The sequence below is a fragment of the Pseudomonas syringae genome (assembly GCF_021605415.1).
In the GTDB taxonomy this organism is placed as follows: domain Bacteria; phylum Pseudomonadota; class Gammaproteobacteria; order Pseudomonadales; family Pseudomonadaceae; genus Aquipseudomonas; species Aquipseudomonas syringae_S.
Map to the genome: position 1 here is coordinate 1 of NZ_WKEQ01000033.1, position 56,715 is coordinate 56,715.

The window sequence follows — 56,715 nt, forward strand, 5'->3', positions numbered from 1 at the left end:
ACACCAGGGTATGCGCCGACGCCGCAACCTGAATGCCGTGAAACTTCACCACCAGACAACCGGCCAATTCTTCAAAGCTGATGGGACTGCCGGGGGCTGAACTCTTCATTGGTAAGTCCTCAATGAATGGATAAGCAATCTGTCAGGTATAACTCACGATTGCGCTTTGCGAGCGGCGAATGGCCGAACGGAGTCTCAGCGTAATCCATCGACACATCTTCCACTGGACATCCATACAGATAAAAGTTGCTCCTTCGCCCGACACGGGCCATTCTGTGCACCTCTCAAGACACTGATCGACGATGATGCCCATGCGGTTGTACCTCTGTGAAAAACCTTCCCAGGCCAAGGATATTGCGGCCGTGCTCGGCGCCAAACGCCGGGGCGACGGTTGCTGGCTGGGGACGGACGTCACGGTGACCTGGTGCATCGGCCATCTGCTCGAAACCGCGCCGCCGGACGCCTACGACGCGCGATACAAACGCTGGGTGCTCGCCGATCTGCCGATTATTCCGGACAAATGGAAAATGACCGTCAAGCCGCGCACGGCCAGCCAGTACAAAGCGGTCAAGCGCCTGCTTGGTGAGGCCAGCGAACTGATCATCGCCACCGACGCCGACCGTGAGGGAGAAATGATTGCCCGGGAACTGGTCGAACATTGCCGTTACCGTGGGCCAATCCGACGCTTGTGGCTGTCGGCGCTGGACGAGGCTTCGATCCGCAAGGCCTTGGCCGCTCTCAAGCCCGGCGCCGAAACCTTCAGCCTCTATCACTCGGCGCTGGGGCGTTCCCGGGCGGACTGGCTGATCGGCATGAACATGAGTCGCTTGTTTACCTTGCTCGGGCGCCAGTCCGGCTATCAGGGCGTGTTGCCAGTGGGTCGGGTGCAGACGCCGACCTTGCGCCTGGTGGTCGATCGCGACCGCAGCATCGCCGATTTCGTGCCGGTGCCGTTCTGGGCCATCGATGTTCAATTGCTGCACGACGGCACGGCATTCACCGCACAGTGGCGGGCGCCTTCGGAGGTTTGTGACGACCAGGATCGTTGCCTGAATCAGGCATTGGCGCAGCAAGCGGCGAACGCGATCAGCAGCGCCGCCAACGCCCGGGTCGTCAAGTTGCGCACCGAACGCATGCGCGAACTGGCACCCCTGCCCTTCGATCTCGGTACGTTGCAGGAAGTCTGCTCGAAGAAACTCGGCCTCGGTGCCCAGGAAACCCTCGACATCGCCCAAGCGCTCTATGAAACCTACAAGGTCATCACTTACCCGCGAAGCGATTGCGGCTTTCTACCGGTCAGTCAGCACAGTGAGGCGCCAGGAATTCTCGCAGCGCTGCGTCAGGCTGATCCGAGCCTTGAGGCATTGCGCGGCCATCTCGAGCCCCAGCGCCGCTCAAGGGCGTGGAACGACGCCAAGGTCAGCGCCCACCACGGCATCATCCCCACCGCCGCCGCGAAGAATCTCGAGCGACTGACCGGCAAACACCGTGCGGTCTACACCTTGATTCGTGCGCGCTATCTCGCGCAATTCCTGCCCAACCATGAATATGACCGCACCCAGGCCGATTTCGATTGCGCCGGTGAAGCCTTGCGCGCGGTGGGCAAACAGATTGTCGAGCCGGGCTGGAAACGAGCCCTGCCCGAAGCCCTGGCGCCCGCCAAAGGACGTGAAGCCCCGGCGCCGCAAACCTTGCCGACGCTGACCCAGGGTGCGGAATGCACGGTAGCCGACGTCAAACTCAAAGACTTGTGGACGCAACCGCCCAAGCCTTACACCGAGGGCGATCTGATCAAGGCGATGAAGAACGTCGCCAGACTGGTGGAAGACCCGCTGCTCAAACAGAAGCTCAAGGACACCACCGGCATCGGCACCGAAGCCACTCGCGCATCGATCATTCAGGGTTTGCTCGATCGCGGTTATCTGGTGAAAAACGGCAAGGCCCTGGCGGCAACGCCGGCGGCGTTCAGCCTGATTGACGCGGTGCCACGCGCGATTGCCGACCCCGGCACTACGGCGATCTGGGAACAGGCGCTGGACATGGTGCAGAGCGGTGAGATGAGTCTGGACGAATTTGTCACCAAACAAGCGGCATGGATGAGCAAACAAGTCGCCCGCTGCGGCAGCCTCAGCCTGACCATCAGCGGCCCGCCACCGGCCGGTAAAGCTGCTGCGCCGTGGAAAAACAAGCGCAAGACCACCCGCCGAAAACCTGCCGGCACCGGCAAACGCTTGGCCAAACCAGCCGCGAAGTGATCCGGTCCGGTCTTCCCCCCTCTCCTTCCTTCATTCCAAAACCACTTTGTCCGACAATATGTAGTGACTAAAAATAATCACTACAAAACCGTTGACGGCATCGTTTTGCTTTTGCATGATGCAGACGTCTCCCCGATCGGGAGTACTGGCAACATGCTTGAGCAAGCTCGTCTGACCGCCGAGCTGTTTTTCCCGGATACACGCTGCCCACAAGGCAGATTGAAGAAGCTGACCTGGCCTGAACGTCCAGTACAAGGACGAGAAGCGCTGGCGAAAATTCTCAAGATGCTTGTGCGTCGACCCTGAAACCGTCGACATGGGGCCTCCCGGTTTTCGTCGCTTCTCTTCGTTGTGACGCTATTGCGTAGCAGTTATTCAACACGACTACATGCAACAGATGCTTGACCCCGTACTTATCACGGGCGACGGCTGACGTCCTGGTTTCGGTGCCAGGGATCAACTAACCGATGGGCTGACTGTATTAGCGAATCAACTTTGAAAAATCACCAAACTGGTCAAGGGGCACAATAATGAATCTGAACAATCAACCCACCATCGAAGAATTGGCTCGTATGTTCGCGGCGCGGAAAGACAGCCACGACAGCCACATTCTCTGGATCAGCAAGTCGGGCCAGGTGCATATCGACTGCCTGTCGCCCCACGCTCATGAAGAAGAGTTCGACAAGAATCACCAGAACCTGCTGGCCCGCCTGAAGATGTACCGTCGCGGCCAAGGCTATGTCGGCAAGAAAGCCGCCGCCGACAAAGACTTCATCGGCAGTGTTCTGCAAACGCTGAAAGAGGCGTGGGATTCGTTGCAGAACCAGAATGAAAGCCGGGTGATTGATCGACTGTACTGATCCGCCATTGTCTATTCCTGAAATAGGTTTTCACCTATTTCACCCTAACGCCCGATGCACTGCACCGGGCGTTTTTATTCAGCGCTTGATGTCGAGGTCGATCTGGCTCATGCGGCTGCGCACGGTAAACACACCATCACCGGAAAGAATCGCGCTGCGGGCAAACAAGCGGCCGTTTTCCCAGTTGGAAAGGCCCAGCTCCGGCTTGTTCAGCGCGTATTGACCATCGACCCAACGGGTCACACCGTTACCCACGAACGGCGCGTTGACCGCATTGTAGAAACGCTCCTGCTCGGCAGCATCCTCACTGATCAGCGACACCGTAAACTGCGGGCTGTAGCGATTGAATAAACCGATGGCCTGATCCAGATCGTCGACGATCATCAGGCTGACTTCCGGGGTGTCTTCCCATTCCCACTCTCGACCCAATTGTGTCTCAGGCAGCGGCTCTGCCAGTGCCTCGCTCTGGATCCCCTCGGCGCGATACACCTCGACCGTCGCATTGCGCCATTCATCCGGCAGGTAACTTTCACTGCCTTCCACGATGTGCAATTTGCAACCCTTGCCACGCACTGCGCCGGCCTGTTGCAGCGCATCGAGGAACAACGGCACCAGTTCAAACGCGCGATCACGCTGGATCATGCAGACATTAAGCGTGTTGCAGACTTTGCGATCCAGCGAGTTGCGCACCACGGCGGCGAAGCGCTTGGCGTCGGCGACCTGATCGGCGATCAGCCACGCGCCACCGGTGCCATGCAGACTGACGGCGGTGCCGGCCTGCTGGGCGATGCTGCCCAGTTGGCTGACGGCTCGACCTGAGCCCCGGGCCACGGCCAACGACAAGCGCCGGTCGGCAAACATCGCCCAACCGGCAGCATGGTTGACGCTCTCCACCAGCGACACCGCGCCACTCGGCAAACCGGCTTCGGCCAGCGCCGGGTTCAAGGCGTGGGTGACGATGGCTTGCGCAGTACCCAGCGCATCACTGCCGATGCGCAGCACCGCCGTGTTGCCGGTGCGCAAGACGCCGGCGGCATCGGCGAACACATTCGGTCGACCCTCGAACACGAATGCGACGATGCCCAGCGGCGACACTACTTGCTCGACCTTCCAGCCGTCATGCTCGACGCTGCTGATGACTTTGCCACGCGTGGCCGGCGCATCACGCCAGGCGCGCAGGCCGGCGATCATGTCCCGACGCATGCTTTCATCGGCGAGCAAGCGTGTGGTCGATCGCCCGCGCGCCTTCGCCCGCTCGATGTCGGCCAGGTTGGCCGCTTCGATCCGGGCCCAGCAGTCCGGGGTTTCAAGGCGTTGCGCGAACAGATCGAAGAAGTGGCTGATCGCTTGGTCGGGCACTGCCGACAACGCGGTAAAGGCTGCCTGCGCACGTTCGATCGCCACGGCCGCCGCTTGCTGATCTGCCACCGGAATCAACAGCAGCTCGCCGCTGACTTGCTCCACCAACAAATGATCGCCGGGCTGGAAACGCGCCGCCAGTTCGGGGCTGACCACGGAGACACGATTACCGGCGAAAGGGATTGGCGTGCCAGCGACTAGACGTTCGAGCGCAAGAGACATGAAACGAATTCACCATGCAGGGGGCGGCCGGAAAATGTATAGGATTTGCCCCCCAATGTGTAGGAGCTGTCGCAGGTTGCGATCTGTTGATTTGTTTTTTTCAAATCAACGTCTACAGCTCGCAGCCTGCGGCAGCTTCTACCGTGTATTGCAGTGTGTCTGAATTGTCGCTGGACACACCAGGCGCATAAACCCCGCGACCCGCGACACATCACTGATACACCCCGACGTTGAAATGCTCCCCTCACTTCACCACGGAGCACTCCCCGATGAACTCGTTATTCTCGCCCCTCGACCGTGCCGGCCTCTGGATCTCTCAACTGTCCCTGCGGCTGTTCATCGCTTGGGAATTTTTCGAATCGGGCCTGGAAAAATTCAATGGGCAGAACTGGTTTGCCGACCTGCAGGATCGTTTCCCGTTCCCCTTCGATCGTCTGCCGGCGACGTGGAACTGGGAGTTGTCGATGTGGGCAGAGCTCATCTGTGCGCTGGCAATCCTGATCGGGCTGGGCACGCGAATGTCGGCGTTGGTGTTGATCGTGGTCACGGTCGTTGCCACGGCGGCCGTGCATTGGCCGGCCGACTGGTCGTCGCTGAGCGAACTCGCCCAAGGCTACGCCATTACCAACAAAGGCTTCGGTAATTTCAAGCTGCCGGCGATCTACCTTGTGGCGCTGCTTCCGCTGCTGTTTTCAGGGGCCGGAAAATTGAGTATCGATGCCTGGATCAATAAGCGGCTGTTACCTCGAACATAAGGTTTTCGCAGGCAAACCGGGACTTTAAAGTTGCCGATTACCCCGGCGCTTCTATAGTCAGTCACTAGGTTCGATCTGCGTTATTCCTAAACAAAGAGGTCATGGATGAAACCATCCACCACCGACGGCCCGCCATCACCCGGCCGTTCCACCACCAAGACTCGCCGCTTCGGCGTGTCGCTGGTGTGGATCGTGCCGATCGTGGCCGTGTTGGTGGGGATTTCACTGGTGATCCACAGCAAGATGCAGGAAGGCCCGACCATCACCCTGACCTTCAAGACCGGCAGCGGTCTGACCGCCAACAAGACCGAAGTGAAATACCGCAACGTGGTCATCGGCCACGTCTCGGACGTCGGCTTGAGCGATGACCAGAAAAGCGTCAATGCGACGATCAAACTGGCCAAGCAGGCCGAGGGTTTCACGCGCGAAGACTCGCAGTTCTGGGTGGTGCGTCCGCGCATCGGCGCCGGTGGCGTATCGGGCATCGACACGCTGTTGTCCGGCGACTACATCGGCGCCGACATCGGCCAGTCCAACGCCCGCGCAAAAAACTTCAAAGGCCTTGAAAACCCGCCACCGATCACCTACGGCGAACCTGGCAAACGCTTCATGTTGCACACCGAGGATCTTGGCTCGCTGGACATCGGTTCGCCGGTTTACTACCGCAAGATCCCGGTCGGCCAAGTGGTCTCTTATGCACTGGATCCGGACGGCAAAGGCGTGAACATCGAGGTGTTCGTCCATGCGCCGAATGACGTCTATGTCACTGAAAACACCCGTTTCTGGAACGCCAGCGGCATCGACATCAACGTGGGCGCCAATGGCTTCGCGGTACGCACCGAATCGCTGTCGACGTTGCTGGTCGGTGGCATCGCCTTCCGCGCTCCACCGTACAGCCCCAACGACACCGCTGCGGCCGAGAATAAAAATTTCGACCTGTTCGCCGACCAGCAAACCGCCCTCGCCCCACCCAACGGCAAAGCGCAATACCTGACGCTGCGTTTTGATCAGGCTTTGCGCGCGCTCAGAGTCGATGCGCCCGTGGAATTCCTTGGCGTAGAGATCGGCAAAGTGGTCTCGGTGAACCTTGATTTCGACGAGGCCAAACGCAGCTTTCCGATCATCGTCGGCCTCGTGATTTACCCCCAGCGTCTCGGCCAGGCGCACCTGAAAATGCTCAAGTTGCTCAACCATAATCCGGAAGACGAAGCGTCCGTGGTGCGCCTCATGAGCGCCTTCGTCGACAACGGTCTGCGTGCCCAGGCCCGCAGCGGCAATCTGTTGACCGGCCAACTCTATATCGCCCTGGATTTTTTCCCGAAAGCGCCCAAGGTGCCATTCGACCTGAGCGCTCGTCCCATCACCATCCCGACCGTGCCGGGTAGCCTCGAACTGTTGCAGGAACAGTTTCAAGCGATGATCGACAAGATCAACAAGCTGCCGATCGACCGCATCGCTGGCAACCTCGACAGCAACCTCGTCGAGATGCGCAAAGGCCTGGGCCAGTTCAATACCAAGACGCTGCCAGGTGTGCAAAAGGCCTTGAACGACATGAGCACGACCTTGCAAACCGCCAGTTCGACATTGGCCGAAGACTCGCCGCAGCGGGAAAAACTCGGCGAAACCCTTGATGAACTCGGACGCATGTCGCGCTCTCTGCGTGAGCTGTCTGACTATCTGGGTCGTAATCCTGAATCGCTGATTCGCGGTCGCCCCAATAACGGCGCGCCGATCGACATGCAAGATCCGCCACGCAACTGAGCACAGGAGCTGAACCATGGCTGTATCGCTGAAAATCACCGTGCTCGCCGCGTTCGTTTTGCTCGCTGCTTGCCGTAGCGACCCGATCCAGTTCCACACCCTGATCCCGACGCAACCTTCCGTCACCCGCGCCGGTAATGAGATTCCCATCGAAGGGATCAGCGTGCCACCGCAGGTCGACCGCCCGCAAATCGTCATCCGCCAAGGCAATGCCGGCCTGGCGATTCTCGAAACCGAGTGGTGGGGCGCCAGCCTGGCCGATGAGTTGCGCAGCGCGCTGATGGATCAATTAAGTAACAGCAACAATCTGCGCAAAGTCTCAGTGCGCATCGACGTGCAACGCTTCGATTCAATTCCCGGCCAGTACGGCCTGATAGACGTCAAATGGCGACTGCGAGCCGGGGATGCCAGCGATCTGCTGGTGTGCCGCACTACCTTGCAAACGCCGTCGGGGCCATCCATCGACGACTTGGTCATCGCCCAGCAAGCCAACGTCAAACGCCTCGCTGCGGCGATCAACCGCGCGGCGAGCAACGCGCAGATCGGTTGCCCCACAGCGCAATAGGAAGCCAACTCCACAGATTTTTCCAAGCCACCTTTTAGCGCTTTGTTCGCGGCGCCACGAAATCAATGCCGATCAAGCCCTGCCAGCAATGCTACGTCGCGACTGTAAATGTCCGGCGCATAACGCACATGCCCATCGCTGCCGACCTGCGCCGTCCAGTACGTCATCAGGATCGGCACAGGCGCCGACAGGCGGAATTCATGCGTGGCGCCAGTCGCGAGCAGGGTTTCGGTGCGCGCCTTTTCCGCCGGACTGAGCATCAAATCGCGCAGTTGCATTGGATGCTCGACCCGCACGCAACCCGAGCTGAACGCCCTCGGCCCTTTGTCGAATAATGCTTTGCTCGGGGTGTCGTGCAAGTACACGGAAAACGGATTGGGGAAACGGATGACCATCCGCCCCAGCGGATTGCGCGGCCCGGCTTCCTGACGCAGGAGGATGTTGCCCGGGTTGTCCCAGTCGATATCGGCGGCAGCGAGCGGCTGGCCGTTGGCGTCGAGCACTTGCAGGTTCTGGCGGCTGAGAAAGGTTTGATCCTTGCGGATCTCCGGCAGCTTGTCTTCCTTCCAGATCGTCGGCGGTACCGTCCAGGTCGGGTTCAACGTCAGCCGAGTCACGCGCGACTTCAGCAGTGGAGTCTGGCGTTCGGCGCGACCCACCTGGGTGCGGGTTTGCCACACTGGCGAGCCACCCTGATACAACGTCAATTCAGCGGCGGCGACGTTGACCAGCAAGCCATCGGGCCCCATGTCCTGGGACATCCAGCGGAAACGTTCGAGGTTGACGCGCAATTGTTGACGACGGGTCAGCGGGCTGATGTTCATCTCTTTCAACGTGCTCGGCCCGATCACGCCATCAGCCTGCAGCGAATGGTTGCTTTGAAAGTGTTTGACCGCTTCCACCAGCACATGGCTGTAACCGTTGCCTTCAATGGCGACCATGCTGTTCAGGTAGCCCTCGCTCAACAGGCGCTGGGCCAGCTCCGGCACTCGCGCATCGTCCATGTCCGGGCGCAGCAGTTTGCCGTCGGCCACTGAGTGCCACTTCGGCAAGGTTTGCAGGCGGTGCTCGGCGTAGGCGTTGCGCAGATTGCGATACTGCGCCAGGTGTGGACGCGCCTGGTCGAACGCCCCGGGAATGTTTTGCAACCCGGGCACGGCGATGGCGAGCAGCTCGGCCTGACGATCGCGTGGCGGTTCGTCAGCGCGCCACAGCGGTTCGAAGTGCGATTGCAGCAAACGGCCGAAATGCAGATCCTGCAGGGCTTGCAGATACTGGCGGCTGATATCGATGTCGGCGCAGAGTTCACCGTCGTTGGGTGGGATCAGCGGCACGTGGTAACGGTCGGGATCGAGGCCATCGTCGGCCAATAGCGGCAGTTGCCCAAGCAAGGCCGACAGCCGGCCGGCATCCGCCCAGACCGGCAGCCAGCCCTGCTGCTCGTAGAACGCCTGCAATTGTTTCAGTGCGCCATCGCCCATTTGCGGAGCCAATGCCGGGCAAGTCTGAGGCAGACCGATGAGCACAGCCTGCAATGGCGACTGCGGCTCGACCGGAAGCGGCGTCGCCAGGTCGGGCACCGGCGCCTCGACGGTGGCAGTCGCGACCAACGGCACAGCGAGCAAACAAATGCTCAAGTAAGATGCGCATTTTTTGAACAACTGCTTTACTCCAATCCATGGCCGTCCAGATGACGGTCAACCTTACAGCAGGTGCGCTATTACAGTCAGGCCCCATTCAGGGTTTAACTGAAGGACGACTGGGAGTCGGGAGCCAAAGTAACAAGTGAGGACTCTCTTTAAATGTTGACGTTTTTGCGCCGACTCATGCTGACCGCGGCCCTTGCTACAGTGGCCAGTCAGGTTTTTGCCGCCGGCACTTCATCGCCGGTTCTTTACCGCAGCCTCGCCCACGCCGCACCGGAACTCAATCCCCAGGCGCTGAAAGGCGCATTGAACGCCATGCAATGCGCGATCAATAACGGTGCGAAACAGTCGCGTCACTTGGCGATCATCGACTACTCACAGCCGTCCACCGCGCGCCGCTTGTGGATTTTTGATTTGAACAAGCGAACGCTGGTGCTGCGCGATCTGGTCGCCCATGGCTCGAACTCCGGGGAAAACTTCGCCACCCAATTCTCCAACCGTGAAGGCAGTTTTCAATCCAGCCTCGGCTTGTTCCGCACTCAGGAAAGCTACGAAGGCACCCACGGTTATTCGCTGCGCATGGACGGTCTGGAGCCGGGTTTCAATGACATGGCCCGCGACCGGGCCATCGTCATTCATGCCGCCGACTACGTGAACCCGCTCTGGAGCAAGCGTCAGGGACGTATCGGCCGCAGCCAGGGCTGCCCGGCAGTGCGCCCGCAAATCGCCAAGCAAGTAATCGACCGTTTGAAGGATGGTCAATACATGTTCTCGTGGTACCCGGATCAACGCTGGCTCAAATCCTCGCCGTACCTCAATTGCCACCCGCAGCAAATCGCGAGCATCCTCAGCAGCCACGGCAGTTGACCGGATCAACCACCTTACATGGCCGGTTGACGATCCCATCGCTGGCAAGCCAGCTCCCACAATGGATCTTCGGTGATCACAAAACCCGTGAACACCCCAGGAACCTGTAGGAACTGCCGAAGGCCCGGACCGCGTCCGGACGATCTTTTGCGGTTAGCGCGCATCGCCACCTGGCGGTTTGTAGAAAAGGAATTTGCCGGTTTCGGCCGTTCTGGTGTACTTCTTCGCCCAGGCGGGATGGACGTTGCGGTCGTGAAAATACAGCGCACCTCGGGTTCGATCCTTGAGTTGTCGATTGAGCGCCTTGCCAGCGATTTCTTTCGCCAGTGCGTATTCGGCGTCTTCCTTGACCTGATCCGGACGGCCGTCACACCACCAGGAAAACTGGCAGCTTTTGGTTTCCGAGCCGTCCTTGACCACGCCGCACACCGTGTCGGGAAAACCTTCGTGACCGAGGCGATTCATCACCACGCTCGCCACGGCCTCCATTTCCGGGGTGTCCTTGCCTTTGGCTTCCCAGTAGATGCTGCGCGCCAGGCAGGTGATCGGATCATCCAGCGGCGCCGCGCCGGCCGGGTCGACCGCTTGCGCCTCGGTTGGCGTAATGGCTTCAGACTTTGGCGCCGGAGCGGCACTGACCTTGTCGGCAGCTTTTTCCTCCAGCACTTCGGCCTTGGCTTCGGCCTTCTCCTGAACCGGCGCCTGTACGGCAGCCGAAGTCAGGCCAGTAAACAACGTGAACGCACAGCACACAGCCAACCGATTCAAACCCATGATCGACTCTTCCGGCAGCGCCCGATTGGGGCAAGGTGTTTCGTGGTTGAGACGCCCGGATTCCGGGGTCTGGGCAGAGTGTAGACGGCAAAAAACACCGCCTCGAATAAAAAGTCATTGCGTGCCACCGGGGCATTTCGCGCATCATGGGCGCACTCAGCCCAAGGGAGATTTCCATGCGCTTCATGCCATCCGTTTTGCGCTTTGCCGCGTTGTCCGCAGGCCTTTTGTTTGCCGCCTCGGCCGTGGCCACCGAGGAATCGCAACTGGTCGAGTCGATCAACAGCTACCGCAGCCAGCCGCAGCGCTGCGGCAATCAGGCGTCCAATGAACTGGCGCCGCTGTCCGCCGATCCCCGGCTGGTGCTTTCGACAACGGGTGCGGTCGACCTGCAACAAGCGATGGCGCGGGCCAGCTATCCGATGGTCAATGTGCAGGCGATCACCCTCAATGGGCCACGCGATGCGGCCTCGGCAATGAAAGCGATTCAGGAAAGTTTTTGCCAAGTGGTGCTCGATCCGCAATTCGTCGATGTCGGCGTCAGCCACACCGACCGCGACTGGCGCATCGTCCTGGCTCGACCGTTGCTGACGGCCCGGTTGGGCGATGGGCAAAGCGAAGGACAGAAACTGCTCGAACAACTCAACAGCGCCCGCAGCCAACCCCGTCAATGCGGCAGCCAGGCTTTCGCCGCGACCACGCCGCTGGCCTGGAACGCGATTCTCGGCGCCGCCGCCGAAAGCCATAGCCGGTCGATGGCCAACAACAATTTCTTCGACCACAAGGATCGCGACGGTCGCACTCCCGGTGATCGCGCCGAACTCGCCGGCTACAGCGGCCAGCAAGTCGGCGAAAACATCGCCGCCGGCCAGGACACCGTGCGCAAAGTCGTCGACGGCTGGCTGGCCAGCCCCGGACATTGCGCCAATCTGATGAACCCGCAGTTCCGCGAATTCGGCGCGGCCTATGCGGTAGATCCGAAGAGCAGTGCCGGCATCTACTGGACAGCGATGTTTGGTGCGCAATAGTTTCTGTAAGAGGGCCTGCTTACGTTCAGACGCCTCGTCGAGCACAAAATCGCACACTTTGCACCTGTCAGAGCTGTCAGTTGTCCCGCCAGTAAACCGCGAGTACGGTCGCAAGCGATGACCCAGGTTTTGACTGGTCATCCAATTGCTACTCCATCCACGGTATAAAAACAGGTCATTCAATCATGATTAAAAAAGATATTGACTCGGCATATGGGCGCGATTTGACGATGAAAGATTTCACGTCAGTGACAGCAGACGAAAATCGATTTGAGGCCGGTTTTTCTCCCAACCATCCCGCAATTGGAGGCAGGTTCGTTGCAAATTGGTACAGATACCAATCCAATTCACCGGGATCATTAAGTCTGTTTGGGCGAATTTTAAGAGATGACGGCGAGTGGGAGCATCTTGCATTTGTGCTTCGTGCAGATCTGAGCGACGGTAGATATCCGATCGGCCCTTACGGTAGTGACGTTTCGGCAATACTGGCTCACTCCACAGGGGGTTCACTCGTAAGCGCGTATGAGGGGGAGTTCGATTTCCAACGAAATCCGGCAGCTAACACAATCGTGGCAAAATTCCATTTCAAATTGACGGAACGTGACGTGACGTACCAAGTGGATGATGGAACGCTTTATCTCCATGCCACCGGCGCGCTTTGAATCGTAATGTTCTTCCATCCGTCTATCGACGCTGCTCGCAGAAACCAGCAGTGAGACGTTTCGGTTGGCCCGCAATGCCGGCGCGTCAGATGACATCAATGGCGCATTGCAGTTTCTTCTTAGGGCAAATCGCAGCGTTTCCCTGCGCAGCAGCTGCAATGTTTTTGAGTTGTTGAAACAGTTTCGCGCCCTCATCGACCCCATCAATCACTCAGTCACTAAGAGTGATTGGACGTGCGACATAACGACCCATACCCTGTGCGTCTCAATCCCGTCACGAGGCTGTCATGTCTGAGCGCGTCCTGATCGATGGGCACAACCGCCGTGTCGATTATTTGCGCATGTCGGTGACCGACCGCTGCGATTTTCGCTGCGTCTATTGCATGGCCGAGGACATGGAATTTCTGCCGCGCCAGCGCATTTTGACCCTCGAAGAAATTTTCCAGTTGGCGAAAAGTTTCGTCGCCTTGGGTACGCGCAAAATCCGCCTCACCGGTGGCGAGCCGCTGATTCGGCCGGGCGTCGTGCAGTTGTGTGAACAGATTGCCGCCCTGCCCGGCCTGCGCGAATTGTGCCTGACCACCAACGGTTCGCAGCTCGGCAAACTTGCAGGCCCCTTGCACGACGCCGGCGTCAAGCGCTTGAACATCAGCCTCGACAGCCTCGACCCACACCTTTTCAAGCAGATGACCCGCACGGGTGATTTGGCGCAAGTCATTCAGGGTATCGATGCCGCACGCGCGGCCGGTTTTACCCGTACCAAACTCAACTGCGTGGTGATGCGCGGGCGCAACGATCATGAGATCAACGATCTGGTCAGTTTCGCCATCGACCGCGACCTCGACATTTCCTTCATCGAAGAAATGCCGCTGGGCATCATTCATGAGCACAGCCGCGCCGAATCGTTCTTCTCCAGCGCGCAAGTGCGTGAGCGCATCGCCGAACGCTACACGTTGATCGACTCTGCCGAATCGACCCAGGGCCCGTCGCGCTACTGGCGACTCGCGCAAGCGCCGAATATTCGCCTAGGCTTCATCTCACCGCACAGCCACAACTTCTGCGGCACGTGCAATCGGGTTCGGCTGACCGTTGAAGGTCGCCTGCTGCTGTGTCTGGGCAACGAACATTCGGTGGATCTGAAAGCCGTGCTGCGCGCCCATCCCGGGCACCCGGAACGTCTTGAGGGCGCCATCATCGAGGCGATGAAACTCAAGCCTTATAGCCACAATTTCGAAGTGAACGACGATGTCCAAGTGGTTCGCTTCATGAACATGACCGGTGGCTGACCCCGCCGGATTCCATGGGATATCAGGCCGCAACCGCATGATCGCCAGATCCAGACCGAACCGGTTTGCCGTCCTGTTCAGCGATCTTTTGATTTTTGTCATATAACCCTGCTTAGATAACCGTCTCACATCCAGCAGGTACCACGCTTGAACCAGCCGCCCGCCTCCGAAGAACTGCGCAAACCCGAACCCGTGAGCCTGCGTCAGGCCTGGCGCTTCTGGCTCAAACTGGGTTGCATCGGTTTCGGTGGCCCGGCCGGGCAGATTGCGATCATGCACCAGGAGCTGGTGGAGCGCCGCCGCTGGATTTCCGAGCGACGCTTTCTGCATGCGTTGAATTACTGCATGTTGCTGCCCGGCCCCGAGGCTCAGCAACTGGCGACCTACATTGGCTGGCTGTTGCATCGCTCCTGGGGCGGCGTGCTGGCCGGTGCGTTGTTTGTGCTGCCGTCGCTGTTCATCCTGATCGGACTGTCGTGGGTGTATATCGCCTTCGGCGACGTGCCGGTGGTTGCAGGCATTTTTTATGGAATCAAACCGGCAGTCACCGCGATCGTATTGCACGCAGCCCATCGTATCGGTTCGCGAGCGTTGAAAAACGGCTGGTTGTGGAGTATCGCCGGTGCCTCGTTCGTAGCGATCTTTGCGCTTGGCGCGCCCTTCCCGCTGATCGTGTTGAGCGCGGCGCTGATCGGCTACTTCGGTGGGCGTCTGGCACCGGACCGGTTCACTGCCGGTGGTCATCGTGGCAGCGAAAAAACCTTCGGACGGGCGCTGATCGACGATGACACTCCACCGCCTGAACACGCCCGGTTCAACCGCTGGAAGCTTTTACGCCTGGGACTGATAGGCGTGCTGCTGTGGTGCCTGCCGATGGCGATCCTCACTGCGCTGTTCGGATGGGACGGCACGTTCACACAGATGGCCTGGTTCTTCACCAAAGCGGCGCTGCTGACGTTTGGCGGTGCTTATGCCGTGCTGCCTTACGTTTATCAGGGTGCGGTCGGTCACTATGGCTGGCTGACGCCGACACAGATGATCGACGGCCTGGCATTGGGCGAAACCACGCCCGGGCCGCTGATCATGGTGGTGGCGTTTGTCGGTTTCATTGGCGCGTACGTACAGCCCACTTTTGGCGCGGAACATGCCTTTGCCGCCGGGGCGTTCGCGGCAACGCTGGTGACCTGGTTCACGTTCCTGCCTTCGTTCCTGTTCATTCTGGCCGGCGGGCCGCTGGTGGAAACCACCCACAATGAACTCAAATTTACGGCGCCGCTGACGGCAATCACGGCGGCGGTGGTCGGGGTAATCCTCAATCTGGCCTGCTTCTTTGCCTGGCACGTGTTGTGGCCCAATGGTTTTGCCGGTTCGTTCGACTGGGTTTCAGGCTTGCTGGCACTGGCGGCGGCAATTGCGTTGTTTGTGTTCAAGCGCGGCGTGATCGAAGTGTTGGGCGCCTGCGCCCTCGCCGGCCTGGGGTTTTATCTGCTGCGCTAAACAGGCGCGGCTGACTGGCGCATAAAAGCATCGTTTACAGGCGCCCGGATTCCCCCTTACTATCGGGCCATCCCGTCGACGCGACACTCTGCGTCGACGACGTTTTCCGCCAACGGAAACATGTGTTATGCGTTCTTCACCTCAACCGCGACTCCCCGGGTGCGCCTCATGAAGCGCATCGTCAACCTGCCCATGGCCCTGCGCCGTTCCAAGCTGCGTCACTCCGCACGTCCGCCGGATATCACCGCCTCAGTCTGATCGCGTGCGTTGATAACGCATCAGCAATTTCTCAATCCGATATCCCTGCCGGCACGCTCTGCGTCCGGTTCGATTCTGTGCGCCTGTGTGAGTGATTCTTATGAAATTCGCAGCCCTTGATGACGCCCGTCTTTTTCTCGAACAGAACCCCGACATCGACATGATCGAGCTGTTCATCCTCGATGCCAACGGCGTGCCGCGCGGCAAGCTGTTGCACCGAGAAGAACTGCTCGCCGTGTACGAAAGCGGCCGTCCATTGCCCAGCACCATTCTCGGCCTGACCGTGCAGGGCGATGACGTGGAAAACTCAGGACTGGTCTGGGACGTCGGCGACATCGACTGCCGCGCCTACCCGTTGGAGGGCAGTCTGGTGCGTCTGCCGTGGCGGCAAATTCCGACCGCCGCCGTGCAGGTCAGCATGCACCCCGAACAAGGCATGCCGGCGAGCATCGCCGATCCGCGTCACTTGCTGATCAAGATCGTCGACCGCTTGAAAGCCGAGGGTTATCACCCGGTGATGGCGTGCGAGCTGGAGTTCTATCTGCTCGACGCCAAACGCGATCACAACGGCCGTCCGCAACCGGCGCTGGATGCCGACGGTGGCCGACCGCGACACACGCAAGTCTACGGTTTGCGCGAGCTGGAGCAGATCGAACCGTTTCTCGCCGATCTGTATAGCGCCTGCAAACTGCACGGCATTCCGGCGCGTACGGCGATCTCGGAATACGCGCCGGGGCAGGTCGAAATCACCCTCGAACACGGCGATGCACTGGAAGCGATGGATCAAGCCGTGCGCTACAAACGGCTGGTCAAAGCCATCGCACACAAGCACGGCATGCAGGCGACGTTCATGGCCAAGCCGTTCGACGATCTGGCCGGCACCGGCATGCACATGCACGTGAGTCTGGCCGATGGCGAGGGCGGTAATCTCTTCGCATCGCCAGATCCGGCGGGCACGCCGCTGTTGCGCACGGCGATTGGCGGCATGCTGGCGTCGTTACTGGATTCGCTGCTGCTGTTCTGCCCGAACGCCAATTCCTATCGCCGGTTTCAAGCCAATAGTTACGCGCCGCTGGCGCCGACCTGGGGCGTCGATAATCGCACCGTCAGCCTGCGCGTACCCGGCGGCCCGGCCAATACACGCCACATCGAACACCGCATCTGTGGCGCCGACGCCAATCCGTATCTGGCGGCAGCGGCGATTCTCGCCGGCATCCACCGTGGCATCCGTGAAAACATCGATCCGGGCGAACCGGTGCAAGGCAATGGCTACGCCCAAGCCACCGAGTTGCTGCCGACCGATTGGTTGACCTCGCTGCAAGCACTGGAACAGTCAGCGTGGGCGCGGGATGCATTGGGACAGGAATTTCTCGGCGTGTACCTGGCAGTGAAGCGCGCGGAATATCGGCAGTTCATGGCTGAAGTGGGTGAGCAGGATTGGCGTTGGTATTTGACGGAAGCTTAAAGCTGAAAGCCAGAAGCCAGCTCTGACAAGGTTCTGGCTACCGAATCCGATTTTTGTGGACACTGACATGACCGAACGTTGCAATTCCTACTACACCGCCACCCTCAACCAGGACACCGACTACCCGACCTTGCGAGGTCGGCACCGGGTTGACGTGGTGATCATCGGCGGCGGTTTCACCGGCGTCGCCACGGCGGTGGAACTCGCCGAAAAGGGCCTGAAAGTCGCCATCGTCGAAAGCCATAAGATCGGCTGGGGCGCCACCGGGCGCAATGGCGGACAGGTCACTGGCAGCCTCTCCGGCGACGGTGCGATGCGCAAACAGATGCGCGCAAAACTGGGTGCTGACGTCGACGATTTCATTTGGCACTTGCGTTGGCGCGGGCACGACATCATTCAGCAACGGGTCAACAAATACGCCATCCAGTGCGACCTCAAACACGGTCATTTGCACGCCGCCTACAAGCCAAGTCACGTGCCCGGATTGCGCAGCGACTACGAAGAAGCCGTGCGCCGTGGCATGGGCGACGAGGTCAGCCTGCTCGACCGCAGCCAGGTGCGCGATCTGCTGCAAAGCGAGCTCTATCATGGTGCGATCAAGAACACTCGCAACCTGCATCTGCACCCGCTCAACCTGTGCATCGGCGAAGCCCGGGCAGCGGAAAGCCTGGGGGCATTGATCTTCGAAAACAGTGAAGTGCTGGAAGTCATTCACGGCTCGACACCGGGCGTGCGAACAGCCCACGGCCAGATCGATGCCGATCAAGTACTGCTGGCCGGCGACGTGTACCACAAGCTCGAACCGGAGAAACTCAAGGGCAAGATCTTCCCGGCCATGGGCGGCATCGTCACCACCGCGCCGCTCGGCGAACTGGCCAGACAGATCAACCCCGAAGACCTCGCGGTGTACGACTGCCGCTTCGTCCTCGACTACTACCGCCTCACGGCCGACGGCCGCTTGCTGTTCGGCGGCGGCGCCAACTACAGCGGCAAAGACTCGCGGGATATCGCCGCCGAATTGCGCCCGTGTATCGAGCAAACGTTCCCGGCACTGAAAGGTGTGGCCATCGATTATCAGTGGAGCTGTGCCATGGGCATCACCCTCAACCGCATCCCGCAACTGGGCAAGCTGTCGGATAACGTCTGGTATTGCCAGGGCTACTCCGGTCATGGCATCGCGACCACGCACATCATGGGCGAAATCATGTCGCGCGCGATCACCGGGCAGATGGAGCAGTTCGATACGTTTGCGGCGTGCCGGCATATTCGCGTGCCGTTGGGGGACGTACTGGGCAATCCGATGCTGGCGGCGGGCATGTGGTACTACCAGATGCTTGAGCGGTTACGCTGAAATCCTTCCCCTCCTCCTGGCGCTGAGGCGGGGTTTAATGTGCACCCCGCATCAATCCATACCAACAATGCAATTAACATATCGATCACCCTGCTCCACCATTCGCCTCAATAAGATCCGTGCTCCGCTTGCCACGCGGCGCACGTCATAAAAGCGGTGGAGTATTTAGTGATGACAGCCTCAATCCCACGTGGCGGCTCCCGGGCCGGTGCAATCTTCCGAGTCACCTCGGGCAACTTCCTCGAACAGTTCGACTTCTTCCTATTCGGCTTCTATGCCACGCAGATCGCTGCGGTGTTTTTCCCGGCGAGCAGTGAGTTTGCCTCCCTGATGATGACGTTTGCCGTGTTCGGCGCAGGCTTCCTGATGCGCCCGCTGGGCGCCATCGTGCTTGGCGCGTACATCGATGATGTCGGCCGACGCAAAGGCCTGATTGTCACGCTGTCAATCATGGCCAGCGGCACGATCCTGATTGTGCTGGTGCCCGGTTATGAATCCATCGGCCTGTTCGCCCCGGCGCTGGTACTGATCGGTCGCCTGCTGCAAGGCTTTTCCGCCGGCGCGGAGTTGGGCGGCGTGTCGGTGTATCTCTCGGAGATCGCCACGCCGGGTCGCAAAGGTTTCTTCACGGCCTGGCAGTCCGCCAGCCAGCAAGTGGCAATCATCGTTGCCGCCGCGCTGGGTTTTGCACTGAACCAATGGATGGCGCCGGATGTGATTGCCGATTGGGGCTGGCGTATTCCGTTTTTCGTCGGTTGCATGATCGTGCCGTTTATCTTTGTGCTGCGCCGCAACCTGGCGGAAACCGAAGAGTTCGCCGCGCGCAAACACCGTCCGAGCATGGGTGAAGTGTTCCGCACCCTCGGTCAGAACTGGGGTGTGGTGGTGGGCGGCATGTTGATGGTCGCGCTGACCACCACCGCGTTTTACCTGATCACCGTGTACGCGCCGACCTTCGGTAAAACCGTGCTGCACCTGAGCACGTCCGATGCGTTGCTGGTGACGTTGCTGGTCGGCGTGTCGAACTTCTTCTGGCTGCCGATCGGCGGTGCGCTGTCCGATCGCATCGGCCGTCGTCCAGTGCTGATCGCGATGGCTTTGCTGGCGTTGGCCACCACGTATCCGGCGCTGTCGCACCTTGTGCAGGCGCCGAGCTTCAGCCACATGTTGCTGGTGCTGTTGTGGCTGTCGTTCATCTACGGCTTGTACAACGGCGCGATGATTGCGGCGCTGACTGAAATCATGCCGGTGGAAGTACGCGTAGCTGGCTTCTCGCTGGCGTATAGCCTGGCGACAGCAATTTTCGGCGGCTTTACGCCAGCGGTGTCGACGTTCCTGATCCAGTACACCGGCGACAAAGCCGCGCCGGGTTACTGGATGAGCATGGGTGCGCTGTGCGCGTTGTGCGCAACGCTTTATATGTATCGCCGCAGCGGCGGTCGCCTGCAACCGGCCGTGGCTTGAGGAAATCATCATGAAAAAACTGCTCAACCTGACCGCTCTCGCCCTGCTCGCTCTCAGCACTCTGGCGCAGGCGGAAGAACTGCGGGTGATGACGTCCGGCGGCTTCACCGCTGCCTATAAAATCCTCGGCCCGAAATTCGCCGCCAGCAGTGGCAACACCCTCGACACCATCCTCGGCCCATCGATGGGCAAGGCACCGGAGGCGATTCCGAATCGGCTCGCGCGCGGCGAACAGGCCGATGTGGTCATCATGGTCGGCTACGCCCTCGACGAATTGATCAAGCAAGGCAAGGTCGACCCGGCCTCCCGCGTGGAACTGGCGGATTCGCGCATCGGCCTGGTGGTGCGTGAAGGCGCACCGAAACCGGATATCGAGACTGTCGACGGCCTGAAGAAAACCCTGCTCGACGCGCAATCGGTCGCCTACTCCGACAGCGCCAGCGGCGTGTATGTCGAGCAGCAACTGTACAAGCGCCTGGGCATTGAGGATCAGTTGAAACCGAAGTCGAAAATGATCGAAAAAATCCCGGTCGGCTCGGTGGTTGCCAGCGGTGACTATCAGTTGGGGTTGCAGCAAGTCAGCGAGTTGTTGCCGATCCCAGGCGTGAGTTTTGTCGCGAAGCTTCCGGAATCGGTGCAGTCGGTGACGCGTTTTGCTGCCGGGGTTCCGGTCGGCGCGCAACACCCGGCCGAGGCCAAGGCGTTACTCGATTACCTCGCCGCACCTGCGGCCCAGGCCGAGGTGCAAGGCACCGGGCTGGATTCGGTCAAGCGCTGATTACGGGCGGCTGGACTTTCATTTCCACCACCAGCCGTTCGAGTTCCAAAGCCGCCGGGGTCAGCGTGCGACCCCGGCGCTTGATGATGCCGACACTGCGCATCACTTGCGGATCGGTCAGCGGTATCCGCGTCAGGATCGGATGATCCGCCGCCGGCAACGCCATCATCGGCACCGCTGCTACACCCAGCCCCGCCTCCACCAGGCCGATCATCGTCGTGACGTGGCGGGTTTCGCAGATGCTCGACCGCTGCGGCACTACCCGCGCCAAGGCTTGATCGAGCAAAAAGCGATTGCCCGAGGTCTTGTCCAGCGAAATGTAATCCTGCTGATAGAACTCGTCCCACGTCACATTTTGGCGCCCGGCCAACGGGTGATCGCGGCGACAGGCAACGACGTAGCACTCCTGCACAAGCGGTTCGAATTCGACTTTGGCATCCTGTGTGCCCATGAAACTCAAGCCGAAATCCGCCTCGCCATTGACCACCGCACCCAAGACATCGTGGGCGCTGGAGTCGAGCACCTTCACTTTGATTCGCGGAAATTGCTCGTGGTAACGGGCGATCACGCGCGGCATGAAGTAATACGCCGCCGAAGGCACGCACGCGACGGTGACGTGACCCATGCGCGTCGAAGCCACTTCGCTGATACCCAGCAGAGCGACGTCCAGATCGTCCAGCAAGCGCTCGACACTCGGCATGAACCCGCGCCCGGCCTGGGTCAGGCTGACCTTGCGCGTGGTGCGCTCGAAGAGCTTCACACCGAGGGCGTCTTCAAGCTTCTCGATGCGCCGGCTCAGGGCCGGTTGCGACAGGCGCACGGTGTCGGCGGCCTTGCGGAAACTGCCCTGCTCGACCACGGCACGAAAGGCCTGAAGGTCGTTGAGGTCGAAGTTGATGGCCATGGAAAACTCGGGAGATTGATTCGCAGAGGCTATAAATGTAACCAATTGATGCCAGATGTTACAAAAACAATTCGCCCCGTCCGTTGCGCCACACCGGATCTTTCCCATGACCTGCAAGGAAATTCTTCTAGAGACGCTCCGCATTTCGCTCTGGATTTGGAACGCGGAGCGTCCCGCGCTTCATTCCCACGCAGAGCGCGGGAACGATCAGTCATCAAACCCAATCACCCCGCTCACCGTATGTAGGATCTGCCGAAGGCTGCGTCTCCAGAGAGGAGTGTTGGCTTGCATATGCTCAGCCTTTATCCTTGTCGCCCCCCGCCGTACCGAGTTCCAGGAGTAACCCCATGCCCCATGAAGGCAATCTGTTGCAAGCCGCCGTTGTCTTCCTCTTCGCGGCCGTGCTTGCCGTCCCTCTCGCCAAACGCCTGCAACTGGGCGCTGTGCTGGGCTATCTGTTCGCGGGGGTGATCATCGGCCCTTCTGTGCTCGGGCTGGTCGGCAATCCCCAGAGTGTCAGCCACTTTTCGGAGCTGGGCGTGGTGCTGTTGCTGTTCATCATCGGTCTGGAGCTGTCGCCGCGACGTTTGTGGGTAATGCGCAAATCGGTGTTCGGCGTGGGTCTCGCGCAGGTGCTGCTGACCGGTTCGGTGATCGGCGTGGTCGCGTTGTATGCCTTCGGCCAACCGCTTAACAGCGCCATTGTGCTGGGCCTTGGCCTGGCACTGTCGTCCACGGCATTCGGCCTGCAAAGCCTGGCCGAGCGTAAGGAGCTGACCAGCCCGCACGGGCGGCTGGCGTTCGCGATTCTGCTGTTCCAGGACATCGCCGCGATCCCGTTGATTGCCATGGTGCCGGTGCTCGCGGGCGGCGACCACACCACTAGCACGGCGCAGGATGTAAATCACGGTTTGCAAGTACTCGGCGGTATCGCCGTGGTGGTGATCGGCGGGCGTTATCTGCTGCGTCCGGTGTTTCGCATCGTGGCGAAAACCGGTCTGCCGGAAGTGTCCACCGCGACCGCGTTGCTGGTGGTGATCGGTACGGCGTGGTTGATGGATCTGGTTGGTGTGTCGATGGCCCTGGGGGCATTCCTCGCTGGCCTGTTGCTGGCCGATTCCGAGTATCGGCATGAACTGGAATCGCAGATCGAACCGTTCAAAGGTTTGTTGCTCGGTTTGTTTTTCATCAGCGTCGGCATGGGCGCCAACCTCAGTCTGCTGCTCAGCGCACCGATCACAGTGCTGGGTCTGACCGTGCTGCTGATCGGATTGAAGCTGCCACTGCTGTGGCTGGTCGGACGCCTCGCGGGCGGTTTGGGCAAAGTCAGCGCGATTCGCCTGGGCATCGTGCTCGCGGCGGGCGGTGAGTTCGCTTTTGTGGTGTTCAAGATCGGTCGCGATCAGGGCCTGTTCGAACCGCGCCTGTATGACTTGCTGGTGCTGACCATCACCCTGTCCATGGCGCTGACGCCGTTGTTGCTGCTGATCTGTGCACGACTGGTCAGCCCCAAGGTGCAACCGGTGGAAGTACCGGAGAAATTCCGCCAGATCGACACCGACACCCCGCGCGTAGTGATTGCCGGCATGGGCCGGATGGGCCAGATCGTGGCGCGGATCCTGCGCGCGCAGAACATCAAGTTCGTCGCACTCGACACCTCGGTGGAAACCATTGAGTTGTCGCGCAGTTTTGGCGGCGTGCCGGTGTACTACGGCGACCCCATGCGCCCGGAGATCCTCAGCGCCGCCAAGGTTGAAGAGGCGGAATATTTCGTCATCGCCACGGATGATCCCGAAGCCAACATCAAGACGGCCGAGCTGGTGCGCAAGCTCTACCCGCACATGAAAATCATCGCCCGGGCGCGTAACCGTCAGCACGTTCACCGCTTGGTGGATGTCGGCGCCGAAGCGATTCGGGAAACCTATCATTCAAGCCTGGAAATGAGCCGTCGCACATTGGTGGGCCTGGGCCTGACTCAGGCGCAGGCCGAGGCGCGAATCAAACGCTTCAAGCACCACGACGAGCAAGTGCTTGAAGCGCAGCACGCCAATTACGACGATGAAGCCAAAGTCCTGCAAACCGCCCAGGAAGCCCGGGCGGAACTGGCGAAGCTGTTCGAGTCGGACCAACTGGAAGAAGAATCACGCAAAGCCTGAAATCCACCACGATGATCGTTCCCACGCTGTGCGTGGGAATGCAGCCCGGGACGCTCTGCGTTCCAATTCGAAATCTGGAATGCGCAGCGTCCCCAGACGCAATTCCACACGCAGCATTACGACGATCTGTCGGGGGTCAGGCGATTTCCAGAGATCGCGCTTGCGCTGTCGCAACTGTCTCAAATCGATCGGCCAGAAACGGTTTGATGTCCAGTGGCAGCGGTTCATCGTTGATCAGTTTGTCGAGCATCACCCCGGTGATCGCCGACAACAGGATGCCGGTGCGAAAATGCCCACAGGCATTCAAATACCCTTCAACCCCGCGCATCGGCCCCAGAATCGGCAGTTCATCCGGCGAGCCCGGGCGCAATCCCGCCCAGGTGCGTTTGAGGTTGACGTCAGCCAGTTCCGGCAGACAGCGGACCGCGCCCTGCACCAGCCCGGCGATTTCCGGGTAAGTGGTGGTGACATCGAAACCTTTGTCTTCGGTGGTGCTGCCAATCAGGATTTCGCCGTTGTCTTTCTGCGCCACGTAGCAGTCGCTGGTGGTCAGGCAGCCGTTGAGCAGCTTCGGCATGCGTTCGGTGAGCAGGATTTGGCCTTTCACTGGTTTCACCGGAATACGTATACCGGTGGCCTGTTCGCTCAAATCAGCGGCCCAGGCGCCGGCGGCGTTGATCAGTGTCTTGCAATGAAACACGCCGGCCTCCGCCGTCTGCACACCGGTCACTCGCGTGCCGTGATGCAATACGCCGGTGACGTTGGTGTTGACGTAGATGTCCACGCCATTCTGCCGGGCGCCCTCGCTGTAGGCGTCGGCGAGGCGAAACGGGCTGACTTGGTGATCGCAGAGAAATTCCAGGGCGCCTCGCGCTTCATGGCTGACGCTCGGTTCGGCCTTGCGCAACTGAGCCTGATCGAGCCAGCGGATCTGATCGGCCAGATGCGGGATGCAACCGACGATGTGCTCGGCATACAAACGATCTTCATCATCGTAGATGACGAACTTCAACCCGGTTTTTTCGAACTTGAAATCCATGCCGTGGTTGTCCAGCAACTCCTGATGTAACGCGGGATACAGCGCGTTGGAGCGCAGCGCCAGATCGAAGAACGCGTCCGGCAGAATATGCGGCGTGCTGGCATCCACTGCCACCGCCGCGCCCTGAGTTTCGCGCTTGCGATTGGCCGACATCATGCGGAAGAAAATCACCCCGCAACCCAGCCCGACCGACTCGCCGATGGCCCATAAGCCACCGGCCGAGGCGCGGGTGGCGTTGCCCGGGCGCTTGGCGTCGATCAGCGCGACTTTCAGGTTTTTGCGCTTCGACAGTTGATAGGCGATGGACGCCCCGATCACGCCGCCGCCGGCGATGACCACGTCATAAAACTTACTCATGGGCAGCGGCCTCCATGTCGAGTGTCTGAAACGCAGAAAAAGGAACCGGATCAATCGGGAATCGCGGCCGCAACCAACCGACATCGTGACGCCCGGTGGCCTGGCGCAAGCGGTCGCTGCAATAACCCACGCACATCCGCCCCTGACAGTCGCCCATGCTCACCCGGGTGCGCATTTTCAAACTGGCGATGTCTTGCACGCCTTGCTCCAACGCCCGGTCAATGTCGGCGCGGGTGGCGTGTTCGCAGCGGCAGATGACCGTGTCGGCGGCAGGCAATGCGGTTTGCCCGATGCCGCGCTCGGTGTAGCGATCCACCGCCGCACGAAAGCGTACGATGGCTTTCAGTTTGCCGAGAAAACGGTCGCGTTGCTTTTGCGCTTGCTCACCATCGATAACGCCTTGTTGCAACAGGATCGAAGTCGCCGCGATCCTGCCGGCGAGCATCGCGGCTTCGCCGCCGCGAATTCCGCCGATGTCGCCGGCAACGTGCACGTGAGCGACGTTGCTGCACTGCCAGACATCGGTGTTGGCGCGCAGATAACCATCGTCACTGAAGCCATGATCCAGACCCATTTGCTGACTGAGTTGCGTGCGCGGAATAAAGCCGTAACCCACCGCCAGGGTTTGCGCGGGAATACGCCGGACGCGACTCATGTCCGCCTCCCACGTCGGCGAATACGGCGCCACGCTGACACCGTCGAGTTCGCCGTCGCCATCCGCCTCGACCACGCCCCAGCCGTAGTTGATCGCAACACCGTGCAACTTGAGGTAGGCAAGCATGCTCAAACCGTCGAGAAACAATTGCGGCTTGTTCAGCAGCGCCAGGCTTTCCCGGGCGATCTTGCCGAATGCGCAGGCCTCGTATACGCCGGCGACCGTCACGCCCGCGCCGTGCAACTGACACGCCACCAACGGCAGCAACGGCCCGGTGCCGGCGATCACCACCGGCCCGCGCGGCTTGACCACGCCGCTCTTGATTTGCAACTGCAAACCGCCCAGCAAGATCACGCCCGGCAGCGTCCAGCCAGGAAAAGGCACGCTGCGCTCATGGCAACCGGCGGCGAGCAGTAACTGCGGACATTTGATTTCGTGCAAACGCTCTTCATCATCGAGCACCAGCAGCGCACGGGTGCCTTCGGCCCCGACCACACGGTGATTGAGGCGCACGTCGACCAAGGCTGAATGTTCATTGAATTCGCTGTGCAACTTGGCCAACGCTTCGGCGTATCGCGACCCCAGATAATCGAGCTGTACGCCGTCGCGCAAAGGCCCGCGATACACCACGCCGCCGAGTCGCGAAGCTTCTTCGAGCAAGGTGCAGCGCACACCATGACGGGCCAGTTCGATGGCAGCCGCCATCCCCGCCGGGCCGCCGCCGACGATGACCGGAAGCTGGCTCATACGACCTCCTGACCGGCGATGCGATTGACTTGGGTGTCGACGCGCATACCGTCACGCACCACGGTCTGACAGGCTCTGCGCTTGTGCCGGCCGTTGATTCTGACCAGACAGCATTGGCACACACCCATGCCGCAATAGGCGCCGCTGATCTGGTCGTGATCGTTGCGCGCGACCTGACGGAGACCCAGGGACTGAATGACGCTGAGGACGGTTTCGCCGAGGGCGGCGCTGACGGGCTGGCCGTTGATGTGCACGGTCATGTCCGCCTGCGCCAGCGGCTGGATATCGAAGGTTCTTTCTTGGCAGTGCATTGCGATGTTCATCCGTGAAAGGTTCAGGTAAGGGTGCGTCAGCTCCCTGCTGCACTTCACCTTGCGTCCCGCGTTGTATGTTGTGTCGGGCGGGTCCGCAAGGGTACGTCGACAGCGCAACAGGATTGCGCGCGAAGCACTTTAGTCGATTGCGCGACAGCAGCCAGGAAGATTTACGTTAGGTGATATTGCGAACGCAGATATTGATCCAGGCCACTGAAACCTACATAACAAAAAGCCGCTTCCTCCCGAAGGCGAAAGCGGCCGAGGCATAAGCCTCGATGGATCAGTGGACGAACAGGGCGATCAGAATGATGATCGGGATCGGCACCCCAAGAAAGAACAGCAGAAGTGAGCGCATGGTGATTCTCCTCGGTTAGCGAACTGTTGTGGTGTAAGTCTCGACTTCGACGTACTCGACCGCATCCCGGCGACGACCGCCGAACGTGGCTGCGAGGCTAGCGAAAAAGGCACCGGCCAGCAGCGCGATGAACATCCACAGCGATGTCCAGGCCGCGACTTTCGCAGCGGTGTCGGCGGCTTCCTGTGCAGCCTGCTTGGCGTCGGCAACGGCTTTCTGGGTGCGGGCATACACTTCGTCGACGCGACGTTCGGCGTCGGCCTGGGTCAGGTTGGTACGCTGCGCGACCAGTTGCGCGAGGTAAGTACGATCTTCGGCACTGAGTTGGCCGTTGTTGCTCAGGCTCTGCACAAAGATTCGAGTGACCGTCCCACGGGCAGCATCATCACTGACGGCCGCCGGACGATCATCGCGAAACAGGCTGTCGATGAAATAGCCATATTGATCACTGTCGGTGTTGCTGGCAGCCGTCCCGGCAGCCTGGGTCATGCCACTTTCAGCACCACCGACCGCGCTCGCACCGGCCTGCACGCCGCCGCTGACGACGCTGCTGACCGAACCGACCACCAGCATCGCCGTCACCAGCGTTGCCACGCACCAGGCCAGAAAGCCATGGGCGGTGTCGCGGAAATACACTTCGTCACCGTGCATGTTGGCCCACTTGACCCGCAGACGCCCGGCGATGTAACCACCCAGTCCCGAGGCAATGATTTGGGTGGCCGCGAGCCAGATGATTGTAGAAATGCCCAATCCTTTGGCACTGACGCCCTCCCCGGCCCACGGCGAGACGGCGGAGAAACCCAGTCCGAAGCCCAGCAATACGAGAATCATCGATAACGCTGCAGCCGCAGCGGCCCCTGCGAAGATCGCGCCCCAAGACACGCCTGAGACGTTGCTCGATTCCTCGAAGTCCGGATTAATCCCATCGGAGGATCTGATCATTGTTGTAGTGCTCCTGGCAGAAAAAAGGTGTTACAACTCTTCGAAAGAGGAATTGCAGTGACCGTGCCAGTCGCCAACGTTAGATAAATCGTTTTATTTCAATGAGTTGTGAATATCGAAATTCCTAGCCTCATGCAATTTGCAACGAAGTCTTAATAACAGCGGGTTTTATGCATTGGCACAAAAGGACTCATTTGCGTTTGTAGCTCTTGTTACCACTGGGTGTCAGACAGTAACCGCCGCCGCGCAGCCCGGTGCAAAACGACCCCGTCCTGCATGCGCAACCGTCGTTACCTTGTATCAAGTTTTGCGGGCGCGCCTGTTGACGCTCGCCGAACATCGCCGCGCAGCTTTTCTTCGAGCCGCTGATGGATCCGTCATTACACAAAGAAATCGCGGCCAGATGATATCAACCTGTACGCCCCTCTATTTCGCGCCCTCGGCCGATGGCGGCTACAACATGAAAGTTAATTTAAATCGTCGCCGCCATTTCTTGGCAAAATGCTCGCCATCCCGTTCAGAACCGATCAGCAGGCCCGCCCCATGACGCGTATTTTGACTATCGAAGACGATGCCGTGACCGCTCGCGAAATCGTCGCCGAACTGAGCAGCCACGGTCTCGACGTGGATTGGGTCGACAACGGCCGCGAAGGCCTCGACCGTGCCGTCAGCGGCAATTACGACCTGATCACCCTCGACCGCATGCTGCCCGAGCTGGATGGCCTGGCCATCGTCACCACCCTGCGCACCATGGGCGTGGCCACGCCGATCCTGATGATCAGCGCCCTCTCCGATGTCGATGAGCGCGTGCGCGGCTTGCGTGCCGGTGGCGACGACTACTTGACCAAACCGTTCGCCACCGACGAAATGGCGGCGCGCGTCGAAGTGCTGTTGCGCCGCCAGAACAGCAACGGCGCCCAGCCGACCACGTTGCACGTCGCCGATCTCGAACTGGATCTGATCAGCCACGAAGCCCGTCGCGCCGGACAGGTGCTGACGCTGCTGCCCACCGAATACAAACTGCTCGAATTCCTCATGCGCAACAGTGGCCAGATCCTTTCGCGGATGATGATTTTCGAAGAGGTCTGGGGTTATCACTTCGACCCGGGCACCAACCTGATCGACGTGCACATCGGCCGTCTGCGCAAGAAGATTGATCCACCGGGCAATGCCCCGCTGATCCGCACGGTACGAGGCTCGGGTTATGTCATTGCCGAACCCGTCTGACGGCTGGCGTTCCTCCAGCAGCCGTTTGCTGGCGCTGTACAGTTCGTTGTTCGTGGCCTGGAGCGCGATCCTCATGGGGGTCATGTATTACGAGGTGTCCAGCTACCTCGACAACCTGGCCAAGCACTCGCTGATGCAACGTCAGCACTTGTTCTCGCACTTCCAGGGCGAACAGCTCGAAGAAGCCCTGGCCGCGAGCATGACGTTCGACATTCGTGGCATCGACGCCTATGGCTTGTTCGATGCCCGTCATCACTACCTCGGCGGCGCCCTGCAGCACATTCCCGAAGGCCTGCCGCTGGACGGCAAGATCCACATGCTCGCCGACTGCGCCAAATCCGACGACCCGACCTTGCCCAACGACAGCTGCGACGCCGTCGCCACCCAGACCCGCGATGGTCGCTGGCTGATTCTGCTGCGCGACAACGGTTCGCTGTTCGCCGTCACGCGGATCATCCTGCATGCGTTGTTCTGGGGCGTGTCGCTGACCATCCTCCCGGGCATCGCCGGTTGGCATTTACTGAGGCGCCGACCGTTACAACGCATCCGCGCGATACAGGACAGCGCTCAGGCCATCGTTGCCGGCGACCTCACCCATCGCTTGCCGCTGTCCAATCGCCGCGATGAACTCGACATGCTCGCCGCCATCGTCAACGCCATGCTTGAACGCATCGAGCGCCTGATGCACGAAGTCAAAGGTGTCTGCGACAACATCGCCCACGACCTGCGCACCCCGCTCACGCGCCTGCGCGCGCAGCTCTATCGCATGCAGCAACAGGCCGGCGAAGGTTCGCAAGAAGCGGCGCAACTGGATCTGGTGCTGGTAGAAGCCGATACGCTGATGGCGCGGTTTCGCGGCTTGCTGCGGATTTCCGAATTGGAAGATCGCCAGCGGCGCTCCGGTTTTGTCGAACTCGATCCGGTGCAATTGCTGCTGGAACTGCACGACTTTTATCTACCGCTGGCTGAAGAAGGCGAACTGACGTTTCGCCTGCTGATGCCGGAAACCCTGCCAACCCTCAACGGTGATCGCGCACTGCTGTTTGAAGCGGTGGCCAACCTGCTGAGCAACTCGATCAAATTCACCCCTGCTGGCGGTGCGGTGATCCTGCGTGGCGTCAACGACGCCGGCCACACCCGCATCGAAGTCCTCGACTCCGGCCCCGGCATTCCCGAGGCCGAACGCGAAGCCGTGTTCCAGCGTTTCTACCGCGCCGAGGGCGGCCAGCCACAAAGTGGATTTGGCTTGGGCCTGTCGATCGTTGCGGCAATTGTCAGCCTGCATGGCTTCAGCCTCGAAGTAGGCAGCAGCGAACTGGGCGGGGCGCGGTTGGTGCTTGACTGCAAACAGCGTTTGATCTCGCCGTCCTGAAGATCAAAAGATCGCAGCCTGCGGCCCTACAGAGAAATGCCAACTCCCCTGTAGGAACTGTCGCAGCCTGCGATTTTTTTATCCTGAAAAAACAACATCAAAAGATCGCAGCCGGCGGCAGCTCCTACCGTGTGGTGCTTAGGTTGGGTAGTTGGCGCGTAGTGCTTCGAGGCCGCCTTGGTAGATGCCGGAAAACAACGCGACCACTTCCTCATCGCTCACGCCATTGGCAGTGAAGCGGCCAGACCAGGTAACGCGAGTGCCCTGCCCCTGCGCCTCAACACGAATCGTCGCCAGATAATCCGTCGCCGGAAACGGCGCCTGCACAATCGAATAACTGTAGGTCTTGCCGGCGTTATCAAACGACTCCAAACGCTCCACCACCACAGCACCGTCGGCCGTTTGCAACGTACGCACCCGCCCGCCTTCGCTCAGTTCACTGTTGGGAATAAACGGCAGCCAGTCCGGCAGGGTGTTGAAGCCGCCGATCAATTGCCAGACCTGATCGGCCGATGCCGGGATGTCGATTGTTGCTGATGCAGTTGCCATATCAAAAAATCTCTCTGAATGAATTCGGGCTCAAATCGCCATGCTGTCGACTACACCACCGTCAACGCGCAGCGCAGCGCCAGTGGTGGCCGAAGAAAACGGTGAAGCAATGTAAGTGACCAGATGCGCCACTTCCTCGACGTTGGCAACACGCTGGATGATCGACGTCGGCCGCGCCTTGCGCACAAAGGCGTCGGCCTCATCGCGCAGGCTGCGACCGGACTCGGCGGCAGCGTCCTTGAGCATCTCTTCCAGACCATCGGTAAACGTCGGCCCCGGCAGGATCGCATTGACCGTCACGCCAGTGCCAGCCAGACGTTTGGCCAAGCCGTGGGACACCGCGAGATTGGCGCTTTTGGTCACGCCATAGTTGATCATGTCACCGGGCGTTGCCACGCCGGATTCCGACGATAGAAAGATCACCCGTCCCCAGCCCTGCTCAACCATCGCCGGCGTGTAGTGCCGGGCCAGACGCACGCCGGAGATCACGTTGACTTCATAAAAGCGCGTCCACTCACTGTCCGGCGTTTCAAAGAAATCCACCGCATCGAAGATGCCGAGATTGTTCACCAGAATGTCCGCACGGGGTTCGGCGGCGAAGAGTTTTTCCGCGCCTTCGGCCGTGCCGAGATCTGCCGTCAAACCGCGCAACTGCGCATTCGGCACCTGCTGACGAATGCTCGCCAGCGCCTGCTCGACCTTGCCCGCGCTGCGACCGATCACTACCACTGTCGCACCCGCTTCGGCCAGCGACTGACTGATGCCCAGGCCAATGCCGGCGGTGCTGCCGGTGACGATGGCGAGTTTGCCGCTCAGATCGATTTTCATGCTGTCACTCCATCAATGGGTAAGGGTGCACGTTCAGAGAGCCGATTGATCAAAAAACAGTGTAGCGCCCGGCGAGCAGGACGCCGTCCGGTGGTGCGTCGGTCGGATCAAGGGTAGGTCGCGGCAAGCAAGCCCGTCCCTGCAGCAGCTCCTGCAGGGGGGTAGGTGTTTAGCGGGGTTGAAGGCGCAGGCGGCCGTCGTTGTCGGTGGTGACGATGAGGGTGTCGTAGCTTGCCAATGTCGCGTGAGGTGTTTCGATCGGGTGCTGGTGCGTGGTGGTGATGATCATCAGTGGCGCACCCGCCGCTTCTGCCGCGAGGATGCCGACGGCGGCGTCTTCGAAGATCAGGCAGTCACTCGGTTCAAGCCCTAACCGTTTCGCCGCCAGTCGATAGCCCGACGGATCCGGTTTACCGGCGCTGACGTCTTCAGCGGTAATCATCACCGTCGGCTCCGGAATCCCCGCCGCCGCCATCCGCCGCAACGCCAGATCGCGTGGTGCAGATGTCACCATGGCCCAGCGATCCGCCGGTAAGCCATTGAGAAACGCCGCCGCGCCGGGAATTTCGATAACCCCCTCGACGTCGCCGATTTCAGCTTCGGTGATAAACGCCGCTTGCGCTTGTGCATCCACACCGGGCAAGGCCAATCGGTTGATGGTGTCGATGGCCCGCGCGCCGTGAATGGTCGGCAAAAACGTTTCGACATCCACGCCATGGCGCACGGCCCAGGCTGACCAGATTCGCTCGGCGGCGGCGATGGAGTTAAGGACGGTGCCGTCCATGTCGAACAGAAACGCGCCAAACGCGCGGGTGAAAATAGAATCTTCAGCGGACAAGGGACGCATCCTCTCGCAAAAAGCCAGGCCACAGGGCCCGGCAATGTAGCATTTTTGCGCGGAAAAACGACCCGCCCATCAATGGATCGGTCGCGCGGTTTTCGACTTGAACGCGCTGTCCACGCAGTCGAGCAATTGCCCGATCGCCCACGGCTTTTTGATGAAAGCCACCGGGCGTTTTACCCCGGAGGTCTCGGGCGTTTCATAACCGGACATGACCATGACCGGTTTGTCCGGCCAGCGCTCACCCACCAGATTGGCAAGATCGGCCCCATTGAGGGTGCCGGGCATGGTGATATCGGTGAGCAACAACGCTACTTCCGAGGCGTGTGCATCGAGGTATTGGTATGCAGCATCGGCACTGGCTTGCGGCTCGACCACAAACCCTTCCTCCTGAAGAATTTCGCAGAGAAACTCCAGAATCAACGGATCGTCTTCGACTACCAGAATCAACCCGCCAGGAAGGTGCATGCTCGACGTCGGTGATGGACTCATGAACGGGGCACTCCCTGATTGCATTAACGTTTGAGCGGTATGCACGCGCTACCTATCTGGTATGAGCAGTGGCGAGTTCATAAATTCATTTTTGATACTGATCTTTTCCGAAGGCCGACGAATGCGCATAACCTCGCGCCACGGCGTTTGTGGTTAAAATGCCGGCCCTTTTGCTTGCCGACCGTGACCGATGAACCCTCAAGCCTTCGCCACCCTTCACGCCCATTTGCTCACCGCACTCGCCACGGCCCCGAGCGAAACCCGGCGTTTGTTCCATGGGCGCGGACGTTGCTGGCCTGGTCTGGAACAGGTCACCGTGGATTGGTTGCAGGGCGTGGTGCTGGTGTCCTTGTTCAAGGAACCGGAGCCGTCGCAACTTGACGAACTCAAGCGCACGTTGATGGACGTCACCACCAGCGCCGAGTGGCAACAATGCGGCGCGCGCACCCTGCTGTTGCAACACCGCTATCTGCCGCAAAGCACGGCTGAATGGTTGTTGGGGGATGAGATCGACGAAATGACCATCGTCGAGGGCGGTTTGCGGTATCGCGTGGATCTGGGCCGCAAGCAGAACGCCGGCTTGTTCCTCGACATGCGCTACGGTCGCGACTGGGTGCGTGAGCAGGCGGGCGGCAAACGGGTGCTGAACCTGTTTGCCTACACCTGCGGATTTTCCGTGGCGGCCATCGAGGGTGGCGCCGATTCCGTGGTGAATCTGGACATGTCCCGGGCGGCGTTGAGCCGTGGTCGCGATAACCATCGGCTGAATGGCCATGACCTGAGCAAAGTGAGTTTCCTGGGGCACGACCTGTTCAAGTCCTGGGGCAAAGTGATTAACAGCGGCCCATACGACTTAGTCATCATCGACCCGCCGTCCTTTCAAAAAGGCAGTTTCCTGCTGACCAAGGATTATCAGCGCGTGCTGCGGCGCTTGCCGGAATTGCTGACGGCCGAAGGTACGGTGCTGGCGTGCATGAACGACCCGGCGTTCGGTTCGGATTTCCTGATCGACGGCGTCACCCGCGAAGCGCCGGGCCTGCGCTTCGAACAACGCCTGGAAAACCCGCCGGAATTTCCCGACATCGACCCTGAAAGCGGCCTGAAGGCATTGGTGTTCAAACGCACGACCCGCGTCGAACCGAATCCTGTGGAGCTGCCGGAGGCTGCGATCTGTTGATCTTGTTTTTTAAAGATCGCAGCCTCGTTTCACTCGTCAGCTCCTACAGGGGGATTCGGGGTTCAGTGCAGGGTCAGGCGCTGGCGCACAAATTCTTCGGTGTGGCGGGTGGTTTGATCCAGATGACGGTCGCGCTGTTTCTCGGCGTCGACCATGGCGCGCTTACCGTTTTTTTGCAGCAGATAGGTGTGAATCTGCTGCACCTCCAGCGAGCGATAAATCGGTGTGGTGTCGATAAAACCGTGTAGCCCGTTGCTGCGGTAATGGCGCGTACTCATCAAGACCTGAGTCTCACGCTGGCCGATCACCTCGAAACCCAGCGCCTCGAAATACGGGACTTTGCCCACGCTGCAAGCCAGCTCGGCGTGGGGGTAGCGGCCAACCATTTCGGCGATCATTGCCCGCGCCACGCCTTGCCGTCGATGGGTGGAACGAACCGCCATGTAGGCCAGACTGCACGCCTCCCAATCACCCTGCACCGGCAAGTACAGCGCAAAGCCGATGACTTGCTCCGGATCGTCGTCCTCGGTGGCGACCAGCAACTCGACGTCAGTGCCCTTCTCGCCATTCAATGCCTCCAGATACAGATGCATTTCATAGCCCACCGCGTACTGGTAGATGTTGTACAACAAGTTGCTCGGGCCGAGACCGACTGCGCTAATGTCGGTCAGGTAATCGACCACCATTTGCAGAATCTGGCTGTTGATGCCCTCAGGGCATGGGGTTTTGTAGTGGGTGATGCGGGGCATGGCAAGAGAACTCCGGCGGCAAACGTCGCCATCATACCTCTCCACCGCTTCTGTAGGGGCTGCCACAGGCTCGGGCCGCTCCTACAGGGGAGTCATTGCTGTGGGGCGACAACCTTGAATTTGATGTCGATATCTTTTGATACCAACGTGTCCGCCCACTCCCCCGCACCGAGCCCGAAGGCATCGCGCTTGAGCACCAGTTCGCCGTCGAAAATGCCGATCACGTTATCCGCTTTCAGCTCCACCGGCACCTGCACGTCGCGGGTGATGCCCTTGAGGGTGAGTTGGCCGTCGATCACATAGCGGCGGTCGGCGACCTGAGTGAAGCGCGATGACCGGAACACTGCCTCGGGGAAAGCCAGCGTGTCGAACCACGCCGGTTTGACCAGCTCGGTATTGGCGTCTTCGCTGCCGGCGTCGATGCTGGCAAGGTCGATGTGCAGCGACACCTGCGCGTCGGAAATGTCGTCGCTGTCGAAATCCAGAGAGGCATCAAACTTGCCGAACGTGCCGTAAACCCGTGCGCCCATTTGTTCATAGGTGAAACTGATCTGGCTCGCGGTGGTGTTGACCCGTGTGTACTCGACCGCCTGCGCGGCGGGGATGGCGCACAGCAAGGACGCGGCTGTCAGCAGCAATCGCGAGGTCATGGGATTTCACCATTGAAGGGATCCGATTAACTTAAGCAAACATCTGGCCATCGCGCCACGTTCCCTGTGCAGGAGCTGCCGCAGGCTCGGGCCGCGTTCGGACGAGCGTTTGATCGTTCCCACGCTCCGCGCGGGAATGCAGCCCGGGACGCTCCGCGTTCCTTCCGGGATTCACCGGAACCGACAGGTGTCGCTTACACCAACCGCTCGATTTTCTGATGCTGCCAGACCACTTTGTAGTACAGCGTCTGCAACACCAGCATTCCCAGATACGCCACCGGAAACGCCATCCAGACGCCCTGCAATCCGTATTGCCCGTCCAGCCAATAGGCCGCCGGCAATTGCACGCCGACCACACAGATAATCGCGATGGCCACCGGCACCAGCACCGTGCCGCTGGCGCGCATGATGCCGCCGATGATCGCCTGGAAACCGAAAACCAACAGGCTCCACAGCATGATGTGCAGCAAATGCTCAGCCATCGCACGGGTGGAATCCTCGGTGAGGAACAAGCCCAGCAGCCAGTGCGACAGCACGTAACCCAACACAATCAGGCCACCGGTCAGGCACACGTTGATCCACAAACCGGTGCGCAGAATGGGCGCCAACCGCTCCAGCCGCCCGCCGCCAATCGCCTGCGCGCCGAGGATCGACGCGGTGATTGCAATCGACAGCGCCGGAAACTGCACGTAGTTGACGATTTGCGTGACCGCGCCATACGCCGCCGTCGCTTGGGAGCCGTGCTGGTTGACCAGCGCCAGGATCACCAGCTCCGACAACGACAACACGACCATTTGCACGCCCGTTGGCAGCCCGATGCGCAACACTTTGCCGAGAATCGCCCCGTTGAGTCGCAGCGCTGCGAAAAACTCACGATCCGGTGCCAGCGGATGCTTGTTGCGAATCAACCGCCACGCCAGCCACGCCATCGCCGAGAGGTTACCGACGAGGCCTGCGTAGGCGGCGCTTTGAATGCCCATTTGCGGCAAGCCCAGCCATCCGCGAATCAGCGCTGGCGTCAAGATCAGCCCCATGCTCGTCGAGACGATGAGCGCCAGTAATGGCGACAGCGTGTCGCTCACTCCACGCAACAATTGGGTGAACAGCACGAACACCATCATCGACGGCAGAATCCACAGCATCACATGCGCGTACGCTACAGCGTCGTCCAGCACGTCTGCCGGCGTGCCCAACCCTTGCAACGCCGAACGTGCAAACGTTGTTCCGACAACAGCCGCCACCAAACCGATCAACAACCCCATCAACAGCGAAGCGCCCGCAATGGTCTTGACCATGTGGCTCTCCCGCGCGCCCCAGGCCTGCCCGATCAAAACGCCCGCCCCGGAGCCAAGCCCGATGACCAGTGCGATGAAGAAAAAGATGATCGGAAACATCCCCGACACCGCCGCCAATGCCTGGGTGCCGAGCATCTGGCCGACGTAGATGCTGTTGATGGTACCGGACATCGATTGCAGGAAATTCGACAACACCATTGGCGCGAGGAACAACAGATACGTGCGCCAGAGCGGGTGTTTGTCGGGGGATGGGATAGGCATTGAGAATCCGTCTCGGGAAGGTTTGAGGATATTACGCCAGATGCATGCCGCTTCCGCGTCATTCTTTCTCGTACACCCTGTAGGAGCTGCCGCAGGCTGCGATCGTTTGATTTTGATTTTTTAAAAAACCACATCAAAAGATCGCAGCCTGCGGCAGCTCCAGGGATGGGTACATCCGGACGGTCGTCAGGCAGGCTGAAAATGCTTCGAACCTTCACGCGCGCGTCATCGTCGTAACTGGACACGGCGTCCACGGGGTCTGAAATCATGCTCATCCATCCTCACGCTCGGTATCGTCCGTACACCCACGCCTCCGGCGGTTGGGGTTCGGCGCATTCGGTCATGGCTATTCTGTGGCGCGAGCAGGCGCTGGTCAGCGGGCCGCCGGTGTTGTTCAAACAGAACAAGCACGCCGGCGTTGGTTGCGTGAGCTGCGCCTGGGCCAAACCGGGCGACAGCCATGCGCTGGAGTTCTGCGAGAACGGCGCCAAAGCTACAGCCTGGGAAGTGACCACGCGCACCACCGGGCCGGATTTTTTCGCCCGCCACAGCGTCAGCGAACTGTTGACCTGGGCCGATCACGACCTCGAGCACCATGGCCGACTGACGCATCCCCTGCGCTATGACGCAAGCACTGACCATTACGTCGAGGTGTCGTGGATGGACGCTTATCGCCAAATCGGCGCTCAGCTCAAGCAACTGACCCCCGACAGCGTGGTGTTTTATGCCTCGGGTCGCGCATCGCTGGAAGCGTCGTTCATGTACCAATTGCTGGCCCGGGCCTACGGCACGAACAACCTGCCGGACAGCTCCAACATGTGCCACGAAAGCACGTCGGTGGGATTGCAGGAAAGCATCGGCGTGCCCGTCGGCACCGTCACTCTGGAAGATTTTGCGCACACTGATTGCCTGTTCTTTTTCGGTCAGAACGTCGGCAGCAATTCGCCGCGCATGTTGCATCCGCTGCAAGAGGCGCGGCGCCGGCATGTGCCGATCATTTCGTTCAATCCGCTGCGCGAGCGTGGCTTGCAACGCTTCGTCAATCCGCAGTCGCCGACTGAAATGCTGACGCCCGCCAGCACCTTCATCAGCACCCAATATCATCAAGTCGCCATTGGCGGCGACACCGCCGCAATCATGGGCATCGCCAAGGCGCTGCTAGCAATGGACGATGCGACGCCAGGCGTGCTGGACACGGATTTCATCGCGAGCCAGACCGAAGGTTTCGACACATTTATTCAGTCGGTTCGCGGCTACAGTTGGGAACGGCTGGAGCGGCGCGCCGGGATCAGCCGCAACGCCATGGAAGCCGCCGCTCAGGTCTACGCGAACAGCCAGCGCGTCATGATGATTTATGGCATGGGCCTGACCCAGCACCGCCATGGCGTGGAAAACGTGCAGATGCTGGTCAATCTGCTGTTGATGCGCGGCAACATCGGCAAACGCGGCGCCGGCATCTGCCCGGTGCGCGGGCATTCCAACGTGCAAGGCCAGCGCACGGTCGGCATCACCGAAGACCCGGCCAAGGTGCCGGGCGAGCGCATCGAAGCGTTGTTTGGCGTGCCTGTGCCGCCGAAAAAAGGCCTGACCACCGTGGATGCCTGCGAAGGGATCATCGATGGCAGCGTGCAGGCGTTCATTGGTCTGGGCGGTAACTTCCTGCGCGCGGTGCCCGACACCGATCGCATGGAGCCGGCGTGGCGGCATCTGGCGCTGAATGTGCAGGTGGCGACCAAACTCAATCGCACGCATCTGGTGCCAGCGCGAGATACCTGGTTGCTGCCATGTCTGGGGCGCACTGAAATTGATCGGCAAAACGGTCAGCCCCAGGCCCACAGCACTGAAGACAGCACCGCCTGCGTGCACGGCTGGAAAGGCGCCGCTGAGCCGGCGAGCCCGCAGCTGCGTTCGGAAGTGGCAATCATCGCCGGTCTCGCCGAGGCCACGTTGCCGCCCAATCCCAAGATCGACTGGGACGCCTGGCGCAGCGATTACAACCTGATCCGTGACGCCATCGCCGCAACGTGGCCGGAAGCTTTTCACGACATGAACGAACGCATGTGGGAGCGCGGCGGTTTTCATCGGCCGTTGCCCGCCTGCGAACGGCAATGGAAAACCCCGAGCGGCAAAGCGAAATTCATCACGCCACGGAGTCTGGATGAAGATGATGACGTGTCGTTCAGCCCTGACCATCGCGACGTTTTGCAGTTAATGACGATCCGCAGCAACGACCAGTTCAACACGACGATTTACGGTTACGAAGACCGTTTCCGTGGCGTGACCGGTACGCGCAAAGTCATCTTCATGCACCGCAACGACATCGCTCGCCTGGGGTTCGAGGCGGGCCAATGGGTGCAGCTCACCACGGCCATCGAGCCGCAAGTGAAGCGCACGGTCGGCCCGTTACAGATCCTGCCCTACGACATCCCTGAAGGTTGTTGCGCCGCTTACTACCCCGAATGCAATCCGCTGGTGCCGCTGTGGCACCACGCTGAACGCAGTAAAGTGCCGGCGGCCAAATCGGTGCCGATTACCTTGCGCCGGGCCGAGCCGGGATCGGCGGACCAAACCTGCTCTTTGCCGGATCAAGAGCGGGTTTGAACAATCAGGCAAAACGTATCAATCGTCCGCTCGCGGCTCTGTGATCGGGGGCGTTACATCGAGAGGTGAAGGCAATGCTAAAGCACATCGGCAACACGCCCATCCAGATACGGCATAAGGCTCGCTGCCATTGCGGCGCGGTCGTGCTCGATCTGCATTTGCCGGACGGTTTGCCTGAGCCGGGTCGATGCGCCTGCTCCTTTTGCAAACGCAAAGGCTCCATTGCCTCGGCGGTTCCAGAGGCAGATTTGAAGGTGATCCAGGGAGAAACCGAGCTGCGTAAATATCAATTCGGCAAAGGGGTCGCGGAGCATTTCTTCTGCGGAATCTGCGGCATCTACACCCACCACCGCCGCAGCATCAATCCCCATGAGTTCGGGTTCAATGTGGGGTGCCTGGATGGGGTGAACCCTTATGACCTGGGCGACGTCCCCGTGTCAGAGGGTGGGAACTGGGAAACGCCGTGAGCCGTTTTTACGCCTGGGGCTTTCGCACTATGGCTAAAACGTTCATGCACAAATGCGCGTCTTGCGTTTGCGTACTCAACATCACTGTCGCACGAGCTGACGCTTTCGCGAGCAGGCTCACTCCTACAGTGGATCTTCGGTGGACGCAATCCGGGAGCATTCCGGAACCCTTTATGTCCGCTGAACCTGCTCCACCACGCCGTTCTCTTGCAACCCTTCGCGCACCGGCTCTTCACTGTTCATATCAACCCCCGTCGCATTCGGCAGGCACAGCGCCGCAATGAACGCGATCAGGTACGACGTGATGGCAAACACGCCCATGGCGGTGGGCAGTCCCATGCTTGTCGAAGCAAAACCAACGGCAGCCGGCATGATCGAGCCGAAGCCACGGCCGAAACTGGTGCAGAAACCGGCACCGTTGGCGCGGATGCGGGTCGGGTAGAGTTCTGCGAACGCGACCGGCAATCCGGAGGCGAGTCCGCCCTGAAAGGCTCCGAGCAATAACCCCAGCCCCAACGTTACGCCCATGTTGATCGGGGCAAACGTGTAGACCGACACCACACACGCCTGGCAAACGAGAAATAACATAAATGCCTTGCCGCGACTGATGTGGTCGCTGATCCGGCCGTAAATGAACGGGCCCAGCAATGAACCGATGATGTTCACGGCCAGGTAGCCGGACGTCGACGCCACCGGCAGGTTGAGCACCATGCGCATGTAGGTCGGCAGCCAGGTGATCATGATGTAGGCGCCACCGAAAATCCCGCTCGCCAGCACGGTGCTGATCACTGTGACGCGACGGTGTTCGCCGCCGAAAATCTCCTTCAGGTTGATTTTCTTCGTCTGACGGCTGGCGCGGGTGAAGGCCTCTGATTCCGGCACCAGACGACGGATAAACCAGATCAAAAATGCCGGCAGCAAGCCGATGGCGAAGAAGGCGCGCCAGGCGATGTCTTCGGGCAAGAACGCGAAGACCACCGGCATCAGAATCAGTGAAATCGCGTAACCCACGGCGTAGCCGCTTTGCACCGAAGCAGCAACCCGTCCGCGCAGGGCCGGGGCAATGGCTTCACTGATCAGCACCGCGCCGACCACGGCTTCGCCGCCATAGCCGATGCCCTGCAGAAACCGTACCGGCAGGAACTCCCAGAAGCTGCTGCAAAGCCCGGCCAGACAGGTGAACAGCGCCACCCACAACACGGTGCCTTGCATCACCCTGACCCGACCATAGCGGTCGGCCAACAGGCCCGCGCCCCAGCCACCTATCGCGCTGCCAATCAATGACACCGAGCCGAGCATCCCGGCGTCGGACTTGCTCAGCGCGAGCACGGTCATCAGCACCGGCATCATCAAGGCGTAAATCGTCGAATCCATCGAGTCCAGGGTAAAACCGCCGAAGCACGCCCAATAGGTGCGTTTCTCTTTCGGCGTCAGATCCGAATACCAACCCAGTCGCATGGCAAAAAACCTCTTGTTCTTATGATGTGCATGAACGTGAAACGTCATCTTTTCGAGTGACCGCTCCACAAGCTCGACGCAATACAAACCGCGCCGTCGAACAGCAGCCGCGCCGTGCGCATCAGCCCGCAACTGACGATCTGGCCCTCTTGCAGGCGAAGTTCCACGGTGAACTCCCCGGTCGGGTGTTCGACTCGCATCCGCTGCACATCGCCCTCACTGACATCGGCGACAGCCGCCGCCACGCTGCCGTTAATCAGGCACGCAGCCGCTACGCTGACCGCACCGAACACGCCAATGCTGGTGTGGCAGCGATGGGGAATGAACGTCCGGGTGCTGAGCGCCCCGCCCGCCTGGGCCGGTGCGATCAGCGACATTTTCGGCACGTTGCGCTGGCTCACATCGCCAAGATTCATGTGCGGGCCTGCCTGCAAGCGGATCGATTCCAGGCGTGCCTTGAGCGCTGTATCGGCGTCGAGCTGCTCAGGGCTTTCATAACCGCCAAGCCCCAGATCGCCCGCGCGAATCAACACCACCGGCATGCCATTGTCGATGCACGTCACGTCGATGCCGTCGAACACATCCACCGCGTTGCCGGTCGGCAGCAACGCGCCGCAACTGGAGCCGGCAATGTCTTCGAACTCGATGATCAGCGGCGCGGCATGGCCGGGCACGCCGTCGATCCGGGCCTCACCCGCATAGCTGACGGCACCGTCGGGCGTCGGAACCCGGGCAATTGCGATTTGCCCGGTGTTTTCCATGAAAATGCGTACCGGCGTCACGTCGCCTTTCACCGTCACCAGTCCGCGCTCAATCGCGAACGGCCCGACCCCGGCAAGGATGTTGCCGCAGTTCTGGCCGTAATCGACACGCGGCTCGTTGACTACCACTTGAGCGAACAAATAGTCGACATCGGCGTCACTGCGCGTGGACGGCCGGATGATCGCGACCTTGCTGGTCAGCGAATCGCCGCCGCCAATGCCATCGATCTGCCGCTCATCCGGCGAACCCATGACCGCGAGCAAAACGCTGTCGCGAACCGACGGCTCTTCAGGCAAGTCACCGGCCAGAAAATACGCGCCTTTGGACGTGCCGCCGCGCATCAGCAGGCAAGGAATGCGTGTCTGGCTCATGGCTCAATCACCCAGTTCGTCAAGACTGTCGACGTAACGCAGACCTTTTTCGGCGAGGCGCGGACGCATGTTGTAAATGTCCAGACCCAACTCGCCTTTGGCCAGTCGCAGCGCTTTCTGCTCTTCGAGATCAGCGCGGGCGCGGCTCGCTTCGACGACCTGCGCCACCTCGGCGCGACGCACGATGACCACGCCGTCGTCATCCGCCACCACCACGTCGCCGGCGTTGACCAATTGCCCGCCGCACACCAGCGGCAGATTGACCGAGCCGAGGGTTTCCTTGATCGTGCCTTGGGCGCTGATGGCCCGAGACCAGACCGGGAAGCCCATCTCCCGCAGGGTGTGGGTGTCACGCACGCCCGCATCGATCACCAGCGCCCGCACGCCATGGGCCTTGAGCGAGGTGGCCAGCAAGTCGCCGAAGTAACCGTCGGTGCAAGGAGAACTGGGCGCGACCACCAAAATATCGCCCGGAAGGCATTGCTCGACCGCCACATGGAACATCCAGTTATCGCCCGGCGCGACCAGCACCGTGACCACTGAACCGCTGATCATCGTGCCGCGTTGAATCGGCGTGATCGAAGGCGCCAGCAAGCCTTTGCGGCCCTGCGCTTCATGGATCGTGGCGACACCATAACGCTGCAACTCATCGACCAATGCCTGCTCCGCCCGGTCGATATGGCGCACGACGACGCCGGTCTTTCCGATCAAATGGCTCATCCCAGATTCTCCGTCACACGCGGGAAGATGCTCTGGTAACCCTCGCCGTAAACGATGTCGCGTTTCGAGGTGATGCCAACATTGCGTTTGGCTTGCACGCCGCGTTGCTGGGCGACGCGGGTGTAATACTCCCAGAGATGTTCCTGACCGGCCATGCACTGGATGGCGGCGTATTTCTTGTCCCAGACCGAGGTGATGTCGAGCAACACGTCGGGACGCCATTCGCACTGTTCAGGCTGATGCGGTTCGAAGCTGTACACCGGCGGTGCACCGACGATTTTTTCGCCCGGCTTGTAGCCTTCAGCCTGAGCGATGATGCGCGCCTCTTGGGTCAGGTTCATGGCCAGCGGGTGGTCGTAGTTGTACGGGTCTTTCAGCGAGTGGCTGAGGACGAATTCGGGTTGCACCCGACGAAACACATCGGCGAGACGGAACAAGGTCTCTTTGTCTGCGCGCATCGGGTAATCGCCGATGTCGAAGAATTCGACGCTGGCCCCCAGAATGTCGGCGGCAGCCTGGGCTTCTTCGCGGCGTGCGGTTTTGACCTTGTCCTCGCTCATTTCGCCCTTGCGCCATAGCTTGGCGGACTCGCCACGCTCGCCGAAGGACAGGCAGACGATGTGCACGTTGTAGCCTTGCTGCGCATGCAGGGCGATCGCGCCGCCGGCACGCCAGACGAAATCGGCGGAATGTGCGCTGACCACCAGCGCGGTTTTCGGTGACTCGATCATTTGCGGATACTCCTCCTGCGTTTCGAACGAGCATCGCACCGGCGCAACTCACGGAGTAATGCGTTGATGTGTATGAGGTATGCATTTTTTTTATTGCCACTGTCTTCGGGCAAAGGGATATCCTGCCGCGAAGCCCATCGTTGAGCCTGCCCCCCCATGGAACCGAGCGAACTTCCCAACCTGATGCACATACGCGCCTTCGTGCGTGTGGCGGATTACGGCAGCGTGTCCAAGGCGTCCGAGGCGTTGTTTCGGGCTCAGTCCGTGGTCACCCGCTCGATATCGGAGCTGGAGGCGCGACTCGACGTGGCATTGTTCGAGCGCCACGCTAACGGCATGCGATTGACCGATGTCGGCCAGCGCCTGTTGCCCCGGGCACGGCGCGTCTTGGCAGAGCTGGACAGCGTGCCGGGCTTGTTGGGTGGTGGCGACAAGCAAGCTGTCGAGCCGCTTTATCTGTTCCAGGTCAGGCGTCTGCAGGTCTTCGTCAAACTCTGCGAAACGCATCACATGCAGACAGTCGCCAGCCTTCTGGGCCTCAGCCAACCCGCTGTCAGCTCGACCTTGAAAGTGATGGAGGGCGGCTGCGGCAAACCGCTATTTGAACGCACACCGCGCGGGTTGCAACCGACCCGGGCCAGCCATGAAATCCTTTTTCCGATCCGCCGGGCGCTCAACGAGTTGCGCCATATCGAGACGGATCTCACCGCCCTGCGCGGCGCATTGCAAGGCGTCGTGCATGTCGGCGCCCTGCCACTGGGGCGCACGCGAATATTGCCCGAAGCCATCGTGCGACTGATGGCCGAGCACCCGAAGATCCAGGTCATCACCAACGAAAGTCCGTTTGATTTGCTCGCGACGGAACTGCGTGCCGGCGACGTGGACTTCATTTTCGGCGCATTGCGTTCGCCGTCTTACGCCAGCGATCTGACTGGCGTTTCGTTACTCACCGAAGACATGGTAATGCTGGCGCGTTGCGACCATCCGCTCTATTCGAAAACCGTCCTGCGTGAGGATCTCAGCGCCGCCCAATGGGTGTTACCGCGTGCAGGTTCCCCGGCCCGGAAGATGCTCGACGAGTGTTTCCGCCGGTTCGGCATCGCCCCGCCCCGGCCGGTGGTGGAAACCGGCGACATGGCGATCATTCGCGGGCTGCTGTTGCGCTCGGACATGCTCGCCGCGGTGTCGGCACATCAACTGGAACAGGAAATTGCATCAGGTGAACTGTGCATTTTGCCGCTGGAGTTGCAGCAGACCACCCGCGCGATCGGGCTGACGTACCGCAATGGATGTCTGCATTCGCCGGTGGCCATGGCGTTGATGGACATGATCCGACAGGTGATTGCCCAAGCCAAATAAAGATCGACAGATCGCAGCCCGCCGCCCCTGTAGGAGCTGCGGCACGCTGCGATCTTTTGACGTTTGCTTTACAGCAGACTGAACGGATAGCTGACGATCAGCCGATTTTCATCAAATTCATTGCTGCTGTAATCGCGACGAATGCTGGAATTGCGCCAGCGCACATTGAGGTTCTTGAACGTGCCGCTTTGCAGCGTGTACGCCAGCTCGGACTCGCGGCCCCACTCTTTGCCATCCGTCACACTGCCGGTGTGTACGTTGTCCCCGCTGATGTAGCGGTTCATCAGGGTCAGGCCGGGAACGCCGAGAGCCACGAAGTTGTAGTCGTGACGCAGTTGCCAGGATTTTTCCCGGGCATTGTCATAGCTGTTGTTGTAACTGTCGTTGGCCAGCGTCCCGCCGCTGGTGCCATTGACCCGCATCCATGCATCGTCGCCAGTGAGCTTTTGCAGGCCGACATAGAAGGTGCTGCCGCCATAGCGGGCCGAAAGCATGGCCGAGACGGTACGGTTATCCAGGTCGCCGGCACGCGCGCTGCCGTCCTCGCGGCCCCAGAAATAACCGAGGTTGGCGCCCAGCGTCCAGTCACCGAGCGGCTGGCTGTGGAGCAATTGCACGTATTGCTGCTGATAGATGTCTTTGAGCTCTGCATTCCACACGCCGATCGTCGTGCGCTTGTCATTGAAGCTGTATTCGCCGCCGACGAAATTGAAACGGTCGGAGGTAAACGCGGTTTTGCCCTGCATGAACATGTCTTCCATGCTCGAGTCGTTACGCGGACTGTTCTGCCGGAACTGCCCGCCATATAAGGTCAGGCCGGCGATGTCCTGCGAGGTGATCTGGCCGCCGCGAAAGGTTTGCGGCAATGAGCGGCCATCGTCGGAACGCAGGATCGGCAACACTGGCATCCACTCCCCCACCTTCACTTCGGTCTTGCCGATTTTCATTTTCCCGGCGACCGCCAACCGACCGAAATCATCGGCCGGACGCCCGTCGCCATCGACCGGTAACAACTGCGTGCCACCCGTACCTTTACCGCCATCGAGCTTCAGCGAATACAACCCCAACACATCCACACCAAATCCGACGGTGCCCTGGGTGAAGCCGGATCTGGCGTCGAGAATAAAACTCTGTGTCCATTCTTCGGCCTTGCCTTGCGCGTTCGCCGGGTTGGTGAAATTGCGATTAATGTAGAAATTGCGCAGGTTCAGGTTGGCGCTGGCATCGTCGAGAAAACCGGCGGCCCAGCCTTCCATGGGGAGAACGCAGGCAACCGCCAGCGTGCAGACACTGCGATGTTTTACGGTGATTTTCATTGTTATTGTTTTCCGATTTTGGGTATGGAAATGCGCCGCGCCCGTCTTTACAGGCGCAGTTGAATCAAGTGGCTAAGATTTTCAGAAAACGGCCCGGTGAAGGGCCGTCATTCAAAGCGATATCAAGCGATCAGCGCGGCGCCCTTCCCGCCACCGAATACAGCACCTGCTGGTTCCGGGTTTTCATGAAATCCTCCAGACTCTGCCCGCGCATCGCGGCATAAATCTGCAGATTGGGCACACCGAGTACCGCTGCAAGTTTCTCCAGCACGAAGAAAATTGCCCCGTATTGAATCAATCCACGCCAGTCACGACGGCGCAGCAGATCGCGTTCCTCTTCGCTCAACCCGCTCTCCTCGAAGAGCACGTCCGGCGTTTCAAGAAAACGCTCGCGCCATTGCGGCTCGACCATCCGGTGCAGGAACTTGTTCAGGCGATAACCCTTGGCACTGCGTTCCAGGGTGAACGGGTAAGTGCCTTCGAGTTTCTCGATGCCGGCCAATTGGTGTTGCATGTGCTGCAAATGCCGCGCGTTGGCGTCGACCGGCACCGGACGATCCTGATTTTCCAGCAACAGCGTGGCGATCCCGGTCATGGATGGCAGGTAGTAATCCTGATGCAGGTTTTTCACCGTGGCAGACATCGCGCCGCGCATGATCAGCCAAGTGATCACTTCCGAGCCTTCCATGCCGCCGAGGGTGGCGTATTCGGCATGGGTCATTTCGGTGAGGCGTTGCGGGTCGTTGACTAGCAGATCAATGAACTGCGCATCCCACTCAGGGTTATTGAATCCACAGCGCTCGCCATGCACCTGATGGGAAACGCCACCGGTGGCGACGATGGCCACTTTCAAGTCCTCCGGATAGCTTTCGATGGCCCGACGCAGCGCTTGACCGAGCTTGTAGCAACGCAGCGCGCTGGGAATCGGGAACTGCAACACGCCCACCTGCAATGGCACGATTTCCACCGGCCACTCCGGCTCGCACGGCAACAGCGCCGACATCGGCGAGAAGAAGCCGTGATCGAGCGGTTTATCGCGGAAGAAACTCATGTCGAACTCATCGGCCATCAGGCTTTGGCCGATGTGCCGCGACAGCGCCGCATGGCCGCCCACTGCCGGCAGCGAGCGCGGATTGCCACCTTCGTCGGCGACTTCGTAACGCTCATCCACGCCCAGCGAGAACGCGCCATAGTGGTCGAAGAAGAACGACGTCACATGGTCGTTGAAGATGTAGAACAGCACGTCCGGCTTCTGCTCTTTCAACCAGACCTTGATCGGCTCGAAACCTTCAAAGATCGGCGCCCAGGCCGCCTCGTTCTGCTTGTCGTGGTCGACGGCAAAGCCGATGGTGGGTGTATGAGAAACAGCGAGGCCACCGATGATGCGTGCCATAAAAAATTCCCGTATTTGCTTAAGGTGGGCTGAAGAAAGTTATTGCGCCAGCACGGTTCGGGCAACCCGGCGCCGTGCATGACCGTTGGCCAGAATCGCCAGTGCAGCGATGAAGGCCGGCACACTCAACAGCGCGAACAGCAACGGCAAGCCCAAGCCTAGGCTGAGCACCGCGCCACCGATGAGTGAACCAAAGATAGCCCCGAAACGACCGATACCCAGCATCCAGCTGACGCCCGTGGCGCGGAAGTCCGTCGGGTAATAGCCCGGCGCGAAGGCGTTAAGGCCGGTCTGCGCGCCGCTCATGCAGAAACCCGCCGCGACCACGCCAAACGCTAACAGGCTCGATTCCAGGCTGAACGCGCCGAGCAACAGAATGAACGCGCCGCCCAAGGCATACGAGGTGGCGATCACACTGTTCGGGTTGCGTCGATCCATCGCCCAACCCACGACAATCGCACCGACCGTGCCGCCGATCTGGAACAGCCCGGTGATGGTCGCCGCGCGTTCGATGGACAAACCACCTTCACGCAATAGCGTCGGCATCCAGCCCATGGTCAGGTAAATCACCAGCAGGCCCATGAAGTAGGTCATCCACAGCGCCACGGTGCCGAAGCGATAGGCCTCGGAGAACAACATGCGCACTGGCGCCTTGCTTTGCGCCTGCGGTTCGCTGACAACGAATTTTGTCGCGGCAGTGAACGTGCCGCCGAGTTTGTTCAGCACCTTGGCAATCTGACTGGCCGAGGCATTTCGCGCCGCCAGGAAACGTGCGGACTCAGGCAATAGCAGCCACAGGAACGGCAGCAGCACCAGCGGCAAAATCCCCCCGGCCAGCAACACGGCCTGCCAGCCATGGCTAGGGATCAACCAGGCCGCCAGAAAGCCGCCCATCCCCGAACCCATATTGAAACCAGTAAACATGATGGTGATAAAGAGCGAACGATTACGCTCGGGCAGGTATTCGGACAGCAGCGTCGTGGTGTTCGGCAACGCCGCGCCCAAGGCCACCCCGGTCAACAGCCGCAGCGCCGCCAACTCATAAGGATTGCGCGCGAAGGCGCAGGCCAGGCTCAACACACTGAAACCGGTCACCGCGAACAGCAGCACCTTCTTGCGACCCAACCGGTCGGCGTAAGGGCCGGCCGTCAAAGCGCCAATGGCCAGGCCGACCATGCCGGCACTCATCACCGGGCCGAACGCCGCTTTCGAAAGCCCCCATTCCTGAATCAGCGAAGGCGCGATAAACCCCATCACCGCCACATCAAAACCATCGAACAACACAATGAAAAAACACAGGCTCATGATGAGCCACTGGTAGCCGGCAACCGGTCGGTTGTCGATCCACGCCTTGATATCGACCGTCTCGTGACTCATGTCTTTCACCTATTTGTTTTTGTTTTTATCAATCGTTGAAGGTTCGGCCATGGCTGCACGCCGACAGCACGAACACTGGACGAGACTCTAAAGCCGCCCGTGCATTGCACGCCTCTGGGAAATCCTTAAGGGGGTATCGGTTTTTCTTATCGGGTGGATTCGGATGGCTTACCCCCCTTGTAGGAGCTGCCGCAGGCGGCATGGCTTTATAGCGTTGTTTTCAGGGCAGGATTTTGCTTAATCTGGATCCCTCATTTCATGCCCGTCGAGAGTCTGCCAATGCCCCGCTCCCCTCGCTTATTGCCCTGCGCCCTTCTCGCTCTGTTAGCCGGCACCGCTCAAGCGGCCACGGCACCCGACACATTGCAACCGCTGCTGGTGACGCTGAACGAGCGGTTGAACATCGGTGACTTGGTGGCGTTGACAAAGTGGGACAGCGGTAAGCCGATTCAGGACAGCGCCCGCGAGGCGCAGGTGATCGCCAATGCCAGGACACTGGCAACCGAGCGCAAACTGGATCCCGAAGACGTCGCGCAATTGATCGCCGCACAAATGGAGGCCAACAAACTGGTGCAATACGGTCTGTTGGCTAAATGGCAGGCTGCCGGGGCGGCACCGGACACGCCGCGTCCGGATCTGGGCAAACAGATTCGACCGCGTCTGGATGAACTGCAAACCCGTTTGCTGCAGCAATACGCTGCGTTCACGCCCTATCGTCGCGACCCGAACTGCTCGGCATGGCTCGCCACCGCACGCGCGAATCTGACCGTAGACGCCCTGCACAACCTCGCCCTGACCCGCGCCACTGGCGAACTCTGCATACGCGCGACGGGCGCCTGACAGGCGATTGAGCAGCCATCGCTGACATCGATAGTCACCATCAGCACTATGAAGTTCTCATAAAAAATTCGCGGCGTAAGATCAGCTCCATACCCAACAACACCTCGGAGCACACGATCATGAAACGCCAAATCCTTCTCAGCATTGCTTTCTCGGTTTTCGCAGTAAACGCCTTTGCCGCGCAACCACCACGCACCATGATCGCCGAAGGCGGTTCGGATCGTCTGATCGAAAACCGTGTCGCTGAAGGTGGCGCTGATCGTTTGATCGAACGTCGTGTGGCTGAGGGCGGGTCTGATCGCCTGATCGAAAACCGTGTCGCTGAAGGTGGCGCTGATCGTCTGATCGAACGTCGTGTGGCTGAAGGCGGGTCGGATCGTCTGATTGAAAGCCGCGCTGTATAAGCGAGCGCAACGTTCCAAACGCAGCACCCAATAAAAAGCCCGGCCTGATCAGCCGGGCTTTTTTGCGTCAAGCCGTTGCGTTTATTGCACGGTTTTCAGCTTCACTACGTCACCGGAAATCGTGGTGGTGTAGCCGGTCAGCACCCAAGCCCAGAACCAATTCTCCTGCACCTGCGTGTTGATCATGGCGTCACCGCCCTTGGCTTTGATCGCGGCATTCTGCGCGCGGACAAAGCGGCTGTTCTGCTGAATCGGGATGACGCCGAACAGCAACAGGCCGGTAGCGGTGGCTTCGCTATGACCAATGACGGTGTATTGGCTGCTGTCGTAATGCTGGGTGTTCATCGGGGCGCCGGTGCAACCCGCGAGAACTACGCCGAACACAGCGGCGGCGACGATTTTGCTCAGATATTTCACTGCAAGACTCCATGGGTAAACGCCCGGGATCCATCTCGCGGGCGGCGCACACTTTACCGGAAGTGATGGCAGCATGATATCAATTTGGGTGCGTTCGGGTTTTACCCGTGAAGCTTTGCCTGGGTGGATGTGAAAGTGGATCACCAACTGCCGTAGGGAATGCCGAATTGCTGGATATAGCGTTTGGATGGTTCAGGCAGCGGATAGTAATTGCCGCCAGACTTCCCTAGATGCGGCCCCAGGGGTTCCACTTTTGCCTGGGCTCGGGCGACTTTGACTGGTTTTAGACAATTATCGGAAACCCAAACCTGCACGACGCCACCAGGTGCAAGACCCACTCGGACGAACGCAATCGTACCAGCGGGTCTCTCCGGTGAAGCCGGACAGGGCTTGGTAATCGAGGCACGCATTATTTCCCTGGCCTCTTCAGGAATATCGACCCAGGCACGATAAGTTTGTGGCTCAACGATCGATTGCCACCGAACGTAAATACGTTTGGGTAAATCCGCCCCGACCACCTCCCGAATGCTGCCGGTGATGTTGTTTTTCCATCCCCTCGCAGAATCGGTTCCATCTTCAGGCTCACCACCCGCTGCAACACCGCCACCGGTGCGTCGAAACAACTTACCGTTGATGTCTTCAACCGCGCTGTCTTCTACCCAGACTTTCATATAGAACGGCTCGTTGAAGCTGAGGCTCCACCATTTTCTCGTGAGTTCGCTTTCCGCAAAACTGTTTGCGTGACAGCCGGAAATGACCAGCAATCCAGCGATGAAAAAAAACAGACGCATCAGAACACTCTCCATAGTGAGTCAGACACATGAGGATGCCTTACCCTTATTCCGTTTTCGGTTGGCGCATTGGTGTATCGGATACTCATCCCACGCTCACGACTTCCACCCAAGGGATTACTCCAGTTCGCGGACATATGAATGTATTTCAACTTAAGCAATTTTTCGTCTTGAGGATTTGGCTCATAGTTACCCGCAAGAACACTTTCGCAAAAAGGCTGTAGGTCCGATGGAACACGGTAAGCAGGATCGTTATCGTCGATCACATCAAACTGCACACCCTTCTCCTTAGCCAATTTATGCATCAACCGCAGATACACCACCGACAGTTTGCCACTGACCGGTCGCCTGAGCTGCAAACCGGCGTATGCGCGCATTTGCTCCGGCTCAAACGTTGGTTTTGAATGGGGTAGCGGACTCGGTGCAGGCGTCACGATTTCCAGCATTTCTTCCGGCCATCCGCTTGCAACCATTGCGGCTTTATCGGCTAAAGCGTCTTGATAGATTGAGGTCGCGCGAATATCCGTTCCTTGCCGAACCGTCAGTGCCTGCATGGGACCGACGAGAACGCACTCTTCTACTTCCTCTCGGTAGCCACCGCCAATGTCCGAATGCGCACCTGGCACGGTAATCTCGGGATGCGCGGGCGAAACGCGGCTCAGCGCGAAGTTCGCTCGGTGTTCATCGCGAGCGACTAATTGCACTACGTCAGTGAAATATTGGCGGTCAAGATACAACTTGATCCCCGGCGCCACCGGACTTTCGAGATTTCCAAGGTTTGTTAAACCGGCAATCGACGGAACAGTGTCGAACAGCCCAATAAACCCCATGATGATTTCGCTGTTGAAACGTCCATCGAACATTGGACTGAAACCATTCGAATTGCTCCGCAGGATTTCACCCAGCGGCCCCTGTTTGCAGCGCACGATTTCATTAGCGAAATGACGCGCGGCTGCGGCTCCTCGACTGAACCCAAAAGTATCGAATGTCAGCGAAGCTATTTCGCCATCGGGATAATCGTTCGTCGCTTGCTGGATCAACTTGCTCATCGCAACGAATGCCTTTTGCACTTTCCCGGCCACCCCCGTACCACCACGCCCCGTCGCCGCACCGCCCATGCTGTCTTCTTCCCCCGACGTCGTGCCGATGCCGTCAATGTAAAGACTGCGCATGACCCGTTTCGACTCCGCGTCACCCACCTCCTTCGCCGGGTACAACTCAAAAAGCTTCGCAATATTGCTCGTGTCGTTCCCGTAGCTGCCTTCCGGATCGGCCATGTACGGCTTGCAACTTGCGTCGACGTCTTCGGGTTTGATGGGGTGGTGTGCGCCGCACAGCATGCCGGAAGCGGCGTTGCTGGCGTTGTTCAGGGTGCCGTCGAAGAACACGCCGATGCGCAGCGCGAGGCTGGTTTTCTGTTTGGCGGGCGCGGGCTGTTTGCCGTGCTTTTCGTATTCAGCCCAATGTCCGGCATGGATATCAACGGGTGTGGCTTCAGCGTAGCGACGGTTTTTGGGGGGGTTGGGAACGTATCCGCTCATCCTTGATCACCTGGCTCCTTGGTGCGATGGGCGCCGAGACTGACAGGCTGAAAACGGTTCCGCAATGCCTAGCCGAGTGCCACTATCGAGCCCATTTTGGTCAGCTGAATACGTCTGTCAGACCTGGATTACAAAGGCAAAAAGAAGCTTCCGACAAAGACTGACGCATGCGATGACACTGTGCAGCTCCTACACGGTACGTTTGAGAAGCTCACAGACACCGTGGGCTCTGTTTTTCGCAGTGTAGGAAACGTCGAGCGAACCGTCGGGGTTGATGCTCAATGAGATCGTCACTCCGGCGCCTTGGGCTTCGTAGTAGTTTTCGTTAAAGGTTTTCAGTTTGCCTTCCTTGCCGTTGATGTAGATCGGGCCGCCCTCGTCCGCGTGGACTTCGATCTTGCCCGGGCAGGTGGCGGTGAACACTGGAATGCCGGCATGGGCCAGGCCCATGCCGAGCATCAACGGGGCAATCAATAGCAAACGGGGCATGGTGAACGCCTGAAATTGTCGAAATAAATGGAGCTGCCGCAGCCTTCGGCAACTCCTACTGTGGGGATTTCTATTCCGGGAAGCTTTGCAGGTAGGCCAACAGGTTGTCGACCTTCTCTTCATCGCTCAGGCCCCAGAAGATCATCCGCGTGCCCGGCACCACGCCTTTCGGGTCTTTGAGGTACGCCGTGAGGGTTTCGCGATCCCACGTAATGCCTGAACTTTTCATCGCATCGGAGTAGATATAGTTCGCCGAAGTGCCGGCTCGACGGCCGACGATGCCGTTGAGCTCAGGGCCGAACGCCGGGCGTGCCGATTCACCAACCTGATGGCAGCCACCGCACAAGCGCGGGAATAGCTTGGCGCCCGCTTCGGCATCGCCGGCAGCAAAGGCTGGCGTGCTCAGGCACAAAGCAAAGGTCAGTAAAGCAGCGTTTTTCATCAAGCATCCCAAGGCAACATTAACAGGCGAGGAAAAGGGTAATCCCCCAAGGCGTGTCGCGCTACATGTAAGCGCTGACCACTTGCTTCACTTTGATCAACGCTTGATCCAGGACAGCCATCTCGACTGATCCCAATGCCAGGCGAATCGCGTGGGGCACGTGGACTGATACCGCAAACGGTTCGGCAACGGAGACGGCTATCTGTTCGTGCATCAGTTGCACGGCAATGTGATCGGCACGCGCATCTTCCGGCAGCGGCAGCCATAAAAAGTACGAAGACGGATGCCCCATGCACCGCAGTCCTTTCAACCGCTTGGCCGCCAGATTTTGCCGCGCCTGTGCATCGCTGCGTTTCTGCGTTTCAAGCCGCTCGACCGTGCCGTCGTCGAGCCAGCCACAGGCAATCGCCGTCATGACGCCCGGCGTGTTCCAAGTGGTTGCACGGATGATGCGCTCAAGCGCTGAAACCAACGACACCGGCGCAGCGATAAAACCGACCCGCAATCCCGTGGCGATATTTTTCGACAGTCCAGACACATACACAGTGCGCTCTGGTGCCAGAGCCGCCAGCGGAGGCGGTGCATTTTCGACCAGAAAGGCGTAGGCCGCGTCCTCAATAATCGTCAGATCATGCCGGCGAGCTATCGAAACCAGTTGTTCACGTTGTTCAAGGGGCATTACCCAACCCAGCGGATTGTGCAACGTCGGCATGCTGTAAACAGCGCGCACCGAACGACTGCGGCAGAGTTTTTCCAACGCGTGAAGATCCGGCCCGGTCTCCGTGCAAGGAATGCCCACCACCTCCAGATGCAGCACATCGGCCAACACCTTGAAGCCCGAATAGGTCAAGGCATCGGCGGCGATCACATCGCCCGGTTTGAGCAGCGCCATCAACGACACCGCCAGCCCTTGTTGGGCACCGTTGACGATCAATACCTGCCCGACATCCACCTGTAAACCACGACTGAGCAAATGCCGCGCGACCGATGCTCGTTCATGAGGCCGGCCGGCGTGAGGCTGGTAACGCAGCAGTGCTTCGAGATCACCGGACAATGCCAATTGGCGCAACGCCGTGCGCAAGAGATCAGCCTGACCGGGCAGCGACGGATAGTTGAAATTGAGGTCGACCATGCCGACAGCAACGTCCTTCTGATCGGCGCCCTGCCCCGGCGGCAACGAGATTTCCCGCACGAACGTACCGCGCCCGGTCTCGCCGCTGACCAAGCCCATGGCTTCGAGTTCGGCGTACACCCGCGACGCCGTGACCAGGGCCAGGCCTTCGCTGGCGGCGAGTTGCCGGTGGGTGGGCAAGCGCGTGCCGGGCGCCAGACGGCCGGCACGGATGTCAGCGGCATAAGCGTCAACAAGGTTTTTGTAGCGAGAGCGCGGCATGGCGGGATGTATCCATGACAATTATTTGATTGTCCTGATTCTGAGGCCGAGGATTTGCCCAACGCAACTCTACATTT

General features: G+C 59.9%; 51 protein-coding genes and 3 pseudogenes. 23 read left to right on the forward strand and 31 right to left on the reverse strand.

The features are described from left to right. Positions 1–109, reverse strand: a pseudogene (locus tag GIW69_RS26460) (DUF427 domain-containing protein); the annotation flags it as partial. A 202-nt stretch (positions 110–311) separates the two neighbouring features. On the opposite strand from GIW69_RS26460, the gene GIW69_RS20505 reads away from it, so the two are divergent. Continuing rightward, positions 312–2,255, forward strand: a complete 1,944-nt coding sequence (locus GIW69_RS20505; RefSeq protein WP_236484607.1) for a DNA topoisomerase III — start codon at positions 312–314, stop codon at positions 2,253–2,255. Positions 2,256–2,285: 30 nt separating this feature from the next. Here GIW69_RS20505 and GIW69_RS20510 read toward each other — a convergent pair whose 3' ends face one another. Beyond that, entirely contained in the window at positions 2,286–2,573 is a 288-nt protein-coding gene (locus GIW69_RS20510) for a hypothetical protein (protein ID WP_236484608.1), read from the reverse strand. A 212-nt stretch (positions 2,574–2,785) separates the two neighbouring features. On the opposite strand from GIW69_RS20510, the gene GIW69_RS20515 reads away from it, so the two are divergent. Beyond that, positions 2,786–3,115, forward strand: coding sequence for a hypothetical protein (locus GIW69_RS20515; protein ID WP_236484609.1), 330 nt, complete (start codon positions 2,786–2,788; stop codon positions 3,113–3,115). Positions 3,116–3,193: 78 nt separating this feature from the next. Here the strand turns inward: GIW69_RS20515 and GIW69_RS20520 are convergent, their stop codons facing one another. Then, positions 3,194–4,696: an aldehyde dehydrogenase family protein gene (locus tag GIW69_RS20520; protein ID WP_236484610.1), complete on the reverse strand. Its 1,503-nt coding sequence runs from the start codon at positions 4,694–4,696 to the stop codon at positions 3,194–3,196. 269 nt (positions 4,697–4,965) lie between these two features. Here GIW69_RS20520 and GIW69_RS20525 point away from each other — a divergent pair, with 269 nt between their 5' ends. The 3 genes from GIW69_RS20525 (at position 4,966) to GIW69_RS20535 (ending at position 7,777) form a co-directional block, all read left to right on the forward strand. Next, entirely contained in the window at positions 4,966–5,451 is a 486-nt protein-coding gene (locus GIW69_RS20525; RefSeq protein WP_236484611.1) for an HvfX family Cu-binding RiPP maturation protein, read from the forward strand. Between the two features lie 105 nt (positions 5,452–5,556). Beyond that, complete coding sequence (locus GIW69_RS20530; RefSeq protein ID WP_236484612.1) at positions 5,557–7,212, forward strand: MlaD family protein; 1,656 nt, start codon at positions 5,557–5,559, stop codon at positions 7,210–7,212. Positions 7,213–7,228: 16 nt separating this feature from the next. Beyond that, complete coding sequence (locus GIW69_RS20535) at positions 7,229–7,777, forward strand: PqiC family protein (RefSeq protein WP_236484613.1); 549 nt, start codon at positions 7,229–7,231, stop codon at positions 7,775–7,777. A gap of 62 nt (positions 7,778–7,839) precedes the next feature. Here the strand turns inward: GIW69_RS20535 and GIW69_RS20540 are convergent, their stop codons facing one another. Next, complete coding sequence (locus GIW69_RS20540; RefSeq protein ID WP_236484614.1) at positions 7,840–9,438, reverse strand: L,D-transpeptidase family protein; 1,599 nt, start codon at positions 9,436–9,438, stop codon at positions 7,840–7,842. A gap of 141 nt (positions 9,439–9,579) precedes the next feature. Between GIW69_RS20540 and GIW69_RS20545 the strand changes: the two genes are divergently transcribed. Next, on the forward strand, positions 9,580–10,290 hold the full coding sequence (locus GIW69_RS20545) for a murein L,D-transpeptidase catalytic domain family protein (protein WP_236484615.1): 711 nt from the start codon (positions 9,580–9,582) through the stop codon (positions 10,288–10,290). 153 nt (positions 10,291–10,443) lie between these two features. Here GIW69_RS20545 and GIW69_RS20550 read toward each other — a convergent pair whose 3' ends face one another. Next, positions 10,444–11,064: a cell wall hydrolase gene (locus tag GIW69_RS20550; protein ID WP_236484616.1), complete on the reverse strand. Its 621-nt coding sequence runs from the start codon at positions 11,062–11,064 to the stop codon at positions 10,444–10,446. Positions 11,065–11,240: 176 nt separating this feature from the next. Here GIW69_RS20550 and GIW69_RS20555 point away from each other — a divergent pair, with 176 nt between their 5' ends. The 8 genes from GIW69_RS20555 (at position 11,241) to GIW69_RS20590 (ending at position 20,853) form a co-directional block, all read left to right on the forward strand. Further along, entirely contained in the window at positions 11,241–12,092 is an 852-nt protein-coding gene (locus GIW69_RS20555) for a CAP domain-containing protein (RefSeq protein ID WP_236484617.1), read from the forward strand. A gap of 185 nt (positions 12,093–12,277) precedes the next feature. Further along, entirely contained in the window at positions 12,278–12,754 is a 477-nt protein-coding gene (locus GIW69_RS20560; protein WP_236484618.1) for a hypothetical protein, read from the forward strand. A 287-nt stretch (positions 12,755–13,041) separates the two neighbouring features. Continuing rightward, complete coding sequence (gene moaA, locus GIW69_RS20565) at positions 13,042–14,040, forward strand: GTP 3',8-cyclase MoaA (RefSeq protein ID WP_236484619.1); 999 nt, start codon at positions 13,042–13,044, stop codon at positions 14,038–14,040. Positions 14,041–14,187: 147 nt separating this feature from the next. Beyond that, positions 14,188–15,537: a chromate efflux transporter gene (gene chrA / locus GIW69_RS20570; protein WP_236484620.1), complete on the forward strand. Its 1,350-nt coding sequence runs from the start codon at positions 14,188–14,190 to the stop codon at positions 15,535–15,537. A gap of 358 nt (positions 15,538–15,895) precedes the next feature. Then, the gene (locus GIW69_RS20575; RefSeq protein WP_236484621.1) at positions 15,896–17,260 is read left to right on the forward strand and encodes a glutamine synthetase family protein; all 1,365 of its coding nucleotides are present in this window, start codon (positions 15,896–15,898) and stop codon (positions 17,258–17,260) included. A gap of 67 nt (positions 17,261–17,327) precedes the next feature. Next, on the forward strand, positions 17,328–18,611 hold the full coding sequence (locus GIW69_RS20580; RefSeq protein ID WP_236484622.1) for an NAD(P)/FAD-dependent oxidoreductase: 1,284 nt from the start codon (positions 17,328–17,330) through the stop codon (positions 18,609–18,611). Between the two features lie 171 nt (positions 18,612–18,782). After that, on the forward strand, positions 18,783–20,075 hold the full coding sequence (locus GIW69_RS20585; RefSeq protein WP_236484623.1) for an MFS transporter: 1,293 nt from the start codon (positions 18,783–18,785) through the stop codon (positions 20,073–20,075). 10 nt (positions 20,076–20,085) lie between these two features. After that, complete coding sequence (locus tag GIW69_RS20590; protein ID WP_236484624.1) at positions 20,086–20,853, forward strand: substrate-binding domain-containing protein; 768 nt, start codon at positions 20,086–20,088, stop codon at positions 20,851–20,853. Here GIW69_RS20590 and GIW69_RS20595 read toward each other — a convergent pair. Further along, complete coding sequence (locus GIW69_RS20595; RefSeq protein WP_236484625.1) at positions 20,843–21,757, reverse strand: LysR family transcriptional regulator; 915 nt, start codon at positions 21,755–21,757, stop codon at positions 20,843–20,845. The two genes, GIW69_RS20590 and GIW69_RS20595, sit on opposite strands and share 11 nt — an antisense overlap. Before the next feature lie 347 nt (positions 21,758–22,104). Between GIW69_RS20595 and GIW69_RS20600 the strand changes: the two genes are divergently transcribed. Further along, positions 22,105–23,913 (forward strand): monovalent cation:proton antiporter-2 (CPA2) family protein, encoded by a 1,809-nt coding sequence (locus GIW69_RS20600; protein ID WP_236484626.1) that lies wholly within the window; start codon positions 22,105–22,107, stop codon positions 23,911–23,913. Positions 23,914–24,049: 136 nt separating this feature from the next. Here the strand turns inward: GIW69_RS20600 and hcnC are convergent, their stop codons facing one another. The 5 genes and pseudogenes from hcnC to GIW69_RS20625 all read right to left on the reverse strand — a co-directional run. Further along, positions 24,050–25,309, reverse strand: coding sequence for a cyanide-forming glycine dehydrogenase subunit HcnC (gene hcnC / locus GIW69_RS20605; protein ID WP_236484627.1), 1,260 nt, complete (start codon positions 25,307–25,309; stop codon positions 24,050–24,052). Further along, a complete protein-coding gene (gene hcnB, locus GIW69_RS20610; protein ID WP_236484628.1) occupies positions 25,302–26,711 on the reverse strand; it encodes a cyanide-forming glycine dehydrogenase subunit HcnB in 1,410 nt (469 codons plus the stop codon). Before hcnB ends, hcnC begins: the two co-directional genes overlap by 8 nt. Next, the gene (hcnA, locus tag GIW69_RS20615) at positions 26,708–27,022 is read right to left on the reverse strand and encodes a cyanide-forming glycine dehydrogenase subunit HcnA (protein ID WP_236484629.1); all 315 of its coding nucleotides are present in this window, start codon (positions 27,020–27,022) and stop codon (positions 26,708–26,710) included. Before hcnA ends, hcnB begins: the two co-directional genes overlap by 4 nt. Before the next feature lie 376 nt (positions 27,023–27,398). Further along, entirely contained in the window at positions 27,399–28,325 is a 927-nt protein-coding gene (locus GIW69_RS20620; RefSeq protein WP_236484630.1) for a hypothetical protein, read from the reverse strand. 190 nt (positions 28,326–28,515) lie between these two features. After that, a pseudogene (locus GIW69_RS20625) lies at positions 28,516–28,713 on the reverse strand (hypothetical protein); the annotation flags it as partial. 155 nt (positions 28,714–28,868) lie between these two features. Between GIW69_RS20625 and GIW69_RS20630 the strand changes: the two are divergent. Continuing rightward, positions 28,869–29,552: a response regulator transcription factor gene (locus GIW69_RS20630; protein WP_236484631.1), complete on the forward strand. Its 684-nt coding sequence runs from the start codon at positions 28,869–28,871 to the stop codon at positions 29,550–29,552. Continuing rightward, positions 29,530–30,924: an ATP-binding protein gene (locus GIW69_RS20635; RefSeq protein ID WP_236484632.1), complete on the forward strand. Its 1,395-nt coding sequence runs from the start codon at positions 29,530–29,532 to the stop codon at positions 30,922–30,924. The genes GIW69_RS20630 and GIW69_RS20635 overlap by 23 nt, the downstream gene beginning before the upstream one ends. Before the next feature lie 138 nt (positions 30,925–31,062). Here the strand turns inward: GIW69_RS20635 and GIW69_RS20640 are convergent, their stop codons facing one another. The 4 genes from GIW69_RS20640 to GIW69_RS20655 form a co-directional block, all read right to left on the reverse strand. Next, on the reverse strand, positions 31,063–31,473 hold the full coding sequence (locus GIW69_RS20640) for an SRPBCC family protein (protein ID WP_236484633.1): 411 nt from the start codon (positions 31,471–31,473) through the stop codon (positions 31,063–31,065). A 30-nt stretch (positions 31,474–31,503) separates the two neighbouring features. After that, the gene (locus tag GIW69_RS20645) at positions 31,504–32,301 is read right to left on the reverse strand and encodes an SDR family oxidoreductase (RefSeq protein ID WP_236484634.1); all 798 of its coding nucleotides are present in this window, start codon (positions 32,299–32,301) and stop codon (positions 31,504–31,506) included. Between the two features lie 169 nt (positions 32,302–32,470). Continuing rightward, positions 32,471–33,139 carry an HAD family hydrolase gene (locus GIW69_RS20650; RefSeq protein ID WP_236484635.1) on the reverse strand — a complete coding sequence of 223 codons (669 nt, stop codon included), beginning with the start codon at positions 33,137–33,139 and terminating at the stop codon, positions 32,471–32,473. Between the two features lie 78 nt (positions 33,140–33,217). Beyond that, on the reverse strand, positions 33,218–33,634 hold the full coding sequence (locus GIW69_RS20655; RefSeq protein ID WP_236484636.1) for a response regulator: 417 nt from the start codon (positions 33,632–33,634) through the stop codon (positions 33,218–33,220). Between the two features lie 190 nt (positions 33,635–33,824). On the opposite strand from GIW69_RS20655, the gene GIW69_RS20660 reads away from it, so the two are divergent. Next, the gene (locus GIW69_RS20660; protein ID WP_236484637.1) at positions 33,825–34,811 is read left to right on the forward strand and encodes a class I SAM-dependent methyltransferase; all 987 of its coding nucleotides are present in this window, start codon (positions 33,825–33,827) and stop codon (positions 34,809–34,811) included. A gap of 62 nt (positions 34,812–34,873) precedes the next feature. Here GIW69_RS20660 and GIW69_RS20665 read toward each other — a convergent pair whose 3' ends face one another. The 3 genes from GIW69_RS20665 to GIW69_RS20675 form a co-directional block, all read right to left on the reverse strand. Further along, positions 34,874–35,560 carry a GNAT family N-acetyltransferase gene (locus GIW69_RS20665; RefSeq protein WP_236484638.1) on the reverse strand — a complete coding sequence of 229 codons (687 nt, stop codon included), beginning with the start codon at positions 35,558–35,560 and terminating at the stop codon, positions 34,874–34,876. Positions 35,561–35,652: 92 nt separating this feature from the next. Beyond that, the gene (locus GIW69_RS20670; RefSeq protein ID WP_236484639.1) at positions 35,653–36,210 is read right to left on the reverse strand and encodes a YceI family protein; all 558 of its coding nucleotides are present in this window, start codon (positions 36,208–36,210) and stop codon (positions 35,653–35,655) included. 194 nt (positions 36,211–36,404) lie between these two features. Next, the gene (locus GIW69_RS20675; RefSeq protein ID WP_236484640.1) at positions 36,405–37,766 is read right to left on the reverse strand and encodes an MATE family efflux transporter; all 1,362 of its coding nucleotides are present in this window, start codon (positions 37,764–37,766) and stop codon (positions 36,405–36,407) included. 267 nt (positions 37,767–38,033) lie between these two features. Here GIW69_RS20675 and GIW69_RS20680 point away from each other — a divergent pair, with 267 nt between their 5' ends. Further along, positions 38,034–40,367 carry an FdhF/YdeP family oxidoreductase gene (locus GIW69_RS20680; protein ID WP_236484641.1) on the forward strand — a complete coding sequence of 778 codons (2,334 nt, stop codon included), beginning with the start codon at positions 38,034–38,036 and terminating at the stop codon, positions 40,365–40,367. Between the two features lie 74 nt (positions 40,368–40,441). Further along, positions 40,442–40,834: a GFA family protein gene (locus GIW69_RS20685; protein ID WP_236484642.1), complete on the forward strand. Its 393-nt coding sequence runs from the start codon at positions 40,442–40,444 to the stop codon at positions 40,832–40,834. Between the two features lie 171 nt (positions 40,835–41,005). Here the strand turns inward: GIW69_RS20685 and GIW69_RS20690 are convergent, their stop codons facing one another. From GIW69_RS20690 to galB, 4 genes are read right to left on the reverse strand one after another with little or no spacing between them, the layout of a single operon-like run. Continuing rightward, positions 41,006–42,292: an MFS transporter gene (locus GIW69_RS20690; protein WP_236484643.1), complete on the reverse strand. Its 1,287-nt coding sequence runs from the start codon at positions 42,290–42,292 to the stop codon at positions 41,006–41,008. A 44-nt stretch (positions 42,293–42,336) separates the two neighbouring features. Further along, entirely contained in the window at positions 42,337–43,425 is a 1,089-nt protein-coding gene (locus GIW69_RS20695; RefSeq protein WP_236484644.1) for a 4-oxalomesaconate tautomerase, read from the reverse strand. A 3-nt stretch (positions 43,426–43,428) separates the two neighbouring features. Beyond that, on the reverse strand, positions 43,429–44,145 hold the full coding sequence (locus tag GIW69_RS20700) for a 4-carboxy-4-hydroxy-2-oxoadipate aldolase/oxaloacetate decarboxylase (protein ID WP_236484645.1): 717 nt from the start codon (positions 44,143–44,145) through the stop codon (positions 43,429–43,431). Beyond that, positions 44,142–44,876, reverse strand: coding sequence for a 4-oxalmesaconate hydratase (gene galB, locus GIW69_RS20705; protein ID WP_236484646.1), 735 nt, complete (start codon positions 44,874–44,876; stop codon positions 44,142–44,144). The genes GIW69_RS20700 and galB overlap by 4 nt, the downstream gene beginning before the upstream one ends. A 156-nt stretch (positions 44,877–45,032) precedes the next feature. Between galB and GIW69_RS20710 the strand changes: the two genes are divergently transcribed. Then, positions 45,033–46,235 carry a LysR family transcriptional regulator gene (locus GIW69_RS20710; RefSeq protein ID WP_236484647.1) on the forward strand — a complete coding sequence of 401 codons (1,203 nt, stop codon included), beginning with the start codon at positions 45,033–45,035 and terminating at the stop codon, positions 46,233–46,235. Positions 46,236–46,303: 68 nt separating this feature from the next. Here the strand turns inward: GIW69_RS20710 and GIW69_RS20715 are convergent, their stop codons facing one another. The 3 genes from GIW69_RS20715 to GIW69_RS20725 form a co-directional block, all read right to left on the reverse strand. Then, positions 46,304–47,551, reverse strand: coding sequence for an OprD family porin (locus GIW69_RS20715; RefSeq protein ID WP_236484648.1), 1,248 nt, complete (start codon positions 47,549–47,551; stop codon positions 46,304–46,306). Between the two features lie 130 nt (positions 47,552–47,681). Continuing rightward, positions 47,682–48,944, reverse strand: a complete 1,263-nt coding sequence (locus GIW69_RS20720; protein WP_236484649.1) for a gallate dioxygenase — start codon at positions 48,942–48,944, stop codon at positions 47,682–47,684. Between the two features lie 39 nt (positions 48,945–48,983). Beyond that, positions 48,984–50,321 carry an MFS transporter gene (locus tag GIW69_RS20725; RefSeq protein ID WP_236484650.1) on the reverse strand — a complete coding sequence of 446 codons (1,338 nt, stop codon included), beginning with the start codon at positions 50,319–50,321 and terminating at the stop codon, positions 48,984–48,986. 279 nt (positions 50,322–50,600) lie between these two features. On the opposite strand from GIW69_RS20725, the gene GIW69_RS20730 reads away from it, so the two are divergent. Continuing rightward, positions 50,601–51,161 carry a chorismate mutase gene (locus GIW69_RS20730; protein ID WP_236484651.1) on the forward strand — a complete coding sequence of 187 codons (561 nt, stop codon included), beginning with the start codon at positions 50,601–50,603 and terminating at the stop codon, positions 51,159–51,161. Positions 51,162–51,280: 119 nt separating this feature from the next. Further along, positions 51,281–51,556: pseudogene (locus GIW69_RS20735) on the forward strand (hypothetical protein); the annotation flags it as partial. A 90-nt stretch (positions 51,557–51,646) separates the two neighbouring features. On the opposite strand, the gene GIW69_RS20740 reads toward GIW69_RS20735, so the two are convergent. The 6 genes from GIW69_RS20740 to GIW69_RS20765 form a co-directional block, all read right to left on the reverse strand. Beyond that, positions 51,647–51,982 (reverse strand): hypothetical protein, encoded by a 336-nt coding sequence (locus GIW69_RS20740; protein WP_236484653.1) that lies wholly within the window; start codon positions 51,980–51,982, stop codon positions 51,647–51,649. 140 nt (positions 51,983–52,122) lie between these two features. Then, on the reverse strand, positions 52,123–52,773 hold the full coding sequence (locus tag GIW69_RS20745; RefSeq protein ID WP_236484654.1) for a DUF2931 family protein: 651 nt from the start codon (positions 52,771–52,773) through the stop codon (positions 52,123–52,125). Further along, on the reverse strand, positions 52,773–54,314 hold the full coding sequence (locus GIW69_RS20750; RefSeq protein WP_236484655.1) for a phospholipase effector Tle1 domain-containing protein: 1,542 nt from the start codon (positions 54,312–54,314) through the stop codon (positions 52,773–52,775). Before GIW69_RS20750 ends, GIW69_RS20745 begins: the two co-directional genes overlap by 1 nt. Before the next feature lie 189 nt (positions 54,315–54,503). Continuing rightward, entirely contained in the window at positions 54,504–54,803 is a 300-nt protein-coding gene (locus GIW69_RS20755; RefSeq protein ID WP_236484656.1) for a hypothetical protein, read from the reverse strand. Positions 54,804–54,873: 70 nt separating this feature from the next. Beyond that, entirely contained in the window at positions 54,874–55,245 is a 372-nt protein-coding gene (locus GIW69_RS20760) for a c-type cytochrome (protein ID WP_236484657.1), read from the reverse strand. A gap of 61 nt (positions 55,246–55,306) precedes the next feature. After that, positions 55,307–56,638, reverse strand: coding sequence for an aminotransferase-like domain-containing protein (locus tag GIW69_RS20765; protein ID WP_236484658.1), 1,332 nt, complete (start codon positions 56,636–56,638; stop codon positions 55,307–55,309). Positions 56,639–56,715 lie beyond the last annotated feature (77 nt).

What these genes read in the sequence shown, in the direction of transcription:
- GIW69_RS20505 (WP_236484607.1), top strand. Translation starts at nt 312, where the DNA reads ATGCGGTTGTACCTCTGTGAAAAACCTTCCCAGGCCAAGGATATTGCG.
- GIW69_RS20510 (WP_236484608.1), bottom strand. Translation starts at nt 2,573, where the DNA reads ATGTCGACGGTTTCAGGGTCGACGCACAAGCATCTTGAGAATTTTCGC.
- GIW69_RS20515 (WP_236484609.1), top strand. Translation starts at nt 2,786, where the DNA reads ATGAATCTGAACAATCAACCCACCATCGAAGAATTGGCTCGTATGTTC.
- GIW69_RS20520 (WP_236484610.1), bottom strand. Translation starts at nt 4,696, where the DNA reads ATGTCTCTTGCGCTCGAACGTCTAGTCGCTGGCACGCCAATCCCTTTC.
- GIW69_RS20525 (WP_236484611.1), top strand. Translation starts at nt 4,966, where the DNA reads ATGAACTCGTTATTCTCGCCCCTCGACCGTGCCGGCCTCTGGATCTCT.
- GIW69_RS20530 (WP_236484612.1), top strand. Translation starts at nt 5,557, where the DNA reads ATGAAACCATCCACCACCGACGGCCCGCCATCACCCGGCCGTTCCACC.
- GIW69_RS20535 (WP_236484613.1), top strand. Translation starts at nt 7,229, where the DNA reads ATGGCTGTATCGCTGAAAATCACCGTGCTCGCCGCGTTCGTTTTGCTC.
- GIW69_RS20545 (WP_236484615.1), top strand. Translation starts at nt 9,580, where the DNA reads ATGTTGACGTTTTTGCGCCGACTCATGCTGACCGCGGCCCTTGCTACA.
- GIW69_RS20550 (WP_236484616.1), bottom strand. Translation starts at nt 11,064, where the DNA reads ATGGGTTTGAATCGGTTGGCTGTGTGCTGTGCGTTCACGTTGTTTACT.
- GIW69_RS20555 (WP_236484617.1), top strand. Translation starts at nt 11,241, where the DNA reads ATGCGCTTCATGCCATCCGTTTTGCGCTTTGCCGCGTTGTCCGCAGGC.
- GIW69_RS20560 (WP_236484618.1), top strand. Translation starts at nt 12,278, where the DNA reads ATGATTAAAAAAGATATTGACTCGGCATATGGGCGCGATTTGACGATG.
- moaA (WP_236484619.1), top strand. Translation starts at nt 13,042, where the DNA reads ATGTCTGAGCGCGTCCTGATCGATGGGCACAACCGCCGTGTCGATTAT.
- GIW69_RS20575 (WP_236484621.1), top strand. Translation starts at nt 15,896, where the DNA reads ATGAAATTCGCAGCCCTTGATGACGCCCGTCTTTTTCTCGAACAGAAC.
- GIW69_RS20580 (WP_236484622.1), top strand. Translation starts at nt 17,328, where the DNA reads ATGACCGAACGTTGCAATTCCTACTACACCGCCACCCTCAACCAGGAC.
- GIW69_RS20585 (WP_236484623.1), top strand. Translation starts at nt 18,783, where the DNA reads ATGACAGCCTCAATCCCACGTGGCGGCTCCCGGGCCGGTGCAATCTTC.
- GIW69_RS20590 (WP_236484624.1), top strand. Translation starts at nt 20,086, where the DNA reads ATGAAAAAACTGCTCAACCTGACCGCTCTCGCCCTGCTCGCTCTCAGC.
- GIW69_RS20595 (WP_236484625.1), bottom strand. Translation starts at nt 21,757, where the DNA reads ATGGCCATCAACTTCGACCTCAACGACCTTCAGGCCTTTCGTGCCGTG.
- GIW69_RS20600 (WP_236484626.1), top strand. Translation starts at nt 22,105, where the DNA reads ATGCCCCATGAAGGCAATCTGTTGCAAGCCGCCGTTGTCTTCCTCTTC.
- hcnC (WP_236484627.1), bottom strand. Translation starts at nt 25,309, where the DNA reads ATGAGTAAGTTTTATGACGTGGTCATCGCCGGCGGCGGCGTGATCGGG.
- hcnB (WP_236484628.1), bottom strand. Translation starts at nt 26,711, where the DNA reads ATGAGCCAGCTTCCGGTCATCGTCGGCGGCGGCCCGGCGGGGATGGCG.
- hcnA (WP_236484629.1), bottom strand. Translation starts at nt 27,022, where the DNA reads ATGCACTGCCAAGAAAGAACCTTCGATATCCAGCCGCTGGCGCAGGCG.
- GIW69_RS20620 (WP_236484630.1), bottom strand. Translation starts at nt 28,325, where the DNA reads ATGATCAGATCCTCCGATGGGATTAATCCGGACTTCGAGGAATCGAGC.
- GIW69_RS20630 (WP_236484631.1), top strand. Translation starts at nt 28,869, where the DNA reads ATGACGCGTATTTTGACTATCGAAGACGATGCCGTGACCGCTCGCGAA.
- GIW69_RS20635 (WP_236484632.1), top strand. Translation starts at nt 29,530, where the DNA reads ATGTCATTGCCGAACCCGTCTGACGGCTGGCGTTCCTCCAGCAGCCGT.
- GIW69_RS20640 (WP_236484633.1), bottom strand. Translation starts at nt 31,473, where the DNA reads ATGGCAACTGCATCAGCAACAATCGACATCCCGGCATCGGCCGATCAG.
- GIW69_RS20645 (WP_236484634.1), bottom strand. Translation starts at nt 32,301, where the DNA reads ATGAAAATCGATCTGAGCGGCAAACTCGCCATCGTCACCGGCAGCACC.
- GIW69_RS20655 (WP_236484636.1), bottom strand. Translation starts at nt 33,634, where the DNA reads ATGAGTCCATCACCGACGTCGAGCATGCACCTTCCTGGCGGGTTGATT.
- GIW69_RS20660 (WP_236484637.1), top strand. Translation starts at nt 33,825, where the DNA reads ATGAACCCTCAAGCCTTCGCCACCCTTCACGCCCATTTGCTCACCGCA.
- GIW69_RS20665 (WP_236484638.1), bottom strand. Translation starts at nt 35,560, where the DNA reads ATGCCCCGCATCACCCACTACAAAACCCCATGCCCTGAGGGCATCAAC.
- GIW69_RS20670 (WP_236484639.1), bottom strand. Translation starts at nt 36,210, where the DNA reads ATGACCTCGCGATTGCTGCTGACAGCCGCGTCCTTGCTGTGCGCCATC.
- GIW69_RS20675 (WP_236484640.1), bottom strand. Translation starts at nt 37,766, where the DNA reads ATGCCTATCCCATCCCCCGACAAACACCCGCTCTGGCGCACGTATCTG.
- GIW69_RS20680 (WP_236484641.1), top strand. Translation starts at nt 38,034, where the DNA reads ATGCTCATCCATCCTCACGCTCGGTATCGTCCGTACACCCACGCCTCC.
- GIW69_RS20685 (WP_236484642.1), top strand. Translation starts at nt 40,442, where the DNA reads ATGCTAAAGCACATCGGCAACACGCCCATCCAGATACGGCATAAGGCT.
- GIW69_RS20690 (WP_236484643.1), bottom strand. Translation starts at nt 42,292, where the DNA reads ATGCGACTGGGTTGGTATTCGGATCTGACGCCGAAAGAGAAACGCACC.
- GIW69_RS20695 (WP_236484644.1), bottom strand. Translation starts at nt 43,425, where the DNA reads ATGAGCCAGACACGCATTCCTTGCCTGCTGATGCGCGGCGGCACGTCC.
- GIW69_RS20700 (WP_236484645.1), bottom strand. Translation starts at nt 44,145, where the DNA reads ATGAGCCATTTGATCGGAAAGACCGGCGTCGTCGTGCGCCATATCGAC.
- galB (WP_236484646.1), bottom strand. Translation starts at nt 44,876, where the DNA reads ATGATCGAGTCACCGAAAACCGCGCTGGTGGTCAGCGCACATTCCGCC.
- GIW69_RS20710 (WP_236484647.1), top strand. Translation starts at nt 45,033, where the DNA reads ATGGAACCGAGCGAACTTCCCAACCTGATGCACATACGCGCCTTCGTG.
- GIW69_RS20715 (WP_236484648.1), bottom strand. Translation starts at nt 47,551, where the DNA reads ATGAAAATCACCGTAAAACATCGCAGTGTCTGCACGCTGGCGGTTGCC.
- GIW69_RS20720 (WP_236484649.1), bottom strand. Translation starts at nt 48,944, where the DNA reads ATGGCACGCATCATCGGTGGCCTCGCTGTTTCTCATACACCCACCATC.
- GIW69_RS20725 (WP_236484650.1), bottom strand. Translation starts at nt 50,321, where the DNA reads ATGAGTCACGAGACGGTCGATATCAAGGCGTGGATCGACAACCGACCG.
- GIW69_RS20730 (WP_236484651.1), top strand. Translation starts at nt 50,601, where the DNA reads ATGCCCCGCTCCCCTCGCTTATTGCCCTGCGCCCTTCTCGCTCTGTTA.
- GIW69_RS20745 (WP_236484654.1), bottom strand. Translation starts at nt 52,773, where the DNA reads ATGCGTCTGTTTTTTTTCATCGCTGGATTGCTGGTCATTTCCGGCTGT.
- GIW69_RS20750 (WP_236484655.1), bottom strand. Translation starts at nt 54,314, where the DNA reads ATGAGCGGATACGTTCCCAACCCCCCCAAAAACCGTCGCTACGCTGAA.
- GIW69_RS20755 (WP_236484656.1), bottom strand. Translation starts at nt 54,803, where the DNA reads ATGCCCCGTTTGCTATTGATTGCCCCGTTGATGCTCGGCATGGGCCTG.
- GIW69_RS20760 (WP_236484657.1), bottom strand. Translation starts at nt 55,245, where the DNA reads ATGAAAAACGCTGCTTTACTGACCTTTGCTTTGTGCCTGAGCACGCCA.
- GIW69_RS20765 (WP_236484658.1), bottom strand. Translation starts at nt 56,638, where the DNA reads ATGCCGCGCTCTCGCTACAAAAACCTTGTTGACGCTTATGCCGCTGAC.